The 56,357-nt window shown below is 73.3% G+C and carries 48 protein-coding genes, 3 tRNA genes and 1 pseudogene (2 of these 52 only partly in view); 31 read left to right on the plus strand and 21 right to left on the minus strand.

Features of this window, described 5'->3' with window-relative positions:
* Together ACZ4M5_RS25950 and ACZ4M5_RS25955 are read right to left on the minus strand one after the other, a co-directional pair.
* Window positions 1-705: the 5' end (the start) of an aminopeptidase P family protein gene (locus ACZ4M5_RS25950; RefSeq protein ID WP_467740211.1), read on the minus strand. Its footprint begins 753 nt before the window's first position; only the first 705 of its 1,458 coding nucleotides appear in the window; its start codon is at window positions 703-705; its stop codon lies beyond the left edge, outside the window.
* 82 nt (window positions 706-787) lie between these two features.
* Window positions 788-2,299, minus strand: coding sequence for a PP2C family protein-serine/threonine phosphatase (locus ACZ4M5_RS25955; RefSeq protein WP_467740212.1), 1,512 nt, complete (start codon window positions 2,297-2,299; stop codon window positions 788-790).
* A gap of 499 nt (window positions 2,300-2,798) precedes the next feature.
* On the opposite strand from ACZ4M5_RS25955, the gene ACZ4M5_RS25960 reads away from it, so the two are divergent.
* Window positions 2,799-3,464, plus strand: a complete 666-nt coding sequence (locus tag ACZ4M5_RS25960) for a bifunctional DNA primase/polymerase (RefSeq protein WP_467740213.1) — start codon at window positions 2,799-2,801, stop codon at window positions 3,462-3,464.
* Window positions 3,465-3,518: 54 nt separating this feature from the next.
* A complete protein-coding gene (locus tag ACZ4M5_RS25965; protein WP_467740214.1) occupies window positions 3,519-4,121 on the plus strand; it encodes a hypothetical protein in 603 nt (200 codons plus the stop codon).
* A 234-nt stretch (window positions 4,122-4,355) separates the two neighbouring features.
* Here ACZ4M5_RS25965 and ACZ4M5_RS25970 read toward each other — a convergent pair whose 3' ends face one another.
* The 3 genes from ACZ4M5_RS25970 to ACZ4M5_RS25980 form a co-directional block, all read right to left on the minus strand.
* Window positions 4,356-5,321, minus strand: coding sequence for a DUF5926 family protein (locus ACZ4M5_RS25970; protein WP_467740215.1), 966 nt, complete (start codon window positions 5,319-5,321; stop codon window positions 4,356-4,358).
* A 227-nt stretch (window positions 5,322-5,548) separates the two neighbouring features.
* The gene (locus ACZ4M5_RS25975) at window positions 5,549-6,187 is read right to left on the minus strand and encodes an ATP-binding protein (protein WP_467740322.1); all 639 of its coding nucleotides are present in this window, start codon (window positions 6,185-6,187) and stop codon (window positions 5,549-5,551) included.
* A 153-nt stretch (window positions 6,188-6,340) separates the two neighbouring features.
* Window positions 6,341-7,168 carry a glycerophosphodiester phosphodiesterase gene (locus tag ACZ4M5_RS25980; RefSeq protein ID WP_467740216.1) on the minus strand — a complete coding sequence of 276 codons (828 nt, stop codon included), beginning with the start codon at window positions 7,166-7,168 and terminating at the stop codon, window positions 6,341-6,343.
* A gap of 290 nt (window positions 7,169-7,458) precedes the next feature.
* Here ACZ4M5_RS25980 and ACZ4M5_RS25985 point away from each other — a divergent pair, with 290 nt between their 5' ends.
* The 4 genes from ACZ4M5_RS25985 (at window position 7,459) to ACZ4M5_RS26000 (ending at window position 10,657) form a co-directional block, all read left to right on the plus strand.
* Window positions 7,459-8,889, plus strand: a complete 1,431-nt coding sequence (locus ACZ4M5_RS25985; protein WP_467740217.1) for a S1C family serine protease — start codon at window positions 7,459-7,461, stop codon at window positions 8,887-8,889.
* Window positions 8,890-8,950: 61 nt separating this feature from the next.
* Window positions 8,951-9,037: transfer RNA gene (locus ACZ4M5_RS25990), tRNA-Ser, on the plus strand.
* Window positions 9,038-9,296: 259 nt separating this feature from the next.
* Window positions 9,297-9,731: a peptidase inhibitor family I36 protein gene (locus tag ACZ4M5_RS25995; RefSeq protein WP_467740218.1), complete on the plus strand. Its 435-nt coding sequence runs from the start codon at window positions 9,297-9,299 to the stop codon at window positions 9,729-9,731.
* A gap of 185 nt (window positions 9,732-9,916) precedes the next feature.
* Entirely contained in the window at window positions 9,917-10,657 is a 741-nt protein-coding gene (locus ACZ4M5_RS26000; protein WP_467740219.1) for a glycosyltransferase family 2 protein, read from the plus strand.
* An 18-nt stretch (window positions 10,658-10,675) separates the two neighbouring features.
* Here the strand turns inward: ACZ4M5_RS26000 and ACZ4M5_RS26005 are convergent, their stop codons facing one another.
* Window positions 10,676-11,437, minus strand: coding sequence for a PIG-L deacetylase family protein (locus ACZ4M5_RS26005; RefSeq protein ID WP_467740220.1), 762 nt, complete (start codon window positions 11,435-11,437; stop codon window positions 10,676-10,678).
* Window positions 11,434-11,655 carry a ferredoxin gene (locus ACZ4M5_RS26010; protein WP_467740221.1) on the minus strand — a complete coding sequence of 74 codons (222 nt, stop codon included), beginning with the start codon at window positions 11,653-11,655 and terminating at the stop codon, window positions 11,434-11,436. Before ACZ4M5_RS26010 ends, ACZ4M5_RS26005 begins: the two co-directional genes overlap by 4 nt.
* A 356-nt stretch (window positions 11,656-12,011) precedes the next feature.
* Between ACZ4M5_RS26010 and ACZ4M5_RS26015 the strand changes: the two genes are divergently transcribed.
* On the plus strand, window positions 12,012-16,712 hold the full coding sequence (locus ACZ4M5_RS26015; protein ID WP_467740222.1) for a WD40 repeat domain-containing protein: 4,701 nt from the start codon (window positions 12,012-12,014) through the stop codon (window positions 16,710-16,712).
* A gap of 202 nt (window positions 16,713-16,914) precedes the next feature.
* On the opposite strand, the gene ACZ4M5_RS26020 is transcribed toward ACZ4M5_RS26015, so the two are convergent.
* The 3 genes from ACZ4M5_RS26020 to ACZ4M5_RS26030 all read right to left on the minus strand — a co-directional run bounded on the left by ACZ4M5_RS26020 (window position 16,915) and on the right by ACZ4M5_RS26030 (window position 18,967).
* Window positions 16,915-17,487: a GNAT family N-acetyltransferase gene (locus tag ACZ4M5_RS26020; protein ID WP_467740223.1), complete on the minus strand. Its 573-nt coding sequence runs from the start codon at window positions 17,485-17,487 to the stop codon at window positions 16,915-16,917.
* A gap of 96 nt (window positions 17,488-17,583) precedes the next feature.
* Entirely contained in the window at window positions 17,584-18,045 is a 462-nt protein-coding gene (locus tag ACZ4M5_RS26025) for a hypothetical protein (RefSeq protein WP_467740224.1), read from the minus strand.
* Window positions 18,046-18,100: 55 nt separating this feature from the next.
* The gene (locus ACZ4M5_RS26030; protein WP_467740225.1) at window positions 18,101-18,967 is read right to left on the minus strand and encodes a bifunctional DNA primase/polymerase; all 867 of its coding nucleotides are present in this window, start codon (window positions 18,965-18,967) and stop codon (window positions 18,101-18,103) included.
* A 373-nt stretch (window positions 18,968-19,340) separates the two neighbouring features.
* Between ACZ4M5_RS26030 and ACZ4M5_RS26035 the strand changes: the two genes are divergently transcribed.
* The 3 genes from ACZ4M5_RS26035 (at window position 19,341) to ACZ4M5_RS26045 (ending at window position 22,335) form a co-directional block, all read left to right on the plus strand.
* On the plus strand, window positions 19,341-19,667 hold the full coding sequence (locus ACZ4M5_RS26035; RefSeq protein WP_333931663.1) for a hypothetical protein: 327 nt from the start codon (window positions 19,341-19,343) through the stop codon (window positions 19,665-19,667).
* 273 nt (window positions 19,668-19,940) lie between these two features.
* Window positions 19,941-20,504, plus strand: a complete 564-nt coding sequence (locus ACZ4M5_RS26040) for a SigE family RNA polymerase sigma factor (protein ID WP_398109246.1) — start codon at window positions 19,941-19,943, stop codon at window positions 20,502-20,504.
* A gap of 187 nt (window positions 20,505-20,691) precedes the next feature.
* On the plus strand, window positions 20,692-22,335 hold the full coding sequence (locus tag ACZ4M5_RS26045) for a long-chain fatty acid--CoA ligase (RefSeq protein ID WP_467740323.1): 1,644 nt from the start codon (window positions 20,692-20,694) through the stop codon (window positions 22,333-22,335).
* Window positions 22,336-22,365: 30 nt separating this feature from the next.
* On the opposite strand, the gene ACZ4M5_RS26050 is transcribed toward ACZ4M5_RS26045, so the two are convergent.
* The gene (locus tag ACZ4M5_RS26050) at window positions 22,366-23,571 is read right to left on the minus strand and encodes an MFS transporter (RefSeq protein WP_467740226.1); all 1,206 of its coding nucleotides are present in this window, start codon (window positions 23,569-23,571) and stop codon (window positions 22,366-22,368) included.
* A gap of 131 nt (window positions 23,572-23,702) precedes the next feature.
* Here ACZ4M5_RS26050 and ACZ4M5_RS26055 point away from each other — a divergent pair, with 131 nt between their 5' ends.
* Complete coding sequence (locus ACZ4M5_RS26055) at window positions 23,703-24,281, plus strand: TetR/AcrR family transcriptional regulator (protein ID WP_467740227.1); 579 nt, start codon at window positions 23,703-23,705, stop codon at window positions 24,279-24,281.
* Window positions 24,282-24,297: 16 nt separating this feature from the next.
* Here the strand turns inward: ACZ4M5_RS26055 and ACZ4M5_RS26060 are convergent, their stop codons facing one another.
* On the minus strand, window positions 24,298-29,184 hold the full coding sequence (locus ACZ4M5_RS26060) for a hybrid sensor histidine kinase/response regulator (protein WP_467740228.1): 4,887 nt from the start codon (window positions 29,182-29,184) through the stop codon (window positions 24,298-24,300).
* A 353-nt stretch (window positions 29,185-29,537) separates the two neighbouring features.
* Window positions 29,538-30,056, minus strand: a complete 519-nt coding sequence (locus ACZ4M5_RS26065; protein WP_467740229.1) for an SSI family serine proteinase inhibitor — start codon at window positions 30,054-30,056, stop codon at window positions 29,538-29,540.
* 300 nt (window positions 30,057-30,356) lie between these two features.
* Here ACZ4M5_RS26065 and ACZ4M5_RS26070 point away from each other — a divergent pair.
* Together ACZ4M5_RS26070 and ACZ4M5_RS26075 are read left to right on the plus strand one after the other, a co-directional pair.
* Window positions 30,357-30,447 (plus strand) — tRNA-Ser (locus ACZ4M5_RS26070).
* Between the two features lie 185 nt (window positions 30,448-30,632).
* Window positions 30,633-30,705 (plus strand) — tRNA-Arg (locus tag ACZ4M5_RS26075).
* Window positions 30,706-30,796: 91 nt separating this feature from the next.
* On the opposite strand, the gene ACZ4M5_RS26080 is transcribed toward ACZ4M5_RS26075, so the two are convergent.
* Complete coding sequence (locus ACZ4M5_RS26080; protein ID WP_467740230.1) at window positions 30,797-31,213, minus strand: site-specific integrase; 417 nt, start codon at window positions 31,211-31,213, stop codon at window positions 30,797-30,799.
* Window positions 31,214-32,017: 804 nt separating this feature from the next.
* On the opposite strand from ACZ4M5_RS26080, the gene ACZ4M5_RS26085 reads away from it, so the two are divergent.
* From ACZ4M5_RS26085 to ACZ4M5_RS26095, 3 genes are all read left to right on the plus strand, one after another.
* A complete protein-coding gene (locus ACZ4M5_RS26085) occupies window positions 32,018-33,316 on the plus strand; it encodes an ice-binding family protein (RefSeq protein WP_467740231.1) in 1,299 nt (432 codons plus the stop codon).
* 112 nt (window positions 33,317-33,428) lie between these two features.
* On the plus strand, window positions 33,429-34,145 hold the full coding sequence (locus ACZ4M5_RS26090; protein ID WP_467740232.1) for a DUF5819 family protein: 717 nt from the start codon (window positions 33,429-33,431) through the stop codon (window positions 34,143-34,145).
* The gene (locus ACZ4M5_RS26095; RefSeq protein WP_467740233.1) at window positions 34,135-35,283 is read left to right on the plus strand and encodes an HTTM domain-containing protein; all 1,149 of its coding nucleotides are present in this window, start codon (window positions 34,135-34,137) and stop codon (window positions 35,281-35,283) included. Before ACZ4M5_RS26090 ends, ACZ4M5_RS26095 begins: the two co-directional genes overlap by 11 nt.
* 95 nt (window positions 35,284-35,378) lie before the next feature.
* Here the strand turns inward: ACZ4M5_RS26095 and ACZ4M5_RS26100 are convergent, their stop codons facing one another.
* On the minus strand, window positions 35,379-36,614 hold the full coding sequence (locus ACZ4M5_RS26100) for a PP2C family protein-serine/threonine phosphatase (protein WP_467740234.1): 1,236 nt from the start codon (window positions 36,612-36,614) through the stop codon (window positions 35,379-35,381).
* 293 nt (window positions 36,615-36,907) lie between these two features.
* Here ACZ4M5_RS26100 and ACZ4M5_RS26105 point away from each other — a divergent pair, with 293 nt between their 5' ends.
* Together ACZ4M5_RS26105 and ACZ4M5_RS26110 are read left to right on the plus strand one after the other, a co-directional pair.
* On the plus strand, window positions 36,908-37,339 hold the full coding sequence (locus tag ACZ4M5_RS26105; protein WP_467740235.1) for an Asp23/Gls24 family envelope stress response protein: 432 nt from the start codon (window positions 36,908-36,910) through the stop codon (window positions 37,337-37,339).
* A gap of 38 nt (window positions 37,340-37,377) precedes the next feature.
* Window positions 37,378-37,605 carry a hypothetical protein gene (locus tag ACZ4M5_RS26110; RefSeq protein WP_467740236.1) on the plus strand — a complete coding sequence of 76 codons (228 nt, stop codon included), beginning with the start codon at window positions 37,378-37,380 and terminating at the stop codon, window positions 37,603-37,605.
* Between the two features lie 135 nt (window positions 37,606-37,740).
* On the opposite strand, the gene ACZ4M5_RS26115 is transcribed toward ACZ4M5_RS26110, so the two are convergent.
* Entirely contained in the window at window positions 37,741-38,784 is a 1,044-nt protein-coding gene (locus ACZ4M5_RS26115; RefSeq protein WP_467740237.1) for a fatty acid desaturase family protein, read from the minus strand.
* 658 nt (window positions 38,785-39,442) lie between these two features.
* Here ACZ4M5_RS26115 and ACZ4M5_RS26120 point away from each other — a divergent pair.
* Together ACZ4M5_RS26120 and ACZ4M5_RS26125 are read left to right on the plus strand one after the other, a co-directional pair.
* On the plus strand, window positions 39,443-39,784 hold the full coding sequence (locus ACZ4M5_RS26120) for a PadR family transcriptional regulator (RefSeq protein ID WP_467740238.1): 342 nt from the start codon (window positions 39,443-39,445) through the stop codon (window positions 39,782-39,784).
* On the plus strand, window positions 39,781-40,818 hold the full coding sequence (locus tag ACZ4M5_RS26125; RefSeq protein ID WP_467740239.1) for a hypothetical protein: 1,038 nt from the start codon (window positions 39,781-39,783) through the stop codon (window positions 40,816-40,818). Before ACZ4M5_RS26120 ends, ACZ4M5_RS26125 begins: the two co-directional genes overlap by 4 nt.
* A gap of 46 nt (window positions 40,819-40,864) precedes the next feature.
* On the opposite strand, the gene ACZ4M5_RS26130 is transcribed toward ACZ4M5_RS26125, so the two are convergent.
* Window positions 40,865-41,341, minus strand: a complete 477-nt coding sequence (locus ACZ4M5_RS26130) for a MarR family winged helix-turn-helix transcriptional regulator (protein ID WP_467740240.1) — start codon at window positions 41,339-41,341, stop codon at window positions 40,865-40,867.
* A 96-nt stretch (window positions 41,342-41,437) separates the two neighbouring features.
* Between ACZ4M5_RS26130 and ACZ4M5_RS26135 the strand changes: the two genes are divergently transcribed.
* From ACZ4M5_RS26135 to ACZ4M5_RS26175, 9 genes and pseudogenes are all read left to right on the plus strand, one after another.
* On the plus strand, window positions 41,438-41,845 hold the full coding sequence (locus ACZ4M5_RS26135) for an HGxxPAAW family protein (protein WP_467740241.1): 408 nt from the start codon (window positions 41,438-41,440) through the stop codon (window positions 41,843-41,845).
* A 440-nt stretch (window positions 41,846-42,285) separates the two neighbouring features.
* On the plus strand, window positions 42,286-43,158 hold the full coding sequence (locus ACZ4M5_RS26140; RefSeq protein ID WP_467740242.1) for a DUF2797 domain-containing protein: 873 nt from the start codon (window positions 42,286-42,288) through the stop codon (window positions 43,156-43,158).
* Between the two features lie 107 nt (window positions 43,159-43,265).
* Window positions 43,266-44,006, plus strand: coding sequence for a response regulator transcription factor (locus ACZ4M5_RS26145; RefSeq protein WP_467740243.1), 741 nt, complete (start codon window positions 43,266-43,268; stop codon window positions 44,004-44,006).
* A complete protein-coding gene (locus ACZ4M5_RS26150) occupies window positions 44,003-45,616 on the plus strand; it encodes a sensor histidine kinase (RefSeq protein ID WP_467740244.1) in 1,614 nt (537 codons plus the stop codon). Before ACZ4M5_RS26145 ends, ACZ4M5_RS26150 begins: the two co-directional genes overlap by 4 nt.
* A gap of 14 nt (window positions 45,617-45,630) precedes the next feature.
* Window positions 45,631-46,152, plus strand: a pseudogene (locus ACZ4M5_RS26155) (glycosyltransferase); the annotation flags it as partial.
* 102 nt (window positions 46,153-46,254) lie between these two features.
* Entirely contained in the window at window positions 46,255-47,079 is an 825-nt protein-coding gene (locus ACZ4M5_RS26160) for a GtrA family protein (protein WP_467740324.1), read from the plus strand.
* Entirely contained in the window at window positions 47,076-49,244 is a 2,169-nt protein-coding gene (locus tag ACZ4M5_RS26165) for an ArnT family glycosyltransferase (RefSeq protein WP_467740245.1), read from the plus strand. The genes ACZ4M5_RS26160 and ACZ4M5_RS26165 overlap by 4 nt, the downstream gene beginning before the upstream one ends.
* A gap of 110 nt (window positions 49,245-49,354) precedes the next feature.
* The gene (locus ACZ4M5_RS26170; protein WP_467740246.1) at window positions 49,355-50,851 is read left to right on the plus strand and encodes an MFS transporter; all 1,497 of its coding nucleotides are present in this window, start codon (window positions 49,355-49,357) and stop codon (window positions 50,849-50,851) included.
* A gap of 92 nt (window positions 50,852-50,943) precedes the next feature.
* Window positions 50,944-51,702, plus strand: coding sequence for a TetR/AcrR family transcriptional regulator (locus ACZ4M5_RS26175; protein ID WP_467740247.1), 759 nt, complete (start codon window positions 50,944-50,946; stop codon window positions 51,700-51,702).
* Between the two features lie 28 nt (window positions 51,703-51,730).
* On the opposite strand, the gene ACZ4M5_RS26180 is transcribed toward ACZ4M5_RS26175, so the two are convergent.
* Both ACZ4M5_RS26180 and ACZ4M5_RS26185 read right to left on the minus strand, forming a co-directional pair.
* Entirely contained in the window at window positions 51,731-52,201 is a 471-nt protein-coding gene (locus ACZ4M5_RS26180; protein ID WP_467740248.1) for a PPOX class F420-dependent oxidoreductase, read from the minus strand.
* A 10-nt stretch (window positions 52,202-52,211) separates the two neighbouring features.
* Complete coding sequence (locus ACZ4M5_RS26185; RefSeq protein ID WP_467740249.1) at window positions 52,212-52,565, minus strand: STAS domain-containing protein; 354 nt, start codon at window positions 52,563-52,565, stop codon at window positions 52,212-52,214.
* Between the two features lie 220 nt (window positions 52,566-52,785).
* Between ACZ4M5_RS26185 and ACZ4M5_RS26190 the strand changes: the two genes are divergently transcribed.
* The gene (locus ACZ4M5_RS26190) at window positions 52,786-53,508 is read left to right on the plus strand and encodes an ANTAR domain-containing protein (protein WP_467740250.1); all 723 of its coding nucleotides are present in this window, start codon (window positions 52,786-52,788) and stop codon (window positions 53,506-53,508) included.
* A 57-nt stretch (window positions 53,509-53,565) separates the two neighbouring features.
* Window positions 53,566-54,267 (plus strand): GAF and ANTAR domain-containing protein, encoded by a 702-nt coding sequence (locus ACZ4M5_RS26195; protein WP_467740251.1) that lies wholly within the window; start codon window positions 53,566-53,568, stop codon window positions 54,265-54,267.
* On the opposite strand, the gene ACZ4M5_RS26200 is transcribed toward ACZ4M5_RS26195, so the two are convergent.
* Entirely contained in the window at window positions 54,250-55,071 is an 822-nt protein-coding gene (locus ACZ4M5_RS26200) for a YceI family protein (protein WP_467740252.1), read from the minus strand. The two genes, ACZ4M5_RS26195 and ACZ4M5_RS26200, sit on opposite strands and share 18 nt — an antisense overlap.
* 90 nt (window positions 55,072-55,161) lie before the next feature.
* Window positions 55,162-56,357 carry the 3' end of an MFS transporter gene (locus tag ACZ4M5_RS26205; RefSeq protein ID WP_467740325.1) on the minus strand. 1,267 nt of this gene lie beyond the right edge of the window, so only the last 1,196 of its 2,463 coding nucleotides appear in the window; its start codon lies off the right edge, out of view; it ends in the stop codon at window positions 55,162-55,164.

Raw genomic sequence — 56,357 nt, forward strand, 5'->3', positions numbered from 1 at the left:
GCCGCGCACGGTCGAGTCGACGGCCTTCTGCAGCTCGCCGACCTCGAACGCGTCCTTGACCAGCCGTGCCTCGGAGAGGAAGACCCGCAGCTCCTCGTCGCGCTCGGCGGTGACCTTGTCGGTCAGCGCGGCCTCGATGCCGGCGTCGTACCCGCGCACAACCCGGACCGGGCCGGTGGCCTCGCGCAGTGCGGCGGGCAGTTCGCGCACGTCGGAGGCGGGGATGCCGTACAGCTTCCCGGCCTCGGTGAGGGAGTGGCGGCGGCCGACCCACAGCTCGCCCTGGCCGTCCAGCCAGAACTCGCCGTTGTCGCGGTCCGAACGCGGCAGGAGGTAGATCGTCGCCTCGTGGCCGCCGTCCTTGGGCTCCAGGACCAGGACGCCGTCCTCGGTCTGGTTGCCGGTGAGGTAGGCGTACTCGACGGAGGCGCGGAAGGCGTACTCGGTGTCGTTCGAGCGGGTCTTCAGGTTGCCCGCCGGGATCACCAGGCGCTCGCCGGGGAAACGCGCGGACAGCGCGGCCCGGCGGGCGGCCGTCTCGGCGGCCTGGGGGATGGGCGCGAGGTCGCGCAGCTCGGTGTCGGCCCAGCCGCTCTTCATGTTCTCGGCCAGCTCGTCGGACACGCCCGGGTACAGCCCGTTCTTCCGCTGCTTGATCGGCTCTTCGCTCTCTTCCGGGGTCTCCGGTGTGAGCTCCTCGGCCACGGTCATCCTCCTCGGTACGGCACTGGACCCCCTCCACTGTACGGCGGCGCGGAAGGGGGCCCAGGGCCGGTGACGAGGAGCGTTACTCGAAGTGCGCGGCCAGCAGCACGACGTCCTCGGCGCCCTCCTGCGCGTCCAGCCCGTCGGGCAGGACACTGCGCAGGACGTGGTCGGCGATCGCCCCGGGGTCGCCGCGCAGGGCCCGGGGCACTCCGGCCGCCGCCGCGTGCAGCCGGGCGAACGCGCGGTCGGTGGCCTCGCCCGTGCGGTGCAGCAGCCCGTCGGTGTAGAGCAGGACGGTCTCGCCGGGCTCGGCGAGGATCTCGACGCTCGGCGCCTCCCAGCAGGCGAGCATGCCCAGCGGGGCGGAGACCGACGTCTCGACGAACTCGGTGCGCCGCGGCCCGATCAGCAGCGGTGGGCTGTGCCCGGCACCGGCCAGCGTGATCTTGCGGGCGGCCGGTTCGCAGTAACCGAACAGCGCGGTGGCCGAGCGGGCCGGTTCGGTCAGCCGCAGCAGCAGCTCCAGGTCCGACAGGACCGCGACCGGGTCCTCCCCCTCCATCACGGCGTAGGCGCGCAGCGACGCCCGCAGCCGGCCCATCGCCGCGACCGCGCTGGGCCCCGCGCCGGTGACGGAGCCCACGGCGAGACCGAGGGCGGCGTCGGGCAGCGGCAGCGCGTCGTACCAGTCGCCGCCGCCGTGCGGGCCGGTGCGGTGCCGGGCGGCGAGCCGCACACCGGCCACCCGGGGCAGCCGGGCGGGCAGCAGCTCCTCGGACATGGTGGCCATGGACGCGCGTGTGCGCTCCAGTTCCAGGAGGCGGGCGAGGTGCTCGGCGGCGTAGCGCGCGTACAGGCCCGCCAGGTGGCGTTGGCGTTCGCCCGGTTCGGCGGGCTCGTCGTAGAGCCAGACGGCGGCGCCCAGGCGGCCGGCGGACTCGGTGGACAGGGGCAGGGCGTAGCTGGCGGCGTAGCCGAGGCGGGCCGCGACCTGGCGGTGGCGGGGGTCGAGTCCTTCCTCGGCGAACAGGTCGGGGTCGGCGATGCCGCCCTCGCCGCCTGGCAGTCCGTCGAGGATCCGGCCGTAGGACAGGGCGCTGCGCGGCACGGTCTCGATGTGGCCGAGGTCGGCTCGGCCCAGGCCCAGGCCGATGGTGCTGTCCGGGCCGAGTCCGTCGCCGGGTTCCAGGACGACGAGGCCGCGTCTGGCGCCGACCAGGGCGGCTCCGGCGCGCAGCAGTTCGTGCAGGGCCTCGTCGAGGGTGGCGGTGCGGGCCAGCCGTTCGGTGAGCTCGTGCAGCGTGGTCAGGTCGGAGACCCAGCCGGCGAGGCGGTCCTGAAGTACTGCGCCGGGTGGGGCGGGTGGGTTTGCGGGGGAGGCCGGGGAGGTACTCGCGACGGGCGCGACAGTGTGTGCGGGGGCCGGAACCGTTGAATCGATTCCAGCCACTTTCGGAGGGTGCGGGGCGTTCATGGCGTCCGGCCTTCCGACCGGCGCGTACTGCTCAAAAGCATCGCAAACCCCCATGTCGTTCTGCGCCGCCAGCAGTGTCTCCACATGTACACGGACTCGTAAGGAGATGTCCAGCATTGTCCTGCCGGGATTCCTGGTGTCAGTGAGGCTTAAGAGAAGTCCTTCCTTCCTCTTGCGGAAAAGCGAACTTGGCTTAAAACTGCCGCAGTGGACGGGTTATTGCGGTCGACTGGCCTTGCTCGACGGAGCGTCACAACGGTCGTGATGGGTACGTACTCGGAGAAGGCCAGGGGTGGTCGGGAATCACCCGGAACCTGGTGACGGAACCGGGCGTCCTATCCACCGACGACCGTGCCCCATCCTCCCGTGGCGGAGGCGGAGAGAAATACGCGCGACGGCAAACGCCATACTTCGCCACCCCTACGCCACGCCCGTGCTTTCGATGAACGCAGTATGGGCGGGACGGCCGCGGAGGCAGCCCACGCTCGACCCGGAGGGGTTCCCCTTGCTCGCGGCAGGGGTGTGATGCGCCAACAGGTACGCACAGTGAAGTGATCGACACATGTTGTGATGGACCACGGTGTTGCCAGGCGTGCAACGGAAAGGACGAGCGCTCATGCGCGAGATCCCCGGAAGGCGACGCAGGCTCCTGTTCCAGCGCGGTGACGGGACGCCTGAGCTCATCGGCGCGGCCCTGACCTATGCGACGGAATGGCAGTGGCCCGTACTCCCGGGCGTGACGGCGGACCCGCAGCGGCCGGACCGCTGCGCCTGCCCCGACCCGGAATGCACGGTGCCCGGCGCGCACCCCTTCGACCCCGGCCTCCTCGCGGCCACCACCGACGCGCGCATGGTCCGCTGGTGGTGGGGCAACCGGCCGACGGCGCCGATCGTCCTGGCCACCGGGGGCAAGGCGCCCTGCGCGGTCTCTTTGCCGGCCGCCCCGGCCGCCCGCGCCCTGGAGGTCCTCGACCGGCAGGGCATGCGGCTCGGCCCGGTCGTCGCCTCCCCCACCCGCTGGGCGATCCTCGTGAAGCCCTACTCCCTGGAGCAGCTGGGCGAACTGCTCTACGCCAAGGACTTCGTGCCCGGCTCGCTCCGCTTCCACGGTGAGGGCGGTTACCTCGCGCTGCCGCCGTCGGAGGCGGGCCGGGGCGAGATCCGCTGGGAGCGCGCGCCGCTGCCCGGCTCGGCCTCGCCGTGGGTGCCGGACGTCGAGGCCGTGGTGGACGCCGTGGTCGACGTCCTCACTCGTACGGGTGTGAGCGCGCCCGAGTTCTAGGCCCGCCGGGCGCGCCGAGCGCCGTCCCGCCCCGGTGCGTTGTATGCCGGGGCCATGCGGCGTCATGCCCGGGGCCTCGCCCGGGATCCCCGGAAGGTCAGACTGATCGCCCTGGCGGGCACGGTGGTGGCATGCGCGGTCGCCCTGCCCCTGGCCGTGGCTGCCTCGGGGGCCTCACGGTCCGGACCCCCGGCGCCCATGGCCGGTGCGGAGTCCTCCCGTGCGGAGTCTTCCCGTGCGGAGTCTTCCCGTGCGGGGTCCCCCCGCCCGGGATCATCGCCTGCGGCGCGTGCGCCCGGGCGGGACGTGACGTCCGCCGTGCGCTGCGGACCCGAACTCGCCTCCCCCGACGGCATCGAGGCGCAGACCTGCGTCGTCGCCCGGGGCGCGCACACCTGGGCGCGCACCTACTACCGCAATGCGACGGGGTCGGCGCTGGACGCCGTGCTGAGTCTGATGGCCCCCGGGGACCGGACCGTGCGCATCACCTGCGCGGTGGGCGCCGGGGACGAGCCGGGAACCTGCGAGACCCCCAGGGAACTCCTGCGCGGGGACCTGGCGGCGTACACCGCCGTCACCGAGTTCGCCCGGCGGGGCGGGCAGGGCCCGCTGCTGTTGCGCTCGGGAAGCAACTCACCTGCGTGGACCAGCAGTTGACGAGCAACTGCGTACGGTGAGGGTCTGCGCACAAGGAAAGACCCGGTTGCTGGCGACGGGGGATGCACCAGCAACCGGGCTACAGGAACGGTAACAAGAGATCGGCGGTTCGCAAATTCGAACTCGCCTTTCCGGTCACCGACTGGCTTGTCCGCGACGGGAGTTGTGGTCCCGCCCGGGCGCGCCGGTCCGGCCCGCCGGTGACCCGGCCGGCCGGAGTGCCCACGGCGCCCGTCAGCTCAGCGTGACCTGCCGGTTGGTCAGGCCGCCGCGCGCGCGGCGCTCCTCCGGCGTGAGCGGGGTGTCCTCCGCCAGGGCGGTGGCGAGGCGCTCGGCGAACTCCGCCGCGGGCTTCTCCACGTCCTCGGCCGTGACACCGCTCGGCAGGTCCCAGACCGGCACCGTCAGCCCGTGGGCGCGGAAGGAGCCCACCAGGCGCGTGCCCTCGCCGAGGCTGGAACGGCCCGCGGCGTGCAGGCGCGCGAGGGCGTCCAGGAGCTGCTCCTCCGGGTGCGGCATGACCCAGCGCAGGTGGTTCTTCTCCGGTGTCTCGCACCAGTACGCGGCGTCCACGCCCTGGAGCTTGACGGTCGGGATGGCCGCGGCGTTGGCCCGCTCCAGGGAGGCGGCGACCTCCGGCGTGGCGTTCTCCGCGTCCGGCACCCAGAACTCGAAACCGCTGTGCACTTCTGGCTCGAAGGCGCCCTCCGGGTCGAGCAGGTCCTGCAGCCGTGGGCTGCCGGCCGGGGCGCGACGGCCCTGGACGGGCGTGCCCGGCGCGGCCTCCAGCGCCTGCTGCAGGGTGTCGGCGAGGTCGCGGCTGATGTCGCCCGACGAGGTGTCGTTCTGCAGGCCGAGCAGGACCGAGCCGTCGTCGCGGCGCAGGGCGGGCCAGGCCATCGGGAGCACCGTGGCCAGCGTGACCGACGGGACGCCCTCGGGCAGTCCGTCCTTGAGGGTCAGCTCGACCGTGGCCGCCGGGACCAGCTCGCGCAGGGCGACCCAGTCGCACTCGCCGGGCAGGCCCTCGAACGGGCGGTGGACCAGCTCGGTCGCGGCGTGCGAGGCGGCCCGGCCGTGACAGGCCTTGTACCGCCGGCCGCTGCCGCACGGGCAGGGCTCGCGGGCACCGACGACCGGGACCTCGCCGTCCGTGATCTGCGGGCGCTTGGCCTTCGTCTGGGGTCGCTTCTTGGCCATCGATGGGTCTCCCGGTTACGGCTCGTCTCGTACGGTCGCGAGCCTAGCCGTTCGTGCCCGGGGCGTCGGGTTCCTGTGGACAACGCCGTCCCCGCCGCGCAGCGCGGCCTCGACGGGATCGGCGGAGGGTCCTCGGCCCCGGCCGGCGGATGATCCTCGTCCCGGCCGGCGGAGGGGGCTTCACCCCGTCGGCGGCGAGAGCGTCGCTCCGGTCGGCGGGCGGGACTTCAGCCCAGCTCGTCGAAGGCGTCCGCGAAGTCCAGTCCGGCCGTCCGGGAGACGGGCGGGGCCGTCACGCGCGTCGCGAAGTCGTCGCGGCGGTGGCCGGCGTCCGGGTCGTGCACGTCGTCGTGGACGACGACCCACACCGTGACCTCGCCGTGGACGTCGTCGCGCACGCCCCAGTCGTCGGCGAGCGCGGTGATGATGTTCAGACCGCGGCCGCCGTGAGCCGTGACCGACGGGGTCGCGGGGGCGGGGCGGGTCGGGCCGCCGCCGTCCGTGACCTCGACCACCAGCCGGCCGGCCGGGTCCACCCGCCACGCGGCGCGGACGTCGCCGTCACCGGAGAGTGCGTCGCCCAGGGGCCTGCCGTGCTTGCACGCGTTGCTCAACAGCTCGGAAAGGATCAGTACGGCGTCGTCGATGACCGATTCCGCTACCCCACCGCTGCGCAACTGCGTGCGCATCCGGTGTCTCGCCTCGCCCACGCCCGCAGGGCCATGGGGTACGGCCATGCTCGACGACGTGGGCACCTCCCGTGCCACCACCAACGCCACCCCCGAGACCTCCTTCGCCCCACGCCACGGTGTGGATGCCCCATGGGCCTGTGCCGGAAACCGGCCAATCCACCTCCGGTGACGCACTTCGGCGGCCGGCACGCGACGAACGCGTCGGTGCACTCCCGGTGACCGTATGGCTGGAAATCATCGGTGTGGCCGAGATGCGAGGATCGTGCCTGCCGGGGTGCGGGGTCAAGGGATGTGCACGAGGCGCACGTGACGCGTGGGACGGAAGTTTCAGCGGCCGAGCCGGTTCAGCACCGCGCGCGGGCGGTTGGTGATGATGGCGTCGACGCCCAGACCGACGCACAGGTCCACGTCCTCGGGCTCGTTCACCGTCCACACGTGCACCTGGTGGCCGGCCCGCTTGAGGCGCTCGATGTACGCGGGGTGACTGCGCACGATCCGCAGCGAGGGGCCGGCGATCCCGATCCCCGGGGGCAGCCGCCCGTCGCGCAGCCGGGGCGAGACGAACTGTGTGAGGTACACCGTCGGCAGGGTCGGCGCGGCGGCACGCACACGGTGCAGCGAGCGCGCCGAGAAGCTCATCACCCTCACCTGCGACTCGCCGGCGGAGACCGGGGCGTCCAGGCCGAACCGCTTCAGCAGGGTCAGCAGCCGCTCCTCGACCTGCCCGGCCCAGCGGGTGGGGTGCTTGGTCTCGATGGCCAGGTGCACCGGGCGCCCGGCGTCGGCGACGAGTTCCAGCAGCCGCTCCAGCGTCAGCACGGAGGTGGCCTCGCGGTCCTCCGGGCGGTGCTCCCAGTCCGGTTCCTCGTCGCGTCCCTTCCAGGCCTCGCGCGTCTTCCAGGAGCCGAAGTCGAGGGCGGCGAGATCGGCGAGCTCCAGGGCGGAGACGGCGCCGCGGCCGTTGGACGTACGGTTGATCCGTCGATCGTGCACGCATACCAGGTGGCCGTCGGCGGTGAGGCGCACATCGCATTCGAGGGCGTCGGCGCCGTCCTCGATCGCCTTGGTGTACGCGGCCAGGGTGTGTTCCGGGGCATCCTCGGAGGCACCGCGGTGGGCGACGACCTGAATGACGTGCTGTCGTGCGTGGGTCACCGCGTCATGGTGCCACCGTGGGCGGGTACGCGTCCGCTCGGAGGGACTCCGCGCGGGCGCGGGTCCGGACGGCGGCACAGGGATTGCATCCTTTTTGCCGGTAATGACCTATATAAAGAACGACCCCGGACGCACAGCGGCCGCTTATGGTGCTCTGACGGCCCGTGGGAAAAGCTGACGGCATACAAAGGGACAAGCACGCCGCAGGCGCGCCGGGCCGGTCGCGCGGACGCGTGCGGAGCACGACCGAGTGCAACCCAGGAAACAGCCGTGGATCGAGGAGAGAAGCTGTGAGCACCGAGAACGAGGGCAACGCGGTACCCCCCGCCCCGTCCGCACCCCCCGTGCCGGTGGACGCTCCTGCTGCTCCGGCGCCGCAGGCACAGGCCGGCCAGGGACCGTACGGTCAGGCCCCCCAGGGGCAGGGACCTCACGGGCAGGGCCCCGCTGGTGAGGCCGGTCCCGCCGGCCCCGGTGTCTCCTCCTCCGCCCCGGACCCGTCCTGGCCGCCGCCCCCGCCGCCGGCCGGCCCGTACGGCGACGGCGGTGCCGGTTCCGGACCGGGCGGCTGGGGATCGTCGTACCAGCAGCCGGCGCCGAAGTCCGGTCGCGGGCGGGGCGGTCTGATCGCCGGGATCCTGATCGCCGCGCTGGTCGCCGGCGGTGTCGGCGGCGGCCTCGGCTACACCCTGGCCAAGGACAACGACGACAACACCGGCTCGACGACGGTGTCGGCCTCGACCAACGGCGGGGACGTCAAGCGCGACCCGGGCACCGTCGCGGGCGTGGCCGCCAAGGCGCTGCCGAGCACGGTCACGATCCAGGCCGAGAGCACCAGCGGCGAGGGCGGCACGGGCACCGGCTTCGTCTTCGACAAGCAGGGCCACATCGTCACCAACAACCACGTGGTGGCCGACGCGGTGGACGGCGGCAAGCTCACCGCGACGTTCCCGGACGGCAAGAAGTACGACGCCGAGGTGATCGGCAACGCCCAGGGCTACGACGTGGCCGTCATCAAGCTGAAGAACGCCCCCTCCGACCTGAAGCCGCTCACCCTGGGCGACTCGGACAAGGTGGCCGTCGGGGACGCGACCATCGCCATCGGCGCCCCCTTCGGCCTGTCCGACACGGTGACGACCGGCATCATCAGCGCCAAGAACCGCCCGGTGGCCTCCAGCGACGGCAGCGGCAGCCAGGCCTCCTACATGAGTGCCCTGCAGACCGACGCCTCGATCAACCCGGGCAACTCCGGCGGGCCGCTGCTGGACGGGCGGGGCAACGTCATCGGCATCAACTCCGCGATCCAGTCCACCGGCAACGGAGGCTTCGGCACGGGCCAGTCCGGTTCGATCGGCCTGGGCTTCGCCATCCCGATCAACCAGGCCAAGTACGTGGCCCAGGAGCTGATCAAGAACGGCAAGCCGGTGTACGCGAAGATCGGCGCGTCCGTCTCCCTGGACGACAGCTCCGGCGGCGCGCAGATCACGGACGAGGGCGCGGGCAGCTCCGCGCCGGTCGAGCCGGGCGGTCCGGCCGCCAAGGCGGGTCTCAAGCCGGGCGACGTCATCACCAAGCTCGACGACCGCGTGATCGACTCCGGTCCCACCCTGATCGGCGAGATCTGGACGCACCAGCCCGGCGACAAGGTCACCCTCACGTACGAGCGCGACGGCAAGGAGCGCACGGTCGACGTCACGCTCGGCTCCCGCGTCGGCGACTGACCCACCCGCCCGCACCGACCCGTTACCCTTGTCCCCGCGCCGCCGATCCCGGCCGGCGCGGGGAGGTGTGCCCGAGCGGCCGAAGGGAACGGTCTTGAAAACCGTCGTGGCAGCGATGTCACCGTGGGTTCAAATCCCACCGCCTCCGCGCAGGTCATAGACAGCGCAGTACGCAAGGGGTGCCACTCTCCGGAGGGGCACCCCTTCCGCGTGCCCGGGGCCGGACGCGGGCGCTCGGGGGAGATATCCGGTTGATCCGCGACTGATCGCTTCCTAGGCTCGTCAGCGATCTTCTTCGGGCGTGAAGTGCTCAACCGCTGTCATGGCCGGAGGAGTTCGAGCGGGTTCCGTTCTCGGGCGGAGCCCGTGGCACACGACCAGTGCCTTGTGACAAGGGGGAGCAACACATGACACGTTCGACGACGTCCGTCATCGGCCGGCTCGGTCGCGGTGCGGCCCTGGCCTTCGCCGTGACGACCGCGGTGGTCGGTCTCGGCACCGTCCCGGCCCAGGCGGACCAGAAGGCTCCGGCCAGGGTCGCCGACTGGACGTGCGACTCCGGTCGCATCTGCATGTACGAGGACGCCAGCTACACCGGCAGCAAGTACGTCAACTGGAAGCCCACCGGCGCCAACCAGAAGTACCAGATCGACGGTTGGAACGGTGACAACGAGATCACGTCGCTGATCAACAACTCCGGTTACAACGTCCGCGTCTACGACAACGACGACTACTCGGGTTACTCGATCTGCGTCAAGCCGCACACCTCCATCACCAACCTCAAGTACGGCTGGGTCTTCAACGACGAGGCCGAGAGCGCCAAGACCGTCACCCGCTGCTAGCGCACCCCGTGCTGTGGGCCCCCGGCCGAGTCCTCCTCGGCCGGGGGCCGTTCGTGTGTCCCGGGTGGGCGGTGGCCGGGGTGCGCGGTTCCGTAGGCTTTCGGGGTGCAGGTCGGCGTCGCGGGGTCCTGGGCGCCGGCGGGATGAGGTGAGGGGTGGTCGTCGTCGGCGGTCGGTGTGTCGTCGTGGTCACCGCTGTGCACGGGCCCCATGCCCGGTTCCTGCCGCAGGCCTACGCGTCCCTGTGCGAGCAGCGGCTGCCCGCGGGCTGGCGGTGGCGATGGGTCGTGCAGGAGGACGGGGAGAGCGCCGAGGTGCGGCCGTACGTGCCGAGCGATCCGCGCGTGACGTTCCGGCAGGGGCGCGCCGGTGGGCCGGGGGTGGCCCGGACCATCGCCCTGGCCCGTGCGGACGGGCCGTACGTGAAAGTGCTGGACGCCGACGACCAGTTGACGCCCGGCGTGCTCGCGCGGGACGTCGCCGTGCTGGAGGGCGATCCACGTATCGGCTGGGTGACCTCCCGGGTCCTCGATCTGCTGCCCGACGGGACGACCGTCGGGTTTCCCGGGGACCCCGGTGAGGGACCGATCGAGCGCGGGACCGTGCTGGAGCAGTGGAAGGCGGGGGACTTCATCGCCCCGGTGCACCCCGCCTCGCTGTGCGTGCGGCGGGAGTTGCTGCTCGCGCTCGGCGGATGGATGGCCCTGCCCGCCTCCGAGGACACGGGGCTGCTGCTCGCGCTCTCCGCGGTGAGCCGGGGCTGGTTCTCGGCCGAGGTGGGGCTGCTGTACCGGAAGTGGGAGGGGCAGGTGACCGGGCAGGCGGCCCATGGGGAACGGGGTGAGCGGGAGGCCCGGATGGCCGTCGTGGAGGCGCGGGCCCGCGCCTTGTCCCGGCTGCGGTGGAGCGGCTCCGCCGAGCAGTGAGCCGGCATCGGGGGCCTGCTACGCGAGGCCGTCCGTCCGGGGCGGTGGCGTGGGGAGCAGGTCGTGGCGGGTGTAGAACTCCGTGCCGAGCAGCCGTCGGCGCTCCGGCCCGGTGAGGCCCGCGATCAGGGCCGGAACCGCTCCGCGTTCGACCTCCGTGCGGTGGGCCAGTACCGCGGCGACCTTCCAGTCGAGCCAGGGCGTGACGTCGACCGTGACGGTGACGTGGTCGTCCGGGACCGTGCGCAGGCCCTTGCCCGCCGGGGCCAGGTACTCGCCCCAGGCCCGGACCGCCGAGTGGGGGTGCGTGGCCAGGTACAGGGCGCTGGGCCGCCAGGGCGCGCCGGCGTCCGGGTAGAGGCGTTCGAGTCCGGCGGCGTGGACGGCGAGCAGGGTGATCCGGTGGGTGTGGACGTGGTCCTCGTGGCCGGTGACACCGCCGTAGGCGTCATGGGTGACCACGGTCTCCGGGCGTACGGCACGGATCTGCGCCACCAGAGCGCCCACCGCCTCCTCCAGGGGGGCGTCGCACAGCCGCGGTCTGCCGGGAGCCGAGTGCGGGACGCGTGAGTCGGCCCAGCCGAGCATCCGGGGTGCGCCGGCGCCCAGGAGCCGGAGCGCGTCGGCCAGTTCCGCCGCGCGGGGGCTGTCCGCCGCCCAGGTCGCCGTGACCACCGCCGTCCGACCGCCCGCGGACGCGTGCCGGGCGAGGACGCCGCCGGCCGACAGGGACTCGTCGTCGGGGTGGGCGAAGACCGCGAGCAGGCCCGGTGCCGTCATCCGGCGCCGGGGCCGGCCGGCGGGTCCGGTGTCCCGGTGAGGGCGATCGCCTGGCTCGGGCACTTCTCCGCCGCTTCCCTCACCCGCGGGTCGTCGCCCGACTCGGCGCGCCCCGGGCGGACGACGCCGTAGCCGTCGACGAACTCGAAGACGTCCGGGGCCCGGTACGCGCACTCGGCCGAGCCATAGCAGAGATCGCGTTCGACCGAGACCTTCATGAATCCCTCGTCCCCCTCCGGACGCCGTCGCCTGCCGTGCGTTCCAGGTGTTCCCTGCCCAGCGCGTCACCGGCTGAATCCGGGGGTTGGGAGCGCACCGAGCCGGGGAGGCCGACCACGTCGTCCGGTACCGGTCCCTCCCCTCGTGGGGACCGGTACCGAACGGTGGAGCCTGCCGTCGTCGGCTCGGACGGAAGGTGTCCGGATGGGGTGCGCTGCTGCGTCCGGATCCTGCCATTTCAGGCCACGGAGGAGGAGGTTCCGGGGTGCAGCGGACGGCGTTGCCGCAGGTCAGCGATATAGAGTGAGTTTTCCGGACCGGACGTCCAGGCGATCGGAAGTGAGGAGGGGAGACCTTGGGTTCCGACTCGGGGGCGCGCACCGCCTTCGCGGAACGCCTCGCCCTGCTGTACAAGGAAGCCGGCAATCCCCCGCTCAAGCGGGTCTCCGAAGCGGTCGTGCGGTTGCAGCGGGTCGACGAACGCGGGCGGCCCGTGCGGGTGTCCGCCCAGCGCATCAGCGACTGGCGGCGGGCCCGGAACGTACCGGCCCATTTCGCCGCCCTCGCCGCGGTGTTGCAGGTGCTGATACCCGAGGCGCGCAGGGCCCGGCCGACCCCGGTGTCCCCCGGTCTGTACGACGTCGGGCAGTGGCAGCGGCTGTGGGAGAGCGCGGTGGCCGGGCCGGCCGGCGAACGTCCGGCGGCGTCCCCGGCCGAGGAGCAGGCCCCGGCCGATCCCGCGCCCGCCCCCGGCTGGGTGTGCCCGTACCGAGGACTCGCCTCCTACCGGCTGGAGGACGCCCGCTGGTTCTTCGGCCGGGAGCGCAGTACGGACGCGCTCGTCGAGCAGCTGGCGGCCGTGCCGCCGGCCGGCGGTCTGGTGATGCTGGTCGGCGCGTCGGGAGCGGGAAAGTCCTCCCTGCTGAACGCCGGTCTGGTGCCGGCCCTGCGGGAGGGGGCGCTGGCCGACGACGCCGCCGCGCCCGACGCGGACGGTGGCGGCCGGGCCGGGCGGGCCGGGCGGGAGAGGCTGGTCGCGCAACTCCTGCCGGGCAGTGATCCGCTGGCGGAACTCACCCGGCACGTGCCCGAACTGGCCTCGGTCCTCCCGGCCGTGCGGGGACCCGGGGGAGCGGCGGGGACGTCGCCGGAGGGCGATGCCCCGGGCAGGGCGGCGGAGGGGGATGCCTCCCGGGCGACCTCGGAGGTGAACGCCCACGGCACCGCCCCGGACCGCGTGGCTCACGGCACCGCCTCGGACCGCGTGGCTCACGGTGCCGCTCCGGACCGCGTCGCCCACGGTGTCGCCCCGGACGAGGACGCCCCTCCCGGTGCCGCGGACGCAACCGACTCGGCTGCCCCGAGCGGCCAGGCCGACTTCAGCGGCCATGCCGATGCCGGTGGCCGCCCCGCCCCCAGCGGTCACAGCGGCCGAGCCGATCAGAGCGCTCACCACCACGGCTCGGCCGGCCACCGCGACGAGGCCGACCCGGGCGGCCACCCGGCCCCGAGCGGCCACCCCGACGCCAACGGTCACCCCGCCCCCAGCGCCCACCCCGACGCAAACGGCCACCCCACCCCCGGCGGTCACGACAGCCCCAGCGGCCACCCCACCCCCACCTCCCCCAGTCAGACCGCCTCGAGCGGGCACCCCGATCCGGCCGGCTCGCCGGACCCGCCCGGCGCGGCGCTCCACCCCACGGCCCGGCCCACCACCCCCACAACGACCCCACTCTCACCCCCACCCCCACCACCGGGCGCCCCCGCCACCGGCCCCGCGACCTCGGCCTCCGCCCCGGAACCCGGTACTCCCCCCTTCTCCGCCGCCGTCCGAGCCGCCGTCACCGCCTGGGCCCGGCGCGAGGATCCGTCGGGTGCCCGTCCCGTCGTCATCGTGGACCAGTTCGAGGAAACGTTCACGCTCTGTCCCGACGAGACCGAGCGCCGGATCTTCGTCGAGGCGCTGCACGCCGCCTGCTCTCCCGCCGCCCCCGGCGAACCGGCCCCGGCGATCGTCGTCCTGGGCGTCCGCGCGGACTTCTACGAGCGGTGCCTGCGGTACCCCGAGCTGGCCGACGCCCTCCAGCACCGGCACATGGTGCTCGGGCCGCTGACCGCCGCCGAGCTGCGCGAGGCGGTGACCGGCCCGGCCAAGGCGGTCGGCCTGGAACTGGAGCCCGGCCTCGCGGAGCTGATCGTCCGGGAGGTCAGCGCGGACGGCCCCCGCGGGGCGCACGACGCGGGCGCGCTGCCGCTGCTGTCGCACGCCCTGCTGGCCACTTGGCAGCGCCGCAAGGGGGGCCGGCTGACCCTGGCCGGCTACCGCGCGGCCGGCGGCATCCAGGGTGCCGTCGCGGCGACGGCCGAACGGGCCTGGTCCCGCCTCGACCCGGCCGCGCGCACGGCGGCCCGGCTGCTCCTGCTCCGGCTGGTGCGGCTGGGCGAGGACACCCAGGCCACGCGGCGGCGCGGCACCCGGCGCCAGCTCGCGGAGGAGTCGGCCGATCCCGGCAAGACCGAGGAGTCCCTGGAGGCACTGGTCCGCGCCCGGCTGGTGACGCTCGACGCGGAGACCGTGGAGATCACGCACGAGGCGCTGCTGCACGCCTGGCCGCGGCTGCGCGACTGGATCGACGAGGACCGGCAGGACAATCTGCTGCGTCAGCGCCTGGAGGAGGACGGCCGGGCCTGGGAGGAGTCGCACCGCGACTCGTCGCTGCTGTACCGGGGCTCCCGCCTGGAACAGGCCCACGGCTGGGCGAAGTCCGCCGGGGACACCTTCCTGACCCGCAGCGCGGTGGAGTTCCTTGCCGCGTCCGTGCGGCTGCGCCGGCGTGTCATCTGGATCAGCCGGGCCGCGGTGGCGTCGCTGATGGCACTGGCCCTGCTGGCGGTCGGCGCGGCCGTGATCGCCTGGAAGCAGCGGGACGAGGCGGTGTTCGAGCAGGTGCTCGCGCAGGCCGACCGCGTCCGGGACACCGACCCGTCGCTGTCGGCCCAGCTCGACCTGGTCGCCCACCGGTTGCGGCCCGACGACGAGGGTGCGAACAGCCGGCTGATCTCCGTCGTGAACGCCCCGCTGGCCACTCCCCTGTCCGGGCACACCGGCGCCGTCTACCTCACGACCTTCAGCCCCGACGGCCAGACCCTCGCCACCGCCAGCTACGACCGCACCGTACGGCTGTGGAACGTGGCCGACCCGCAGCGGCCCGAGCCCCTGGGCGAGCCGCTGACCGGCCACACCAGCTGGGTGAGCAGCGCGGTCTTCAGCCCGGACGGCCGGACCCTGGCCAGTGCGTCCGACGACGGCACCATCCGGCTCTGGGACGTGCGGGACCCGAGCCGTCCCGTGCCGCTCGGGAAGCCGCTGACCGGGCACGACGGCACGATCTACCTGATCGCCTTCAGTCCGGACGGCCGCACGCTGGCCTCCGCGAGCGACGACCGGACCGTTCGGCTGTGGGACATGGCCGATCCGCGCCGGCCGCGGGCGCTGGGCGCGCCCCTGACCGGGCACACGGCCGCCGTGCGCTCGGTGGCGTTCAGCCCGGACGGCCGGACCCTGGCGGCGGGCGGCGACGACGGCACGATCCGCCTGTGGGACACGACCGACCCGGGGCGTCCCGAGCCGGCCGGCAGGCCGCTGACCGGCCACACCTCCACCGTGCACTCGGTGGCGTTCAGCCCGGACGGGCGGACGCTGGCCAGCGGGGGCGAGGACGGCACGGTGCGGTTGTGGAACATGGCCGGATCTGATCCCCCCGAGGCCGTCGGAACGCCGCTGACCGGCCACACCGGGCCCGTCTGGTCGGTGGCGTTCAGCCCCGACGGGGGCATGCTCGCCGCCGCCAGCTCGGACACCACGGCGAGTCTGTGGAAGGTGGCCGATCCGGCGCATCCCGCTCAGGTGGGCGGGCCGTTGGCGGGCAGCAGCGGTGAGATGTTCGCGCTGGGGTTCAGTCCCGACGGGCGCACCCTGGCCACCGGCGCGGGTGACAACAAGGTGCGGCTGTGGGCGCTGCCGCGGTCGGACATGACCGGCCGGACCGGGACGTTCCGGCCGGACGGGCAGGTGCTGGCCACGGCGGGGCGCGACGGGCGGCTGCGGCTCTGGGACGTACGGGCGCCGAGCAGGCCGGTGCGGCTGGGCGAGCCGTTCCGCCCCGGCGAGGGGGACGTGCGCTCGCTGGAGTTCTCACCGGACGGCCGCACCCTGGCGGTGGTGACCGGCGACCGGGCCGTGCAGCTGTGGAACGTCGGCGATCCCGCGCGTCCCGTCGCCCACGGCCCGCCCGTCCCGCTGCGCATCCGGTACGCCGATCCGCTCGCCTTCAGTCCGGACGGCCGCACGCTGGCCACCGCCGACGACGACCGCACGATCCGGCTGTGGGACATCTCCGACCGCTCCCGCCCGCGTCCGCTCGGCACGCCGCTGACCGGGCACAAGGGCTACGTCAACCACCTGGCGTTCGGGCCGGACGGCCGGACACTGGCCAGTGGCAGCGCGGACGGCACGATCCGGCTGTGGAACGTGGCCGACCCGGGCCGGGTCTCCCTGGTCCGTGCCCCGCTCCGCGGTCACCTCGGCGCGGTCAACGTCCTCGCCTACAGCCGTGACGGCCGGACGCTGGCCAGCGCGGGCGACGACACCTCCGTCCGCCTCTGGGACGTGTCCGATCCCGCCCGGGCGGTGCTGCGGAAGCGGCTGACCGGCCACTCCGAGGCGGTCGTGGCGCTGACCTTCAGCCGCGACGGGCGCACGCTGGCGAGCGGCGGCAACGACAGCACCGTGCGGCTGTGGAACGTCTCCGACCCGGCCGCGGCCGACGCGATCGGCCAGTCCATGACCAGCGCGAGGGCGGGCAACTACCTGGCGTTCAACCCGGGCAGCGGCATGCTGGCCGTGTCGAGCGGAGCGGACTCCATCCGATTGTGGGACCTCGACGTCGACCGGGCCGTGCAGCGCGTGTGCGCCCTGACCCGGGGCGTGCTGACCCCGGACACCTGGCACGAGTACCTGCCCCGGCTGTCCTACGACCGGCCCTGCGACGGCTGAACGGGACCGCTCAACCCCCGGCCGACCCTCAACAGGCGTGTGGCGTAAGGGAGTTGAGTGATACCAGTCACAACCGGCGTTCAGGCGCGCGGAGTCGGCGCGTGGTGCGCAAGCGCTTGTTACCCTTGGCCATGGCCCGACCGCTGGTGCATCCCCCGTCGCCAGCGGTCGGGTCTTTGTCGTCCGCGGCCCCGGCGCCCCGTCAGCGCAGGTCGAGGCGCATGAGTACGCGCGGATGACCGGCCAGGACCGAGGTGGTCGGGGCCGCGAGGGTGAAGCCCGCGCGTTCGAAGTTCTTCCGCAGACCGGCGTAGGCCATGGTCAGGTCGACCTTCGCGTCGGCGTTGTCGAGGGGGTACGCCTCGACGGCCGGGGCGCCGTGGGACCGGGCGAAGTCGACGGCACCGGCGATCAGGGCGTGCGAGATGCCCTGCTTGCGGTGGCCGGGGCGGACCCGGACGCACCACAGGGACCACACCGGCAGGTCGTCGACGTGCGGGATCTTGCGGTTGCGGGCGAACGTGGTCTGCGCACGCGGGGCGACGGCGGCCCAGCCGACCGGTTCCCCGCCGTCGTAGGCGAGCACGCCCGGGGCGGTGCCGGCGCGGCACAGGCCGGCGACGTACTCGCCCCGCGCCGGGCCGCGCAGTTCGTTGTTGAGCCGGGACGGGATGCGGTGGCTCAGGCACCAGCAGACGTTCGCGCCGGGTGACTTCGGGCCGAGGACGGCGCGGACGTCCTCGAACTCCGAGGCCGGCCGCACGACGATGCTCATCCCCTCACGATGTCACGCCCCGCGCCGCGGTGCCGGGGTGCCGGCCGACCCGCCTTGGAGCGGGAGACGCTTTCGACGTCCTTCGGGGTGGCCGCCCTACGCCGACGTCCGGGCGTCCCGGGCCAGCCGGTGCCAGTCCAGGTTCCGCAGCCCCGGCTCGGCACGGCAGCCCGAGGGCAGGCGCGGGGCGGACTGGAACCACAGGACGGTGAGGCGCGAACGGTAGGCGACGGGGTCGTGGGCCGGGTCGAGGGCCGCGGAGTGGAACGTGCCGAGACAGGCCACCGGGGGCAGCACCTCCACCGGCCCGAGACCGCCCGCGTACTGGTCGGGGTACTCGCGCGGCGGCGGGACCAGGTGCACGGGCGTGCCCGGCCGGGCACGCCGGGCGGTCCGCAGGAGAGCCCGGATCCGCAGGTCGTTCACCGGCTTGCAGGGATAGCCCTCCAGTTCGCCGTACGTCGAGGTGAACCGCAGCTCGGCGAGGTCGACCGGGCGGCCGGAGGCCAGGACGAGGCGGGCGAGCGCCAGGGCCGGCGCTTTGACGTGCTGTGGCATGGGGGTCTTTCGCTGTTCCTGGTGGGGGCTGCGCTCGGCACGGGCGGGGCGGTGGTCACGGCCGGTGTCCGGTGAGCCGCGCCGCCGACGCGAGGGTCGCCCGGGCCTCCCGCTCGGACAGGCCGGTGTCGACGGCGGCCTCGACCAGGGGCTCCACGAGCGCGGGTCCGATGCCGTCCTCGTAGGCCCGGCAGGCGGCCCAGAACAGCCGGGTGTTGCGCTGGCCCTCGTGTGCGGCGAGGACGAACTGGACCAGGCCCTGGCCGTGGCCGCCGGCCGGGCCCGGCAGGTGCTGGTGGGCGCGCGGTGGCGGCAGCAGCAGCCGCAACAGGGAGCGCGGGCAGGGGGCGGGCGGCAGATGGGCGGTGCCCGGGGCGGCGGCGTAGACCCCGTGCGCGGTGCGGGAACCGGGGCCGACGAGGTAGCCGCCCGCGCCGCGGATGTCGATGCCCGGCGCGAGGCGGCCCGCCGAGTTCGGGACGACCACGTCCGGCGGGCCGCTCAGCCACAGGTGCCGCCCGCCCGAGGGCGTCACGACGACCACGGTCGGCGGGATGGTGAACAGGTGCCGTAAGGCCAGCTCGCGCAGGGCCGCCGAGGAGTCGGTGCCGGTCTTCACGTCCAGGTCGACGCCGACGAGGTGGTGCGGGGGCAGTCCGCAGGCGATGCCGTAACCGGTCGCCCAGGGCGCGGCGGCGAACAGTTCGCGGATGCGGGCGGGGTCGCTGGAGGCGTCGTACACCCCGTGCCCGAGGCGGCCGCACTCGCCGTGGCAGACAGAGGGGAGGGGGTCGTCGCGGTGGGGGGAACGCAGCGCGGGCAGCTTGGTGCGCGACAGGGGGATGACGGCGAGCCCGCGCTCGGCGGCTGACAGGGCGTGCGCGAGGGCCAGCGTCGTGGCCTGCCGGTCGGTGGTGGCCATGCCTCTAGTTTCGTACGTACGTTCGAAAAAGGAAAGGGGGAGCGAGCGGGACGCGCCGGGGGCGGGAGGTGGTGGGGGGAAATGTGCCGAAACGCTTCACCTCTTGCGGCGCCCGGGATCGAAAGCTCCCTTTCGCCCCTGTCCGGGGCTGAAGTGACGCGCGGGGGTTTATCGACTTGTCCTCACGCTTGCGTGCGAATAGCGGCTTCCGGGGTGGTTCGCCGGGGATTCGGCGGGCAACTCTGGACTCGCGACGTCGAGCACAGCACCGGGGCGGCCGGCCAACTTCCCCGGTGAGAGCAGCAGTTCACACAGCACCGCCGGCCTGGGCCGGCACGACCACGGTTTTCCGGAGTCCTGGAGGGACAGCACCATGGCAAGCATCCGCACCGCCCGCGTCATCGCAGCCGTCTCCGCCCTTCCGCTCGCGGCCGCCCTCTTCGCCGGTGTCGCGACGGCGGACAACGGCGCCTTCGCGGACGGCGGATCGATCGCGGCCGTCAGCGAGGCCGAGCAGGGCATCCTCGGCAGCGGCGTCGGCGGCGACAACTTCGGCAACGCGGCCACCACACAGCAGCAGGCCGTCGGCGACGGCGCCTCCAACCAGAGCAATACCGCCCAGGTCAACGGATCGGCCTTCACGGCCGTCAACCAGGGCAACGCCAATACGGCCATCAGCTTCACCCCGCTGTGGTGGTGAGCTGAGGGGTCGGTGCGGCGGCACCGGCCCGGGGGGTGCGGGGGGTTTTTCGTGGGGTGGCAAGGGTCTGGGCGGCGGTACTCCGGTACCGCCGCCCGGGCGTTCGTGCGGGCGGATGCGTCCGTCCCCCCTCAGGGACGAACCCGCAGTACTCCCCGGCCCCCGCTCCACCTACAGGAGGTGCAGTCACCCCCACCCCTACAACCTGAGGGGGACCCCGCTTCGGGACCTGCGGCCGATCCGCCGGGCACGCCCCGCTCCTAGCGTGGAGCCATGACCACACTCGTCTGCACCACCGCTTCGAAGGCGGCCGCGCCAGCGGCGCAGACCCTTCCCTACCCGTCGTTCTCGTCGTACGTCCGGGCCCGCCGGCCGGTGCTGCTGCGCACCGCCCGCTCGCTCACCGGCAACCCGAGCGACGCCGAGGACCTGCTGCAGACCGCCCTGACCAAGACGTACGTCGCCTGGGAGCGGATCGAGGACCACCGCGCCCTCGACGGCTACGTCCGCCGGGCCCTGCTGAACACGCGGACCTCCCAGTGGCGCAAGCGCAAGGTCGACGAGTTCGCCTGCGACGAGCTGCCCGAGCCCGAACCGCGCTCCGGCGGCGGCGAGGACCCGGCCGAGCAGCAGGCCCTGCGCGACGCGATGTGGCGGGCGATCATGCGGCTGCCGGCCCGGCAGCGCGCGATGGTCGTCCTGCGGTACTACGAGGACCTCAGTGAGGTGCAGACCGCCGAGGTGCTCGGCGTCTCGGTGGGCACGGTCAAGTCGGCCGTCTCCCGCGCCCTGGGCAAGCTCCGCGAGGACACCGAGCTGGAACTCGCCCGCCGCTGACCCGCCGGCACCGGAAAGCGCGCTCGAACGACCGTCGTCCGCCTCTGTGAGCCGTTCCTCCGCCGCGGCGTGATGTGATCGATCGCCCGGTCCTAGTGACATACCGCGCGGTATGTGCGCAGAATCAGCGCAACCTTTACCACCGCGTAGGCAATGTCGCCCCCGGGAGGACGCCGTGCTGAGCACGATGCAGGACGTACCGCTGCTGATCTCGAGGATTTTGACCCACGGGTCGACCATCCACGGGACATCGCAGGTGACCACCTGGACCGGCGAGGACGAGCCGCACCGCCGTTCCTTCGCGGAGATCGGCGCCCGCGCGGCCCAGCTCGCCCACGCGCTGCGCGAGGACCTCGGCGTCACCGGCGACGAGCGGGTGGCGACCCTGGCCTGGAACAACGCCGAGCACGTCGAGGCCTACTTCGCGATCCCCTCCATGGGCGCGGTCCTCCACACCCTGAACCTCCGCCTCCCGCCCGAGCAACTGGCGTGGATCGTCCAGCACGCCGCCGACCGCGTGATCATCGCCAACGGCTCGCTGCTCCCCCTGCTCGCCCCGCTGCTGCCCCACCTGAAGACCGTGGAGCACGTCGTCGTCACGGGCCCGGGCGACCGCTCCCTGCTCGCCGAGGCCACCGCGCAGGTCCACGAGTACGAGGACCTGATCGCCGGCAAGCCGGTCTCCTACGACTGGCCCGAGCTGGACGAACGCCAGGCCGCCGCCATGTGCTACACCTCCGGCACCACCGGCGACCCCAAGGGCGTGGTCTACAGCCACCGCTCCATCTACCTGCACTCCATGCAGGTCAACATGGCCCAGTCGATGGGCCTGACCGACCAGGACACCTCGCTGGTCGTGGTCCCGCAGTTCCACGTCAACGCCTGGGGCCTGCCGCACGCCACCTTCATGACCGGCGTGAACATGCTGATGCCGGACCGGTTCCTCCAGCCGGTCCCGCTCGCCGCGATGATCGAGAGCGAGAAGCCGACCCACGCCGCCGCCGTCCCGACCATCTGGCAGGGCCTGCTCGCCGAGCTGACCGCGCACCCCCGGGACATCTCCTCCCTCACCCAGGTCACCATCGGCGGCTCGGCCTGCCCGCCGTCGCTGATGGAGGCCTTCGACCAGCTGGGCATGCGGGTCTGCCACGCGTGGGGCATGACGGAGACGTCCCCGCTGGGCACGGTCGCCCGTCCGCCGGCCTCCGCGGTCGGCACCGACGCGGAGTTCGCCTACCGCCTCACCCAGGGCCGCTTCCCGGCCGGTGTCGAGGCCCGGCTGACCGGCCCCGGCGGTGAACGCCTCCCGTGGGACGGGGAGTCGGCCGGTGAGCTGGAGGTGCGCGGCGCCTGGATCGCGGGCGCCTACTACAACGGGCCCGACGGCGAACCGCTGCGCCCCGCCGACAAGTTCAGCGAGGACGGCTGGCTCAAGACGGGCGACGTCGGCACCATCTCGCCCGACGGCTACCTCACCCTCACCGACCGCGCCAAGGACGTCATCAAGTCCGGCGGCGAGTGGATCTCCTCGGTGGAGCTGGAGAACGCGCTGATGTCCCACCCCGACGTCGCCGAGGCGGCCGTCGTCGCCGTGCCCGACGACAAGTGGGGCGAGCGCCCCCTGGCCACGGTCGTCCTCAAGGAGGGCGCCTCCGTCGGCTTCGAGGCCCTGCGCGGCTTCCTCGCCGACGAGGGCAGGATCGCCAAGTGGCAGCTCCCGGAGCGCTGGACGATCGTCGAGGCGGTCCCGAAGACCAGCGTCGGCAAGTTCGACAAGAAGGTGCTGCGCAAGCAGTACGCGCAGGGTGAGCTGGACGTCACCCGCCTCTGACGGCCCCGCGGACCGCCGTACGGCAGCGCTTCACCGTCGTACGGCGGTCACGCCCCAGCCCAGCAGCAGCCACAGCCCCGCCACCGCGCACACCCCGTCCCAGCCGAAGTGGCCGTAGGCGGCGCTCGCGAGGGCGGAGGCGGCGGCGCCGCCCGCGAAGCCGGCGACCACATAAGCGGTGTTGGCGGTGGCCGGGGTGGAGGTCGACGTCAGGGCCAGCGTCTGGTTGGCGACATGGGAGGCCACCAGCGCCGCGTGGATCGCGACGGCGGCGGCGAACAGGGCGCCGAGCGTGTGCCCGCCGAGCCGGAACAGCGGCACGGACACGGCCGCCACCAGGTACGCGGACCGCACCACCCGGCCCGCGCCGAACCGGTCCACCAGCCCGCCGGCCAGCGGAGCCACCGCGCTCGCCGTCAGCCCGAACAGCCCGAACAGCCCGGCGGTCGCGGTGGACAGACCGTACGCCGGCCCGGTCAGCAGCACGGCGAGCGACGTCCACAGCGCGCTCCACGCGCCGAACATCCCGGCCTGGCGCACACACGCCCGCCACAGCTCCGGCGAGCCCCGCAGCACCGACGGCAGCGCGGCGAGCCCGGAGAACAGCGAGCCCTCCCGGCTGCGCCGCGACGGCAGGACGGACGCCGTCGCCAGCCCCAGCGCCAGCGTCAGCACGGCGGCACCCGCGAACACCCAGCGCCAGCCGAAGGCCTGCCCCGCCAGCCCGCCCAGCACCCGGGCCCCGACGATGCCGGTGAACAGGCCCGCTATGACGGCGGCGACATGCCGGGCGCGCCGCTCGGCCGGGGCCCGTTCGGCCACCAGCGGCACGAGCAGCTGCGGGACGACGGTCGCCGCCGAGGCGACGAACACGGCGACCGCGAGGAGTCCGGCACCCGGGGCGAGGGCACTGGCGGCCAGCGCCAGCGCGGTCACCAGCGTGAGCCCGGCGACCAGCCGGCGGCGGTTGACGCTGTCGCCGAGCGGCGCGAAGAACAGCAGGCCGACCGCGTAGCCGAGCTGTGCGACGGAGGCGATCCAGGCCAGGGCCGAGGGGGTCGAGCCGAAGTCGTGGGCCATCAGGGACAGCAGCGGCGCGGCGAGGTAGATGTTGGCGGCGGTGACCGCACTGCACACCGCGAGCAGGGTGAGGAAGAGACCGGGGGAGGGCGTGCGCGGCGCCCGCGCCGGGGTACGGCCCGCCCGGGGGGAGGTGGTCGTGGTCGCTGTCGGCATGAGGGGAGGACTCCTTGGAGTCGGCTCTAACAACTAACTGGTTGGTTGGCAATCGGGCCAACAGTCTGGGGCGCCTCGCCATTCCATGTCAACCAAACAGTTGGTTGCCTCGTCGCGCTACCCTCTCCCTCATGGCAGCAAGGGACCCCGAGGCCACCAAGGCCCGGATCTTCGAGGCGGCGGTCGCCGAGTTCGCCCGGCACGGGATCGCCGGCGCCCGCATCGACCGCATCGCCGCCGAGGCGAAGGCCAACAAGCAGTTGATCTACGCCTACTTCGGCAACAAGGCCGAGCTCTTCGCGATCGTCCTGGAACGGAAGATGCTCCACCTCGCCGAGGCCGTCCCCGTCGACCCCGACGACATCGAGGGCTGGATCGACCGGCTGACGGACTACCACGCCGCCCACCCCGAACTGCTGCGCCTGCTCTTCTGGGAGGGCCTGGAGTACGGCAGCGCCGAACTGCCCCACGAGTCCGACCGCCAGGAGCACTACGCCCGCAAGGTCGCCGCCCTGCGCGACGGGCAGGAGCGGGGCGTCGTCACCGACGCGATCCCGGCCGCCGACCTGCTGTTCCTGCTGACCGCGCTGGCCAACTGGACCGCCGTCGTCCCGCAGATGCGGCGCATCCTGGTCGGCGGCGGCGACCCCGACACGGACCGGCTGCGCGCCTCGGTCAAGGAGGCGGCCCGCCGGCTCACGGCCCGGTAGGACAGGGGCGAGGTGCTCAGTTGGTGCCGATCCGGCTGAGCAGCTCCACGATCCGGGTCTGCACCTCGTTGCTGGTGGACCGCTCCGCCAGGAACAGCACCGTCTCACCGGACGCCAGCCGCGGCAGGTCCGCCTGGTCGACGGCGGCGGTGTAGACGACGAGCGGGGTGCGGTTGAGCTGCCCGTTCGCCCGCAGCCAGTCGACGATCCCGGCGAACCCGGCCTGCCGCCGGTGCACCTGCAGCAGGTCCATCACGACCAGGTTCGGCCGGAACTGCCCCGCGAGCGTCACCGCGTCCGCGTCGCTCGCGGCCCGCGCGACCTGCATGCCGCGCCGCTCCAGCGTCGCCGTCAGCGCCAGCGCGATCTCGGCGTGCTCCTCGATCAGCAGCACCCGCGGCGGGTGCTGCTCACTGTCGCGCGGCGCCAGCGCCTTCAGCAGCACCGCCGGGTCGGCCCCGTACGCCGCGTCCCGCGAGGCCTGTCCCAGCCCGGCCGTGACCAGCACGGGCACCTCGGCCGCCACCGCGGCCTGCCGCAGCGACTGCAGGGCCGTCCGCGTGATCGGCCCGGTCAGCGGGTCGACGAACAGCGCGGCCGGGAACGCCGCGATCTGCGCGTCGACCTCCTCGCGCGAGTTCACGATCACCGGCCGGTAGCCGCGGTCGCTCAGCGCCTGCTGGGTGCTGACGTCCGGCGCGGGCCACACCAGCAGCCGCCGCGGGTTGTCCAGCGGCTCGGGCGGCAGCTCGTCGTCCATCGGCTGCGGCCGGGGCGGGTCGGCGACCTCGACGGCCCCGCCGGGACCGTCCAGCGGCTCGGGCCCCTCGGCCGCGTTCTCGTCCGGCGCGCCTATGGCGTACGAACGCCCGCCGCCCTCGGTCATCTGCGCGAGCCGCGTCTGCCCCGCGAGCGAGTGCTGCGCGGGCACGGGAGCCGGTGCGCCCGGCGGGACCGGCGTGCCGGCGGGGGTCCCGCCGGGCGGCGTCGCCTCGGTCGCCGGATGCGGCCGGGCGGCCTGCTCCGGACGGCCCGCCCGGTCCGCCGGCCGCGGTGCCTGGTCCGGACCGGCCTGCTGTTCCGCACGCGCGGCCGGGTCGGGCGGCGTGCCGAGCTTGCGGCGGCGGCCCGAACCGCCCGGCGCGTGCGGGGGAGGCGTCGCCGGGCCGTGGGCGGCCGGCGGCTGCTGGACCTGGGCCGCCTGCCGGGTGAACGGCACGCCCTGCCCCAGCGTCCGGACGCTGATCGCCCGTCCCTGCGTCGAGTTGGGGTCCACGGGCGCTGCGGTCTCGGCGGGCAGCGGCTGGGCCGCCCCCCGCGGAGCGGCACCCTGCGGGGGCACCGGCGTCCCCGGGGCGGGAGTGTTCCGCTGGGCCGCCCCGTCCGGGGCACTCGGGGTGCCCGGGGTGCCCTGGGGGTGGCTGCCCGGCGCGGCTCCGTTCGCAGCCATGGGGACGCCCGCGCCCGAGGTGCCGCCCCCGGCGGGCCACCCGCCGTGGACCGGCGCGCCCGGAGCGGGGGTTCCCGGAGCCGGGGTTCCCTGCGCGGGTGTGGCTTGAGCGGGTGTGGCTTGAGCGGGGGTCGTCCGAGCCGGGCCCGCCTGGGCCGGGACACCGGGGTTCTGCCCGGCGGCGGCCTCCGCGGGCAGCGGCTGAGCGGCGGGGGCGTGCTGGTCCGGTGCGGTCGGTGCGGTCGGTGCCTGCGGAGGCAGCGGCTGCGCCTGCAACTGCACCGCCTGCCCCGGCAGCACCGCCTGCACGCTGTGTCCGAGTCCGCCCTGGCCGGGCAGGGGTCCTGCCTGCGGCGGCACGGCGTCCGGATGCGGCTCGGCGACGCCCTGCGGGGCTGCGGCACCTGTCTGCGGTCGGGGGGCGTTGCCCTGCGGGGGCACGCCCGTACCCGGCGCGACCCGGGCGGCGGGCGCCACGGCCTGACCGGGCACGCCCTGTGCGGGTACGGCCTGTGCGGGCACGGCCTGTCCGGGCGGAACGGCTCCGGGGACCTGCTGGGCGGGGAGCCCCTGGGCGGGGACGCCCTGCGGGGGAACTCCCTGCCCGGCCCCGGCACCCGGGGGCACGGCCCCGGGAGGCACGACACCCGGCGGCACGACATTCGGCGGCACGGCCCCCGCAGGCCCGGCGGCCACCGGTGCGGCTCCTCCGGACGCGGCGGCCACCTGGCCGGGATGTCCCGGCACGGCCCCCGGCTGCCCGGCACCCCGAGGTCCGGCAGGCTGCTGCCCGGCCCCCTGCGCGACCGGAGCCGGAGCCTGAGCGGGCACGGACGGGTCGGGAGCCGGTACCCCGGCGGACTCCGGCGCGGCCACGGCACGCCGTCGGCGCCCGGTCGGCCGGCTGGTCGGGTGCGGCTGGGGCGGCGTGTGATCGGCGGACTGGTCGTGCGGAACGGCATCGTGCCGTCCCTCCTCGACGCCCTCGTCACCGGCAGCGCCGGGCCCCGCCACGACCCCCTGCCCGGCAGCCGGAGCACCGGCACCACCGGCACCGGGCTGCCCTGACGGCGCCTGTGTACCCGCACCCGGCGCCGCCTGGTCGGCCTCCGCGGGCGGCAGCGCGAACACCTGACGCGGTCCGGCCGCCGCAGCCTGCTGCGCGGCCGCGGCGCGCTCGTTCGCGGCGGCCAGCGCCCTGCGCCGGCGCCCCGTCGGCTGCGGGGCCTGCGCAGGATCCTGGTCCTGCGTGTCCTGGTCCTGTCCCTGCTCCCCGGACGGTGCCGCCGGAAGCGCCGCAGGCAGCGCGTGCTGCTCACCGGGCTCCCGCCGGGCACGCCGCCCGGACGGCACGGGCACGCCCTGCGGCGGAACGGTGCCGCCCAGCCCGGTGTTCGAGGCGGCGGCTCCCGCCACGTGCTCCCCGGCCATCACGACGGCGCCCTCGGCGACACCCTGCACCGCGCTGCCGACGGCCGCCGCACCCGCGTCCTCGGCGGGCCGGCCGCGACGCCGCCCCGTACCACCCGAGGCGGCGTCCTCGCCGGAGGCCGGTGCGGGCAGCGCGGCCGGTTCCCCGGCGGCGCGCCTCCTGCGCCGCCCGGTCGGCACGCCGCCTTCGGCACCGGGGCCCGCCTCGTCCTCGCCCTCACCCGCGGGAGCGTCCCCGTCGAGGAAGGCGTCGGTGCCGCCCCGCCGGGCACGGCGGCGCCCCCCGCCGGAAGGCTGGTCGCCGGGCGCGAGTGCGGGCGCGGCCGCCGCCTCGTCCGCCGGCTGCTCGGTGACGGCCCCGGCCCCGCTGCCGAGCGGCACTTCCAGGACGTACGCACTTCCGCTCATCCCCGGCACGTCGTGCGTCTGCAGGACGCCACCGTGGGCCCGGACGATCCCGCGCACGATCGGCTCATGCACGCTGTCGCCCCCGGCGTACGGCCCGCGGACCTCGATGCGTACGACCTCGCCGCGCTGGGCGGCCGCCACGACCACGGTGTTGTCCATGTAACCGCCCACCGACACGGGCGAGTTGCCGGTCGCGTCGACCCCGGCCACGTCCGCGACGAGATGGGCGAGGGCGGTGGCGAGCAGCCGGGGGTCGACCTCGGCCTCGATGGGCGGGGCGTGCACGGCGAACTGCACCCGTCCGGGCCCGATGAGCTCCACGGCCCCGTCGACACCGGCGGCGACGACGGCGTCGAGCATCACCTTCGTCCGGGTGACGTTCTCGCTGCCCGCGTCGAGCCGCTGGAAGCCGAGGACGTTGTCGATCAGCGTCGTGATGCGCGAGTAGCCGGCCGAGAGGTGGTGCAGCACCTGGTTGGCCTCGGGCCACAGCTGCCCGGCGTCGTCGGCGGCGAGCGCGGCCAGTTCGCGGCGCAGTTCCTCCAGCGGCCCGCGCAGGGACCGGCCCAGCAGGGTCAGCAGCTGCTCGTGCCGTGCGGAGAGCGCGTCGAACCGGTCCTTCTCCCGCTCCCCGAGGGCGGCGTACCGCTCCTCGTCGGCGGCGAGTTCCTCGGCGTGCCGCTCGCGCAGCTCCTCCAGTTCCGTGACGTGCTGCTGGCGCAGGGCGGTCAGCTCGGAGGCGTGCTCCTCGGAGAGCCGCTCCAGTTCCTCGGCGTGGGCCTTCTCGGCCGCCTCCTTCTCCTCGACGACGGCGTCGTAGGGCCGCCGGTCGGTGAAGGTCATGACGGCGCCGACGAGCTGGTCGCCGTCGCGCACGGGCGCGGTCGTCAGGTCGACCGGGACCTTGGCGCCGTTCTTGGCGTACAGCACCTGCCCGCGCACCCGGTGCTTGCGCCCGGAGCGCAGGGTGTCGGCGAGCGGCGAGTCCTCGTACGGGAAGGGCGATCCGTCGGCCCGCGAGTGCAGGACGAGCGTGTGCAGCTCGCGTCCGCCGAGATCGCTGGCCCGGTAGCCCAGGATCTGCGCGGCCGACGGGTTGACGAGGACGATCCGCCCGTCGGTGTCGGTGCCGACGACGCCCTCGGCGGCGGCCCGCAGGATCATCTCGGTCTGACGCTGCGAGCGGGCCAGCTCGGCCTCGGTGTCCACGGTCCCGGACAGGTCGCGCACGACGAGCATCAGCAGCTCGTCGCCGGTGTAGCCGTAACCGTCGTACGCCTGCTGCCCGTTCTCGAGATTCGCACTGGTGACCTCGACGGGGAACTCCGTCCCGTCGGTCCTGCGCGCGACCATCCGGGTGGGCTTGGTGCGCGCCCGCGGGTCGAGGTGCTCGGGCCGTCGCATGGAGCCCGGGATGAGCTTGGAGTCGAACTGCGGCAGCAGGTCGAGCAGCCCGCGCCCCACCAGGGCGGTGCCCGGGGTCTCGAAGGCCTCCAGGGCGATGGTGTTGGCGTTGACCACCGTCCCGTTGGCGTTGACCAGCACCAACGCGTCGGGGAGGGCGTCCAGTATGGCTGCGAGGCGAGCAGCGCCTCGGGATGGCCTGCTGCTCACGAGACGCTTCCCTCCTGTTACCGCACCTTGCCGACCGCTCGGGCCATCTTGCCAACCGTCCCGCAGCGTGTCACGCGAGGGAGTCTAAGGGCTGGGGTTGCGCTCGCGACGCCGGATGAGAGGGAGGTCCCACGGGGAAGTGACCCCGGACCGGCGCGCGGGCGACCGCGAACGCCCGCCCTCCTGCGACGACGTCGCGAGACCTTCGCGGGACCTTTACGACGAAGACGTTTCTGTACGTTTCGGCCGAGCCGGCCTGATGCGGGCGGAGTGTGGCGCAAAGGGGACGTGCCGTGGAGGTGCGGGACGCATCCGGCCGGGCCCCGGCGGAGGGGGACCGGCCGGGCCGGGTCTCAGCGGACGGCGTCCGACTTCTCCCCCATGCCGGGCAGGAGCGGCACGAGCCGGTCCCAGCGGTCGATCTGGCAGCCGTCGCGGCGGTCGTACGTCGCGTCGACGGGGCGCCCGGCCCAGGTGCCGGTGACGTGCGCGGTGGCCGGCCCGCCGTACTGCATGGTGCACATGCCGCCCTGCGGGGCCGGCGCGAAGACGTCCCGGCCCCACCGCGTGTCCCGCTCCAGGGCCGCGCAGGCGCCGCGCGGGTCGGGGTGGCTGCCGCCGTCGGGGCCGCAGTACAGCTCGAAGGTGCCGTCCACTCCCTCTCCGGCGTTCCGCACGGTGACGGTGAGGTGGTCTCGGCCATGGAGGTCGTCGACCCACTCGCGGGGCAGCGGATCGGCCGCGGTGGCGTCGGCGTACGCGGCCGGGGGCACGGCGGCCAGCGAACCGACGCCGGCGACGGAGGCGGCGGCGCCGAGGAGGAGGCGCCGCAGGACGGGGCGGGCGGTGGCCCGGGGGGTGGCACGCAACATGCCCTGCCTAACGCGAGGCCGCCCCGGACGTTGCGCCCGTTCCGGCCGTTCCGCCCGCCCGGCCCCGCTGCTCCCGCCCGCCCGGCCCCGCTGCCCGCGCCCGCCCGGCAACTCCGTTCCCGCCCGCCCGGCACCTCCGTTCCCGCCCGCCCAGCCCGGTTCCGGCGATCCGCGCCCACGTGACAAGGCCTTTGCCCCGTGCCCTTCCCGCCTAGTACCGTAGGGGTCGATTGGTGACACCCCGCTCGACTGTGTCATCATCGGCACGCACCGACTCGCGCTCGCGCGGGTGGATGCGCTGGAGGCGTCGCCTAGTCCGGTCTATGGCGCCGCACTGCTAATGCGGTTTGGGTCTTAAAGCCCATCGAGGGTTCAAATCCCTCCGCCTCCGCACCCGATCACGAAGCCCCGGTCATCCGACCGGGGCTTCGCTGTCGTTGTCCCTCTGTAGCCCTGTTTTCGCAGGTCACAAGGGGTGCGGCCAATGGATTTCACATGGCGGCGGCAGTCATGTAATGTTCTTCCTGTCGCCGCGAGCGAGCCGAAAGGCCCGAGAGCGGCGAAACAACAGAACAAGCACTCGTAGCTTAACGGATAGAGCATCTGACTACGGATCAGAAGGTTGCAGGTTCGAATCCTGCCGAGTGCACAGCAGACCAGAGGCCCTGTGGAGAGATCCACAGGGCCTCTGGCTTTTTCCCTGACGGCAGTGGTTGACGGCAACCGTCTCTGCGAGTCGATCAGACGGCTACCGGGACACCGGCCGGGCCGTCGTCATCGTCCGGATCGTTGCCGTCACCCCTCAGGGCGTTCCCGACGCGGTCGAAGGCGGACCGCTGGGAGTCGAGCCGTACGAAGGTGTGGATGTCCATGGTCACGCGGATGGAGCTGTGGCCGAGGACTTCCATGATCATGCGGGCGTCGGCGCCCTGTTCGTGGAGCAGTGAGGCGCACGTGTGGCGCAGGTCGTGGAAGCGGACCCTGCGGACGCCGGCGCGGACGCACAGAGCCTCGAAGGAGCGGTTCAGGTTGCGCGGCTCGATGGGGGTTCCGTTCTTCGTGGTGAAGACAAGGCCCTGGGCCGTCCCCTTCCAGTTCGAGCCAGCAGCTTTTCGGTCGGCGAGCTGCTGGGCGCGCTGAGCGCGAAGCGCGGTCACACACTCGGACGGCAGGGCCACGCGGGGCCGAGCGCTGAGTCGTCGGCGCGACGATCAGCAACTCGCCGCCGACCCGCTGCAGGGCTTGCCGGACGGTGAGGACGCCTTCGTGGAGATCCACGTCCGACCAGCGCAGCCCCAGCAGCTCCCCGCGCCGCAGGCCGATGCGGACCGCCGGCTCGTACGCGGCCCACAGCCGGTTGTCTCCGGCCGCCGCCAGGAGCTGACGCCCTTCTTTGACCGTGAGCGGTTCTATCTCGCGCTTCGTTCCCATGCTCAGCTCGACGTTCCGGGCCACATTGCGGGGCAGCTCGTCCTCGCGTACGGCGTGCTGGAGGGCGGCCCGCAGGATCACCAGCAGGAAGCGCACGGTCCGGTCCGAGGGGAGCGTCGTGCAGCAGTTGCCGAGGGCGCAGCAGCGTCGGGATCGCTGGCAGGTCGGCGGCCGACACACCAATGGGTCGATGGTCCCCCGACTCCTGGCCGACGGTTTGGAAGCTCAGTACACGATGCACTCCGGCGCAGTGCCGGGCAGCCACCTTGCACCCGGGTCTCTGCCCTGTAGCGGAATCCGCGTCGACGGGAGTACCGGTAGGAATATTACCGCATTCGGCTCTGGTTCCTCGAATTCAAGCTATTTTCGCAACGCCGTGCACCGTTCGAATGACTATTAAACTCTCCGGTCTTGCGTAAGTCAGTTACACGAATATTGCTGCGTAATATGCGTCAGCAGTAACAGTAACGAGGCTTCCCGGGTGATCAGTCGAGCCCGGTGCGCCATGGCCCCACAGGAAATGGCTTTCGATGAAGCTGAAGATCCCTCACGTAACTCACCGCCGTGGCATGTCCGGCTTGCTGGCCTCGGCGCTCGCGGCCACGGTCGCCGCTGTGATGGTCGCCCTGACGCCGACGCAGGCCGTGGCCATCGCGACGCCCGTGCCTTTGGCCACGGCCGCAGACTTCTCCGTTCTCGCAGGTCAGGGTGTTACCAATACCGGCCCCTCGGTGATCAGCCAGGACCTCGGTACGCACCCGAACCCGTCCATCACCGGGTTCCCGCCCGGCCTCGTGCTCGGCGAAGTGCACGCTGGGGACGCTGTTGCACTTCAGGCCAAGTCCGACCTGGTCACGGCATACAACAACGCGGCGGGCCAGGCCACGGACTTCGCACTCCCGGCGGCCATCGGCAATGGCCAGACGCTGCTCCCGGGCGTCCACACCGCCGAGGTCGGAGTCGGACTCACCGGGGACCTGATCCTGAACGCCGGGGGAAACCCGAACGCCGTCTGGGTGTTCCAGATTCCCGAGGCCCTGACGACGGCGTCCGCCAGCCGGGTGCTCCTTACGAACGGCGCTTCGCCGTGCAACGTGTACTGGCAGGTCGGCAGCTCGGCCACCCTCGGCACCGACTCCACGTTCGTGGGCACCATCATGGCGCTGACCTCGATCAGCGTTAACTCGGGGGCGAACATCGAGGGCCGGGCGCTGGCCCGTAACGGCTCCGTGACGCTCGACAACAACCGGATCTTCCTCAGTGGGTGCGCGACCTCCACCACAGGTGGGACGACGACGGGAACCACCACCGGCACCACGACCGGCACCACGACCGGCACCACGACCGGAACGACCGGTGGGGGCCTCATCAGCGGTGGCCTCGTGACCGGCGGCCTCCTGGGCGGCCCCATCGCCTCGCCCGGCAGCACCTCGGGCAACGTCGCCGGCAGCACGTCCGGCAACACCGCGGGCAACACCTCCGGGAACACCGCGGGCAACACGGCCGGCAACACCACCGGCGGCAACGGCGGCGGCAACGGCGGAGACCACGACAACGGGCCGGGGCATGACGACAAGCCCGGCAGGCCCGGCCACGACGACAAGCCCGGCAGGCCCGGCCACGACGACAAGCCCGGCAGGCCCGGCCACCACAAGCCCGGTCACGGCGACGGGTCCGACCACGGCAAGCGGCCCCACGAGGCCTACGGCTACGGCGACCAGCCCCACGAGGCCTATGGCTACGGCAAGCAGCCGCACGAGAAGCACGGCTACGCCGGGACGCCCAAGGGCCATGAGGACGACGACCACTCCAAGGGCCTCGACGGTTAGGCAACGCACTGCGATCAGCCGGCTCACCTGAGGACGGCGTGCGGCGGATCTCTTCGGGTCCGCCGCACGCCGCCTCGGCGTGAGCGGCCGAACGTGAGAAGGCAGGTAGGCGATGTCGAGCGGAATTGACGCGGCGGACGCCAAGGAAATCCGGCATTTCGAATCCGGTCCGGTTGTTCAGGACTGTCCTGACGCCACGGCGGTTCCACCCAAGGTGCCTAGAGGCGCCCGTCTAATGAAAGCAGGCCTGTGCGCCGCAGTGGTTTCGTGCCTGGCGGCGAGTGTTCTCCATGTGCTTCTGGTGTTCCTCCATGTGGCACCGCCCAATACCGTCTCCAAGCGTTACGGCTCGCAGATCAATGGGTGGGTGTTCCCCTTCTTCGAGCAGAACTGGCGGCTTTTCGCGCCGGACCCGGAGTCCGTCAACCGCCAGATCCTGGCCAGAACCGCCCACACCGCTTCCGATGGTTCGGTTCGGGTGAGTCCCTGGTTCGACCTGACCGCCGTGGACGGCTCCGCGGTCGAGCATCACGTTTTCCCGAGCCACACGGCGCAGAACATGCTGCGTCGGGCCTGGTCCGGCTACACCGAGTCGCACGGAGGAGATGACAGCGTGCGCACGGAACGCGCCGTGATGATGCGGAAGTACCTGGCCAACATCGCCGCGGACCGTCTCGCCGCCCACGAGGGCGGAACCTTCGACTTCGTCCAGCTCCGTGTCGTCACGCGGCCCGTCGCCGCGCCCGGATCGGCGGTCGGTGATCGCCCGCCGAAACCCTCCGAGAACCGGCTTCTGCCGTGGTGGAAGGTGACCCGCCATGCGAAATGAGACGCAGAGGACGGTGCTTGCCCGTGCCGACCGGTGGCTCGGCGACCGGATCCAGGCGGTGTGGCACCTCCTGACCGGGCGCCCGGTGTCCCTCTACGCCGCGTCGGTGCTGCGCATCGGCTACGGGCTGCTCTATCTGGTCTTCCTCCTGCGCGAGTTCACGCACCGGGACGAGATCTGGGGCCCCGGATCTCCGTGGACGGCCGCCCTGGCCCAGGAGCTCTTCGAGCAGACGGGCTGGGTCAGCTTCCTGGTCTTTTCCGACGACCGGGCCTACTTCGAGCTCTGCTACGTGCTGGCCCTCGTCACGTCCGCGCTGTTCATGCTGGGCTGGCGTACCCGCCTCGTGTCCGTCCTCTTCGCCGCGGTGGTGACCTCGTTCCACGCTCGCGCGATCTTCATGACGGACGGGGGCGACAATCTGGTCCTGCTGATGGCCCTCTATCTGGTCCTCACCGCCTCGGGCCGACGCTGGTCTCTCGACGCGCGCAGGAAAAGGAGGAAGCCGGCTCCTGCCGGCAGCGCGCCGAAACCGCCGGCAAAGCCCCTCGCACGGCAACTCCGTGACAGCCGGACCACCTTGGTCACGGCGGTGCACAACTGCGGCATGTTCCTCATCGCGGCGCAGGTCTGTCTTCTCTACGGATCAGCCGGCCTGTACAAGGTCCAGGGCAGTACCTGGGGCAGCGGCACCGCGCTCCACTACGCCCTGAACCTCGAACTCTTCCGGCCCTGGCCGGTGCTCTCGCACTTCGTCGACGAGCACACACTCCTGATCGCCGCCGCCGGATACTTGACCGTGCTCCTGCAGGTGGCCTTCCCCTTCGTGCTGTTCGGCAGACTCAAGTACCCCGTCCTCACCATGCTGCTGGGCATGCACATCGGCATCGCCGTGCTCATGGGTCTGCCTCTGTTCTCCGGGGCGATGATCGTCGCGGACGCGGTGTTCCTGCCCGACCGCTTCTACACCCTTCTGCCTCACCTCTGCCGACGCGTGGGACGGCGGAGGAAGGTCAGAGGGCCGGCACCGGCCCTGGCGGCGGACGCCGGAGCGGTCCCCGCGCAAGGCAGACCCGGCGGAGCACTCGGCTCGAAGCATCCCGTCGGGCTCCCCGCCGAGCGGAAAGGACACCCCTGACCGCCCTGAGACCGTGCCCCCCGGCTTCCCGTACAGGCTCCTGACACAGTGCCCGGGGCAGGCGTTCCCGGCACCGTCCAGGGGGAGTGCCCCGGTCACGGCTGTCGCCTCTCGCGGACGGCTGAAGCCTGCCGGGTGTCCGCTCCGGAACTGACGTGCCGCTGGGTCTCGTGGGGGCCGTGCCAGTCCAGGCACATGACGGTGGCGTCGTCCTCGAGCCGGCCCCCGGCGGCGTCCCGGGCCTCCGACGTCAGCGCCAGCGCGGCCTCCCGGGGGTGCAGGCCCCGGGTGTGCTTCAGCAAGGCGGCGAGGTCGACCTTGCCCCCGTGACGTTCGACCATGCCGTCGGTGAACATGAGCAGACGGTCACCGGGGCGCAGATCGAGGTCTTGGACGCGGTAGGGGTGGGGCGCGAACACGGACAGCCCCAAAGGATGGTCCACCTCGCAGGGGACCACCTCCACATCCCCCTGGCGCATGCGGAGCGGCCAGGGGTGACCGGCGTTGACGAACCGGGCCTGCCCGGTGCGCAGGTGGATGCGCAGCAACTGCCCGGTGGCGTGACCGTGGCCGTGATCGGCCAGGGCGCGGTCGGCCAGGCGGGCCTGCTCGACCAGGCCGGCTCCGGCTCGGCGGGCGCCACGCAGGGCGCTCACCAGGACCGTGGCGGCCAGGGCGGCATCGAGGTCGTGGCCCATGGGGTCGGTCACCGACACATGCAGGGTGTCGCGGTCCAGGGTGTAGTCGAACGTGTCGCCGCTGAGGCTCTCGGAGGGCTCCAGGCTCCCGCACAGGGTGAACTGCGCGGCCTCGCAGGACAGCGAGGAGGGCAGAAGCTGGTACTGGATCTCTGCCGCCAAGGTGGGCGGCCTGGAGCGCTTTCCCCAGGTGTAGAGATCGGTGAAGCGCCCGTTGGCGATCACGATGTAGGCCAGGGCGTGGGCGGCTTCCCCGACCGCGGCGAGGACGTCCTCATCGGGGTCGGCCGGCAGGAGCAGTTCCAGCAGCCCGATCGCATCCCCCCGGTTGGTCACCGGCATGATCACCCGATGCCCCTGGCCCGTCACCTCCTGATACGGCCGCTGGGTGCGGATCACCTCTTCATAGGCGCTGCCGAACATCGGGATCCGTTCCGCCTCCCGCCCACCCGTGGCAGGGGCGGTCGACAGCCGCGCCACGGCTTTCCCCGTCAGATCCACGATGAGGAACGAGACCCTTGCCGCCTTGAAGCGCCGCCGCAGGTCCTCCGCGACCACGTCGGCGGCGTCCACCGGCGCTGCCGTCTCCGCCGCGGTCAGCAACCAGGGAAGCTCACTCTGCCCAGCACTCACGACCGTGGTCCTTCCGCCGGCCCCCTGTCAGCTTGAGATCCTCTGCGATGAACGTCAATCGGCGGCAGGTCACCGTGGGCTGACCGGGGCTAGTCCCGCCGGCCGCGGCGCCGTTTCGGCGACGTCCAGCGGACGGTGCCCGTGGGCGAGCTGGACCTCGATGTGGCGGCTGAGCGGAACCGGCTCAGCTTGCGCTGATATCGGATCTTTTCTGCCGAAATCGCCGCAAGTACACTCAAAAGAATACGGCGAAATGATGTGACAGCCGGGCTCCGTGAGGGAGGAATGTCCCGATGACTGAGAACACCGGCGCAAGGCACGGTGGTGCGCCCGGTTCTCGCGGCCGGACGACCGTCGCAGATGTGGTGGTGGAGAAGATCGCCGGAATGGCGGCTCGCGAGGTGCGCGGCGTCCATGCCCTGGGCAGCGGATTCGCGCGCTCGATGGGGTCCGTGCGGGAGCGGATGCCCGGCGCCGGTGGTGGCAGGTCCGCCATGCGGGGGGTCAGTGTCGAGGTCGGAGAGAAGCAGGCGGCCATCGATCTGGAGATCGTCGTCGACTACGGCGTCTCCATCACGGACGTGGCCGGTGAGGTGCGGGAGAACGTGATTGCCGCGGTGGAGCGGATGGCGGGGCGGGACGTTGTGGAAGTCAACATCATGGTCAGCGATGTGAAGCTCCCCGACGAGGAGGACGAAGGGGAGGAGCGGCAGCGGATTCAGTAGCCGGGGCAGTGCAGTCCGCTTGAGTGAAGGAGCGCGTCATGAGCAGGGCTGTGGTGGGCTTGATGGCCGGGATGGCGCTGGGTTTCGCCGCGTATTTCGGTGACTTCTGGGCCTTCCTGCTGGTGCTTGGGCTGGGCATCCTCGGTCTCGTGGTCGGGCGCCTCGCGGAAGGTGACTTCGAACCGGGCGACTTCGTCCGCCGCCGGGACCGGCAGGAGCGGATCCGCGATGACCGGCGACGGGCACGGGGAGACTGGCGGCAGTGACCGGCTGGGCCGGCCCGCGCCCTGGCATACCCACGGGGAGCGCGGTGACGGGCCGCCGAACTCCGACCGCGCGCGTGCGGCTGGTGCCGGAGCCGCACGCCGACCGGGTCGTCCGAAGTCGCGGCATCGGGCCCGTTACGCGGGGACGCGGGAGTTCCGAAGCGGTGCTCCAGCCTGATGGAGACTGATGAGGGCCAGCCGATAGGAGGTGATCAGTCCGGTTTCCACGTAGTCCACACCCAGTTCCTCGCAGTAGCGCCGGACGATGGTCCGGGCCTTGCGCAGGTTGGGGCTGGGCATGCTGGGGAACAGGTGGTGCTCGATCTGGTGGTTCAGCCCGCCCAGGGCGATGTCGGTGAGGTGGCCGCCGCTGACGTTGCGCGAGGTGAGCACCTGGCGGCGCAGGAAATCTGGGCGGTCGTCACCCTTGAGGATCGGCATCCCCTTGTGGTTCGGCGCGAAGAGGGAGCCGAGGTAGACGCCGAACAGGCATTGGTGGACGGCGAGAAACGCGAACGCCATACCGAGCGGCAGCAGCCAGAACAGGACGCTCAGATAGACGACGAAGTGTCCGAACAGCAGCGCCCCGTCGAGCCCTCGATGCTTGAGCGAGCGATTGGCCAGCGCCTTCACACTCGACACGTGGAGGTTGAAGCCCTCCAGCGTGAGGAGCGGGAAGAACAGGAACGCCTGCCAGCGGCCGATCAGGCGGGGAAGCCCGGTGGCGGCCCGGGCCTGGTCCTGGGACCAGACCAGCAGGTCGGGGTCGAGGTCCGGGTCGAGGTCCTCGTGGTTGGGGTTGGCGTGGTGGCGGGTGTGCTTGTCCTGCCACCAGCCGTAGCCCATGCCGATACCGGCACCGGCCATCCGGCCGGACACCTCGCTGGCCCGGCGCCGGCGGAACACCTGGCGGTGGGCCATGTCGTGCGCGAGCAGGGCGACCTGGCCGAACACGACGGCCAGGAAGGCGGCGACCGCCAGGGTCCACCAACTGTCGCCGTTGAGTGCGACGGCCGCCCATCCGCCGACGTAGAGCCCGGTCACGACCGTGATCCGCAGTGCGTAGTAGCCGGGGCGGCGCCCCATCAGGCCGGCATCGGCGATCTTTCTGGACAGGCGGGCGAAATCGCTGCCGACCGCCTCAGGGGGCACGGGGCGGACCGTGGTGTTCGTGGCCATGGTGGTGACACTCTCTCCGGGAGGGAAGACGGCGCCGCCCCGGGGCCGATGAGACCGGACCGCAGACGGGGTTGCGCCTGCTGCTTCGTCGGCCGACGGCCGCGCAGGCCCTCCTCTGTAGGGGAGTTCCCTGCCGCGCGGGTCTCACACCGCGTCAGCGCAGGCTTCCGGAACGGTCCCGGGGAACCGCAGCGCCGGGGCGCACCAGCCGCGTGGTGGATCGGCTGTGGGCTGCGGGACGTCCTTCAGTCACGACGTACTTCTTCTCTCTGGGACCGAGACGGGGGCGGACACTCGGCGATGGCGCGACGCCCCGATTGACGTTGACGGCAGCTCTGACGGCAACGACGGCACACGCTCGCACGCGATCGCCAACCTGGGCGATCGGGATCTGAGGCTGTCGGCAGCGGGCACGATGCCCTGCCCGATCCTACGGATCAGAGAAGGTTGCAGGTTCGAATCCTGCCGAGTGCACACAGACCAGAGGCCCCGGAGAGATCCGGGGCCTCTGGCGTTTCCGTGCGCGGTGTCCGGTCAACTCCGCGTCCCCCGTGCCCCGTGAGCAGTCCTTGGTGAGCAGCCCTTGCGCCGGGGTTTCGTATGGTCGACTATTCTGGATAATCGAATAGTCGGTTGATCAGAACCCTCGGGAGGGCCGGTGGCGGTGAACACGGCGTGGACGCGGGCGGTGTTGCCCCTCTGCCTGCTGGGGGTGCTGGACGCCGAGGAGAAGAACTACGGGTACGCACTGCTGAGCCGCCTGGCCGAGGCGGGGCTGGAGGGCGTGAAGCCCGCGACCCTCTACCCCGCTCTGACGCGCCTGGAGGAGGAGGGCGCGGTCGAGGTCGAGTGGGGCGCCGGCGAGGGCGGGCCCGGCCGGAAGTACTACCGCATCACCGAGGCCGGACGGGAACGGCTGCGCCGGGAGAGCACCGCGTGGCACGACCTCCACGGGACCGTCGCGACGCTGCTCGGGGACCGTGAAGGGGGAGCGTCTTGACCACGACGAACAAGCTCGACTGGCCGCGCGAGGAGGACGAGACGTGGGCGGCGGTCGTCGAACTGCGCCTCGCCCTCGACCAGCAGGCCTCCGCCGATCTGATCCAGCAGGTCCTGGCGGAGGCGCACGACGCGGTGACCGAGACCGGCCGGACGCCGCACGACCTCTTCGGCGACCCCGTGGCGTACGCGCGCTCCGTGGCCGCGGAGCGGATCGGCGAGGAGGACCGGGCGCGCGTCGACGCCCAGGGCCTCACCCCGGGCGAGCGCCTCACCGCCTCCCTCGCGACACTCGGCCTGGCCGGAGCCGTCGTCGGCGTGCTGCGGTGGATCGACGACGGCCTCTGGGCGGACGCCGGCTGGTCGTCGCTCGCGGCGTTCACCGCCGTCGTGCTGACCGCCGTCCTGACGTCCGCCGTTCTCGCGGCCCGGGCCGCCGGGCGGATCACCGGATCGTGGATCTTCGCCTCGGCGGCGCTCGCGACGCTGGGCGGCGGTGCCGCCGCGGCCGGGTTCCTGCCCGATGAGCCGCTGTTCACGTTCCCGGTCCCGGCTCTCGCGGTGGCGGGCGTGGCGCTGACCGCAGCGGCGGTCGCCTTCCCGGACGACACCGCCGACCGCTGGTTCACCCCGGGGCTCCGGGGCGACGACGAGCGCTGGCTGTCTCACGTCGAGGGCCTGCTGCGCGGACGTCACGCGCTGCCGGCCGCGCAGGCGCGGGCCCATGTGCGGGAAGCCCGTCAGCATCTGGCCGCGTCCGGCGACGGTGCCGAGGAGGCCTTCGGCAGCGCCGAGGTCTACGCGATGCGCCTGGCCGACGGCCCCCGCCGGGAGCGCCGGCTGGCGCGGCGCAAGCTGTACGGCGTCACCGCGCTGACCGTGCTCGTCGTCTCGCTCTTCGCGGACGAACTGCGCGACGCCGACCTGTCCTCCCCCAGGTTCTGGATCTACGCCGGCGCCGCCGCCTACTGGATCTGGCACACGGCCCGGACATGGATCAGGGAGTCCGCGTCCGGTGGCCGCCCGGCGTCCTGAGGGCGGCGGGCGCACCCGGCGGCCCGCGCGTGCGAGGCGCCGCCGGTCAGTCGGGGCGGCCGTACTCCTCCAGGTAGGTCGCGGCCAGTGAGCCGGCCCGGGTGAACCAGTCCGTGAGCACGGCGATCTCGTCGGGCGTGTAGTCCGCGAAGAGCGCCCCGAGGCGGGCGTAGTACGGCTCGTAGACCTCGCGCACCCGGGCGACCGCCTCGGGCCGGGCGGCCACGCGGACCCGGCGGCGGTCGGCCGGGTCGGGGAGGCGGGTGATGTACCCCGCCCGTTCGAGCCGGTTCAGGATGCCCGTGACCGCACCCGTGGTGACGTGGACGCGCGCCGCCAGATCCCCCGCCGTGGGGTGGTTCTCGCCGGCCTCGATGACATAGCCGAAGCAGGTGAGGTCGGTCACACTCAAACCCACCTGCTGGGCGATCTCGTGCTGTCCGACCAGGTGCGTTGCGATGAGCTGGTCCATCGCCGACAGTGCCTGCTCCGGTGTGGCGGCCGGACGCGGCTTGGCTTGCATTCCCAGATCCCTTAGTTCGTGAGATGTTTGGGTTGTTAAACTCTTAGCTCGTGAGGGGTTCTGCTCGGAGGCCGAGCCCTCGATCGGAGGACGCACGTGAGCGCACATCAGTATGACCACGGGCACACCGCCGCAGGGTGGGTCGGATTCGGTATCGCCACCGTCGGGGCCGTCGTGGCGGGAGCGGGTGTCTGTGCCGTCTCGGGCCTGCTGATCGCCTCGGGGCTCGGCGTCGCGGTGCTCGGCCTCCTGGTCACCTGGGCCCTGCACCTCACCGGCTGGGGCAAGGGCCCGGGCGCGCGGCCCCGCGAGGAGTGGGGCTGGCGGGTGCGGGACTCGGCCGCCGCGGGCGGCCACGCGGACTGCCTCGGGTGCCGGCTGGCCGGAAGGGGGCGGCGCGGGGAGCGTGCCGGGCGGGACACCGTAGCGGTGCCCGTGCGGCGCGCGGAGGCGGAGCCGGAGACGGCCCTGGCGGGCGCCGTGGGGACCGGCACCGGCCGCTGATCCGGCGGCCGCACGGCGTCCGCCGGTGAGTGACCCGCTGATCCGGCTGTCACGTTCCGCCCGCCCCCGTGACAGCGCCGCCGACCGGACTGTGGCGTTCCCGTCCGCTCTCTGACTGGCCCGCCGACTGCGCTGTCGCGTTCCGCCCGCCTCCGGCAGGCCCGCCGACCGGGCCATCGCGTTCCGACCGCCCTCGTGACAGGCCCGCCGACCGGGCCGTCGCGTTCCGACCGCCCTCGTGACAGGCCCGCCGACCGGGCCGTCGCGTTCCGCCCGCCCTCGTGACAGGCCCGCCGCCCGGGCTGTCGCGTTCCGCCCGCCCGGGACCCGGCCGTTGTCGGTGCCTCCCCCGATGTCAGCAGGTCACCCCTGCTGTCAGTGTCTCCCTCGGTGTCAGCGCTCGCCCCTGCTGTCAGTGCCTCCCTCTACTCTCGGCGGTGATGGCACAGGCATGGACGTGCTCGGGGTTGCGGTGGTCGGCGGACGGGCCCGGGCTGGTGTGGTCCGGTGGGCGGCGCAGCGCGCTGACCTGGGGTAAACGGGTGGCCTTCGGGGTCGCGGAAGGGGGCGGGCGGAGATGTCGGGGGGCTCGGGGGCACGCGTGCCCGGTCGCCGCCGCCGTGCCGGGACGCAGTACGGGCGCCCGGTGCGAGGAGTGCGCGCGGCTGGACCGGGCCCATTCCGTCGCGGCGGACACCCTGGCCGACGATCCCCGGCCCTACCGCGTCTATCTGGCGTGGTTCGGGCCCGGCATGGTCAAGGTCGGGATCACCGCCGAAGAGCGGGGACCGGCCCGGCTGCTGGAGCAGGGGGCCGTCTGCTTCACCTGGCTCGGGGTGGGGCCGCTGATGGCCGCCCGGCGCAGCGAGGAGCTGTTGCGGGCCGCCCTGCGGGTGCCCGACCGGATCCCGTACGCCGACAAGCGAGCCGTGCGCTCGGCTCTGCCCGGGACGGAAGGGGAGCGGGCCGGGGAGATCACCGCGCTGCATGCGCGGGCCGTGGCACTGCCGGGGTGGCCCGAGTCGCTGGCGCGTGAGCCACTGCGGGTCGTCGATCACGCGGCCGTGTTCGGGCTGGCGGGGCTGCCCGCCGCCGTGGGGGAGGTGCGCGAGCTGGTCCCGGGCGGTGCCATCGGTGGGGAGTTGGTCGCGGCCGCCGGACCCGACCTGCATCTGGACACCGGGAGCGGTGTCGTCGTCCTCGACACGCGGTTGATGACCGGGTGGGAGCTGGGTCCTGCCCGGGAGGGTGAACGGAGGCTGCCGGTACGGCGGTTCAGGGAGGACGCCGGGGTGCAGGACGGCTTGTTCTGAGACGGGCGGCACTTCCCAGGAACTCCCTGGGAAGTGCCTGTGTGTTTCTCAGGGAAATCACAGACGCGGGCAAGGGCGCTCTCAGAGCCCGCCGACATCGTGACCGCATGACCACGACCTCGCCCCAGGGGCGCACCGAACTGCTGAGGCCGGACGGGAGCCCCGTCCGCGTGCTGGTGGTGGACGACGAGGCGTCGATCGCCGAGCTGCTGTCCATGGCCCTGCGCTACGAGGGCTGGCAGATCCGCAGTGCCGGTGACGGCATGGGCGCCGTCCGGGCCGCCCGCGGTTTCCGGCCCGACGCCGTCGTGCTCGACATGATGCTGCCCGACATGGACGGGCTGTCCGTCCTCGGGCGGCTGCGGCGGGAACTGCCGGACGTGCCGGTGCTGTTCCTCACCGCCAAGGACGCGGTGGAGGACCGGATCGCCGGGCTCACGGCGGGCGGCGACGACTACGTCACCAAGCCGTTCAGCCTGGAGGAGGTCGTCGCACGGCTGCGCGGGCTGATCCGGCGGTCCGGCGCGGCCGACCGGCGGTCCGGCTCCGTGCTGACCGTCGGCGACCTGACCCTGGACGAGGACAGCCACGAGGTGACCCGCGGCGGGGACGGCATCCATCTGACCGCGACCGAGTTCGAGCTGCTGCGGTTCCTGATGCGCAATCCACGGCGCGTGCTCAGCAAGGCGCAGATCCTCGACCGCGTCTGGTCCTACGACTTCGGCGGGCAGGCCAACGTCGTCGAGCTGTACATCTCCTACCTGCGGCGGAAGATCGACGCCGGGCGGGAGCCGATGATCCACACGCGGCGCGGCGCCGGCTACCTGATCAAGCCCGCGGCGTCGTGAGCGGACGGCCCCGCCCGCGTGTCCGGCGCGAGCCGGGCGGCCGGTGGGCGGGCCGCCCGCGCACGCTGCGGACGCGGCTCGTCGTCGCGTCCGTGGTGCTGATCGCCGTGGTGTGTGCGGTGATCGGCACCGTGACGACGCTCGCGTTGCGGTCCCACCTGTACGAGCAACTGGACGGGCAGCTCGGCGCCGCCGCGTCCCGGGCCGCGCTGAGCCCGCCGTGGGACCCCGACGCGGTGAGCGGGGGCGGTGGGCCGGTCCGGCAGACGGAGGAGAGCCTCACCGTCTTCGTCACCCGGGGGCCGCAGCCGGCCGGCACGATCGCCGCCAGGATCGAGGACGGCCGGATCACGGAGTCCAAGTACGGCGTGTCCGGCGACGACTACCGGATGAGCGCCCGGTCGCTGAACTCCGCCCAGACCGACGCGCTGATGTCCGTGCCGCAGTCCGACGGGTCGCCGAGGACCGTCGGCATCCCCGGCCTGGGCGAGTACCGGGCCGTCTTCAAGAGCGGGGACAAGGGCAGCTACTACGTCGCCGTCCCCACCACGGACGTGACCAGCACCGTCCACACCCTCGTCCTGGTCGAGATCAGCGTCACCGGTGCCGGTCTCGCCGCGGCCGGTCTGGCCGGTTCCGTCCTGGTCGGCGCCGCCACCCGCCCCCTGCGCAGGGTCGCCGCCACCGCCACGCGCGTGTCCGAACTCCCCCTGCACAGCGGCGAGGTGCACCTCAACGAGCGGGTGCCCGACTCCGAGACCGACCCGCACACCGAGGTCGGGCGGGTCGGGGCCGCGCTGAACCGGATGCTCGACCACGTGCACGCCGCGCTGCACGCCCGGCAGCGCAGCGAGACGCGGGTCCGTCAGTTCGTTGCGGACGCCAGTCACGAACTGCGCACACCCCTCGCCTCCATCCGCGGGTACGCCGAACTCACCCGGCGCGGACGCGAACAGGTCGGGCCCGACACCCGCCACGCCCTCGGGCGGATCGAGACCGAGGCCGACCGGATGACCCTGCTCGTCGAGGACCTGCTGCTGCTCGCCCGCCTGGACGCCGGACGGCCGCTGCAGTGCGCGCGGACCGACCTCGTGCCGCTCGTCGTGGACGCCGTCGGCGACGCCCGCGCGGCCGGCCAGGACCACCACTGGCGGCTCGACCTGCCCGACGAGCCCGTGCCCGTGACGGCGGACGCGGCCCGGCTGCACCAGGTGCTGGTCAACCTCCTGGGCAACGCCCGCACCCACACCCCGCCCGGCACGACCGTCACCGCCCGCGTCCGGCGACGCGGCCCGTGGTCGTGCGTCGACGTGGAGGACGACGGGCCGGGCATCGGGGCGGAGTTGCTCCCGCACGTCTTCGAGCGGTTCGCGCGCGGCGACTCCGCCCGGTCCCGCGCCACCGGCTCGACCGGTCTCGGCCTCGCCATCGTGCAGGCCGTGGCGGCGGCGCACGGCGGCACCGTGACCGCCGACAGCGCCCCCGGGCGGACCGTGTTCACCCTCCGGCTGCCCGCCGCGGCCCACCCGCAGTGCCACGATCGGGACGACGGGCCGCCGTACTCACAGGCGGGCCACAGCGTCACCACACGGCCGGGACAGGGCGCCTGACGACAGTCGGTCCCATGCGAACCGACTCTTTCCCCGGCACCCTGCCGGCGCGGGAGCACCTCCCGGCCGCACCGGCCGCCGCGCCCGTCCTGGACGTCGTGGTCCCCGTTCACAACGAGGAGAAGGACCTGCAGCCGTGCGTGCGCCGGCTGCACGCGCACCTGGCCCGCACCTTCCCCTACGCGTTCCGCATCACGATCGCGGACAACGCCTCCACGGACACCACCCCGGCGGTCGCGGCCCGGCTGGTGGCGGAGATACCCGAGGTCGGCAGCGTCCGGCTGGAGCAGAAGGGCCGGGGCCGGGCCCTGCGGGAGGTCTGGTCGGCCTCGGACGCCCCCGTCCTCGCCTACATGGACGTGGACCTGTCGACCGACCTCAACGCCCTGCTCCCGCTGGTGGCGCCGCTGATCTCCGGTCACTCGGACCTGGCGATCGGCTCCCGGCTGGCCCGCAGCGCGCGCGTCGTGCGCGGGCCCAAGCGGGAGGTCATCAGCCGGGCGTACAACCTCGTGCTGCGCGGTTCCCTGCAGGCCCGCTTCTCCGACGCCCAGTGCGGGTTCAAGGCGATCCGGCGCGATGTGGCGCAGGCGCTGCTGCCGCTGGTCGAGGACACCGGCTGGTTCTTCGACACCGAGATGCTGGTCCTCGCCGAACGGGCCGGGCTGCGCATCCACGAGGTGCCGGTCGACTGGGTCGACGACCCCCACTCGACCGTGCACCTGGTGCGGACCGCGACCGACGACCTCAAGGGGGTGTGGCGGATCGGCAGGGCCCTGGCCACCGGCTCGCTGCCGCTGGACCGGCTGGCCCGGCCGTTCGGCGACGACCCGCGCGACCGCGAGCTCGTGGACGTGCCGAGCGGGCTGGCCCGCCAGCTCGTCGGCTTCTGCGTGGTCGGTGCCCTGTCCACCCTCTTCTACCTGCTGCTCTACAGCGGCTTCCGGGTCTTCACGGGCCCCCAGACCGCCAACGCCCTAGCCCTGCTGGTCTCGGCGGTCGCCAACACCGCGGCCAACCGGCGGCTCACCTTCGGGGTGCGGGGGCGCGCCGGGGCCGTACGGCACCAGGCGCAGGGTCTGGTGGTGTTCGGTATCGGGCTCGCGCTCACCAGCGGCTCGCTCGCCGCGCTCGGCGCGGCCACCTCCGCGCCCGCCCACTCCACCGAACTGGCCGTCCTGGTCGCCGCCAACCTCGCGGCGACCGTGCTGCGCTTCCTGCTCCTGCGGGCCTGGGTCTTCCCCGACCGGCGCACGGACGGGACGCGGGCGACGGCGAACGGCCCCGTGGCGGCCCGTCCGTCAGCCCCGCTCCCACGCCACCTGATCCAGCAGCCCCACGAGCACCGGTGCGAGATGCCGTCGCACCAGCCCCACGAGTCGCACCAGCCCTACGAGTCCCACCACCACCCGGCGCCGCAGCCGGCCCGCACGCACGACATCGACCCGGGGGACCTCCGATGACCGTCCACCTCCACCGGCCGGACCCCGGCACGGACACACCGCACGGCAGCGGACCCCGCCCTCCGGCCGGCGCACCCGCCTCCGACGCGCCCCGCGGCCCCCTGCCCCACCGGCTGTGGCGCGGACGGCCCGAGGACCCGCGCTGGGTCCGGCCCGCGTTCCTCGCCCTGCTGGCCGCCACCGCCCTGCTCTACCTGTGGAACCTGAGCGCCTCCGGATACGCCAACTCCTTCTACTCCGCGGCCGTCCAGGCGGGCAGCCGGTCCTGGAAGGCGTTCTTCTTCGGCTCGCTGGACGCGGCGAACGCCATCACCGTCGACAAGCCCCCGGCCGCGCTGTGGCCGATGGCCCTGTCCGTCCGGCTCTTCGGGCTCGGCTCCTGGGCGATCCTCGTCCCCGAAGTCCTCATGGGCGTCGGCACGGTGGCCGTCGTGTACGCGGCCGTCCGTCGCCGGTTCGCTCCCGCGGCCGGACTGATCGCGGGCGCGGTGCTCGCCCTCACGCCCGTCGCCGCGCTGATGTTCCGCTTCAACAACCCGGACGCGATGCTGGCCCTGCTGATGGCGCTGGCCTGCTTCTTCGTCCTGCGGGCGCTGGAGGACGGCCGGACCCGGTGGCTGGTGTGGGCCGGTGCGGCGATCGGGTTCGCGTTCCTCGCCAAGACCCTCCAGGCGTTCCTGGTCCTCCCGCCGCTCGCCCTCGTGTACGGCGTCTGCGCGCCGGTGCCGGTGCGGCGGCGGATCGGGCAGCTCGCCGCGGGCCTGGCCGCGATCGTGGTCTCCGGCGGCTGGTGGGTGGCGATCGTCGAGCTGTGGCCCGCCACCTCCCGCCCGTACATCGGCGGCTCGCAGAACGACAGCTTCCTGGAACTGACCTTCGGCTACAACGGCTTCGGCCGCCTCGACGGTGACGAGACCGGCAGCGTCGGCGGCGGTGGGGGCGGCGGCCGGGGCGGCGCCTGGGGCGAGACCGGCTGGGACCGGCTCTTCGGCTCCTCCCTCGGCGGCCAGATCTCCTGGCTGATCCCGGCCGCGCTGATCCTGCTGGCCGCCGCCCTGGTGGCCACCCGCGGTGCCCGGCGCACCTCCGCGACCCGCGCCGCGTTCCTCGTCTGGGGCGGCGCCCTGGTCACGACCATGCTGGTCTTCAGCTACATGCGGGGCATCTTCCACGAGTACTACACGGTGGCCCTCGCCCCCTACGTGGCCCCGCTGACCGGCACGGGCGCGGTGCTGCTCTGGGAGAGGAGGGACAGGGCGTGGGCGTCCCTGGCCCTGGCCGCCGCCACGACGGCGACGGCGGCCTGGGGGTACGTCCTGCTGGACCGCTCCTCCGGCTATCTGCCGTGGCTGAAGTGGTGGGTCCTGGCCGGAGGTCTCACGGCCGCCCTGGGGCTGGTCCTCGCCGGCCGGCTGGGGCGGCGGCTCGCGCTGGGAGCGGCGGGGCTGGGGCTCGCCGCGGCGCTGTCGGGCCCGGCGGCGTACACGCTGACCACGGTGAACGAGGGGCACTCCGGCTCGATCGTCACGGCGGGCCCGGCGGTCGCGGGCGGCCGCGGCGGACCGGGCGGCGGTGGCGGCCCCGGTGGCGCGGGGCCCGGTGCCGCCGCGCCCGGTGACGGCTTCCCGGGCGGCGCTGCGAACCGGCGTGACGGCACCGGCGCCGCCCAGGGACAGCCGGACGGCGGCTTCCCCGGCGCCGGCCTGCCGGGGCAGGGCCGCAACCAGCAGGGCGGGCAGATGCCCGAACGGCCCGGGCGGAACGGGGGCGGCGGCGGGCGCGGGGGCGCCGGCGGCCTGCTCGACGGCGCGTCCGTCAGCGACCGGGCGAAGAAGCTGCTCACGACCGGGGCCGACCGGTACACCTGGGCCGCGGCGGCCATCGGCGCCCAGAACGCGGCGAGTTACCAGCTGTCCACGGGCAAGCCGGTGATGGCCGTCGGCGGCTTCAACGGCACCGACCCGTCACCGACCCTCGCGCAGTTCAAGCAGTACGTGGCCGACGGGAGGATCCACTACTTCATCGCGTCCGGCACGGGCGGTGGCATGGGGGCCGGCGGCAACGGCACCTCCGCGCAGATCACGTCCTGGGTGCAGGCCACCTTCACCAAGGTCACGGCCGGTTCGTCCACCTTCTACGACCTCACGAGCAGGACGAGCGGCTGACCTTTCCCGACGGGGGCCGGTGAGGGGCGGTGGCCGGAAGTCACCGCCCCGCGGCGCCCCCGGCGAAACTCTGTTGTACACCGTAAGGCAACGGTTCTACGGTGTAGAACATGACGACGTCCTCCCGGGAGACAGCCCCGCCGCAGGCGGCACACTCCGGCCATCCCCAGCGCTGGCTGATCCTCGGTGTCATCTGCCTCGCGCAGCTCACCGTGCTGCTCGACAACACGATCCTGAACGTGGCGATCCCCTCGCTCACCCGCGAGATGGACGCCTCGACCGCCGACGTCCAGTGGATGATCAACGCCTACTCGCTGGTGCAGGCGGGACTGCTGCTCACCGCGGGCAACTCCGCCGACCGCTACGGCCGCAAGCTGATGCTGATGGCCGGCCTGGCGATCTTCGGCGTGGGCTCCCTCGCGGCCGGACTGTCCCAGACCCCGGGTCAGCTCATCGCGGCCCGTGCGGGCATGGGCGTCGGCGGTGCGCTGCTGATGACCACGACGCTCGCCGTCGTCGTGCAGATCTTCGACGAGCAGGAGCGGGTGAAGGCCATCGCGCTGTGGTCGACGGTCAGTTCGCTCGGCTTCGCGGCCGGGCCGCTGATCGGCGGGGTGATGCTCGACCACTTCTGGTGGGGCGCGATCTTCATTGTCAACATCCCGGTCGCCCTGCTCGGCCTGGTCGCGGTCGCCGCGCTCGTGCCGGAGTCGAAGCACAAGGCCGGCGACCGGCCCGACCTGCTCGGGGCGGTGCTGTCGACCGTCGGTATGACGGCCGCCGTGTACGCGATCATCACCGGGCCCGAACACGGCTGGACCTCGGGCCAGGTGCTGCTCCCCGCGCTGATCGGCCTGCTGGTGCTCGGCCTGTTCGTGCTGTGGGAGCTGCGCACCGAGCACCCGATGCTCGACATGCACTTCTTCCGCGACCAGCGGTTCGTCGGCGCGGTGGCGGGCGCGATCCTCGTGGCGTTCGGCATGACCGGGTCGCTGTTCCTGCTCACCCAGCACCTGCAGTTCGTCCTCGGCTACGAGCCGCTGGACGCGGGGCTGCGGACCGCCCCGCTGGCGCTGACGGTCGTGGCGCTCAACTTCACCGGCGTCGGGGCGAAGCTGGTGCTCAAGGCGGGCACGCCCGCGGCGATCGCACTCGGCATGACCCTGGTGTCGGCCGGGCTGGCGTCGATCGCGCTGCTCGGCGCGCACGGGTACGGCGGGATGCTGCTCGGGCTGGTCGTGATGGGTGCCGGCGTCGCCCTGTCGATGCCCGCGATGGCCAACGCGATCATGGGGGCCATCCCGCCCGAGAAGGCGGGCGTGGGCGCGGGGATCAACGGCACGCTCGCGGAGTTCGGCAACGGGCTGGGCGTCGCGGTCCTCGGCGCGGTGCTCAACGCCCGCTTCGCCTCGCTCGTCGCGGTGTCCGCCGCCTCGCTGCCGGCGGCGCTGGCGGCGGCGGACTCGGCCGAGGAGAAGGCCCGCATCTCCGACGCGTTCGCCTCCGGGCTGGAGACCAGTCAGCTGGTCGGGGCGGTCGCCGTCCTGGCGGGCGGACTGGTCGCGGCCGCGTTGCTCCGGCGGGCCGAGCGGGCACGAGCAGCCTGAGGGCTCGCAGCCGCCCGTCGGACACAGCCCCGCGCCCGGTGATGACGGCGCGTCTAGCATGAGCCGCGTCGGAGGATCGAGGAAGGTGCGCCATGGCGAGGACGGCCCGGCAGGACAAGCCGCGGACCAGCGTCTGGCTGGAGGGCAAGGCGCACCGGCGGCGCGGCGGCGGGCAGCCCTCGGGGCTGGACCGCACGCGCATCGTCGAGGCCAGCGTGCGGCTGCTGGACGCGGAGGGACTGGCCGGGTTCTCGATGCGGCGCCTGGCCGGTGAGCTGGACGTCACCGCGATGTCCGTCTACTGGTACGTCGACACCAAGGACGACCTCCTCGAACTCGCCCTGGACGAGGTCATGGGCGAGATGCGGCTGCCCGACCCGGACGCCGCGGAGGACTGGCGCGAGCAGCTGCGGGCGCTGGCCCGGGAGTACCGGACGCTGCTGGTGCGCCACCCGTGGGTGTCCCCGCTGGTCGGCGCCTACCTCAACATCGGCCCCAACAACCTGGCGTTCTCCCGGGTCGTCCAGCGCGTGGTGCGCCGGACCGGGCTGCCCGCGAAGCGCATGACCAGCACGATCTCCGCCGTCTTCCAGTTCGTCTACGGCTACGGGACCCTGGAGGGGCATCTCGCCACCCGGGCCGCGGCGGGCGGGCTGACGATGGACGAGTACTTCCAGCAGGCCCTGACCGCCGTGACGGCCGCCCCGCAGGCCGCCGAGGTCGTCCGGGAGTCCCAGGAGATCATGGCGGCACGCGGGGGCGAGACGGTCGCCGAGATGCTGGAGCGGGACTTCGAGTTCGCGCTGGAGCTGCTGATCGCCGGGATCGAGGCGATGGCCGGCCGCGCGTGAGGACCGGCCGCGCGCAGCAGCCCGGGCTCTACTCCCCGTCGACGAGCCGCGCAGGGAAACCGCCGGTGGCCACCGGCCCCCAGCGCTGCGGGGTGATCCGGATGACCGACTTGCCCTGCCGGACCATGGCCGTCCGGTACTCGTCCCAGTCCGGGTGCTCACCGGCGATGTTCCGGTAGTACTCCACGAGCGGCTCGACGGATTCGGGCGCGTCGACGACCTCGGCCGTGCCGTCGATCTGCACCCAGGGGCCGTCGAAGTCGTCGCTGAGCACGATCAGGCTCACGCGCGGGTCCCGCTTGGCGTTGCGGGTCTTGGCCCGCTCCGGGTAGGTGGACACCACGATCCGGCCCGAGTCGTCCACCCCGCAGGTGAGCGGCGAGCCCTGCGGGCTGCCGTCACCCTTGCGGGTCAGCAGGATCGCGTGGTGGCGGGGGCGTACGAAATCGAGCAACTCGTCCAGGGAGACACGGGTGTTCGTCGCGATGTTCGGTGCCATGCCCGGCAGCCTACGTCGCCAGGGCCTCGGCGAGGTTGTCGTACACGGGCACGTCCCGGCGCATCCCCGTCAGCTCCAGCACGCGGCTCGCGATGCCCTCCGGGCGGGCCACCAGACGCATCCGCGCGCCGGGGCGCAGCCGGTGCCGTACGTCGTTGATCAGACGGATGCCCTGGGAGTCCATGAAGGAGGTCGTGGTCAGGTCCAGGATCAGGATTTCCAGCCGGTCACCGCGGTCCCGCGCCGCGGACATGATGTGCGGGAGCAGCTTCCCGGCGGTCGAGAAGTCGATCTCCGCGGGCATGGCGAGATGGACGCGGCCGGGCAGGTCGTGCGGCTCGGTGGGTTTCGGGAAGAAGGTCACGGGCTCTCACCTGGCAGACGATCGTCCGGTTACCGGTAAGGCCGCTTCCTGACCCGCAGCCATTTCATCACGCCGGGCGGCGTGGACGGAAGCGGCCCCGGCCCGGCCGCCGTCGGCCGGGCGTCACTTCCAGGCAACCGAACAGTTAGAGTGCTGTCCGTCCTGTGCTCGCAGTCGGGAATGTGCTGCGGAGCTCTCCTGCGCACGGCCATGGCCGTGCATGCCGAAGAGGTTCGTGGTGGCTGCGTCCGAGTTTCCTGGTTTGCCCCGTTTTCCGGCTGGCTTCGAGCTGGCCGAGGCGCTTACGGCGGCTTCTCAGCACCTGCACGAGACCCTCACACCGGACGGCACTCTCCGCACGGCGGCCCGGCTGGCCGTGGACATCCTGCCCGGGGCCGATCACGCCGGGATCTCCGAGTTCGAGCGCGGCAGCGCGCCGCGCACGCTCGTCTGCACCGACGACGTCGTCCGCTCCGCCGAGGCCGGGCACACCGGAGGCGAGCAGCCCACGCACTGGGACCGGCTGTGGGACAGCCCGGTGGCGTCGATAACGGACAGCGAGGCCGACGACGGCGGGGACGCGCTGGCGGCGCTGGGCCTGCGCTCGGCTCTGTCGCTGCGGCTGCGCGCCGACCGCCGCCGGCTGACCGTGCTCACCGCCTACGCGCGTAAGCCGGGCGCCTTCGACGAGGACGCCACCCGCGTCGGCCGGCTGTTCACCGCGCACGTCAGCGTCGCTCTGGACTCCGCCACCGTGCGCGAGCAGCTCACCGAGGCCATGCACACCCGCGACCTGATCGGGCAGGCCACCGGGATCCTCATGGAACGCCAGGGCATCGACGCGACGGCCGCCTTCGACAGCCTGGTGCGGGCCTCCCAGCGGGAGAACGTGAAACTGCGCGCCATCGCCCGCCGGATCGTGGACACGCACAACACGCCCTGAGCGAAGCCCGCTTGCCCGCGGGGCGTGTTCGGGAGGGGACGGGATACCCGTACCGGCATGAGTTCCGAGACATCCGGCACGCTGGACCAGGCGATGGTGCGCAGCAGTGGTCTCGACACCCTGCTGCGCGATCTGACCGACCGTGCGGTCCAGGAGGTGCCGGGCGCCGCCGCGTGCAGCGTCACGGTGCGCCGGGCCGGCCGGCTGCTCACGCTGGCGGGCAGCGACGGCATGCCGAGCGGCCTCGACCTGCGCCAGTACGAGAACGGCGCGGGGCCCTGCGTGGACGCCGCCGACACCGGAGGCGAGCAGTACGCCCCGGACCTGGCGGTGGAGACCCGCTGGCCGGCGTACGCCGCGTACGCGCTGTCCGTGGGCGTCCGCTGCGTGCTGGCGGTCCCCCTCACCGTCGAGGGCGGGAGCGGCGCCGCCATCAACTACTACGGCACCGGGGCGGACGAGCTGGGCCCGGGCCGGGAAGCGGCCCGGGCCTTCGCGGCCCGGGCGGGGGATGCGATCAACATGGCGCTGGCCATCGAGAGCCGCCGCCAGTCCGCGGCCGACGTGCGCACCGCGCTGCTCTCCCGCAGCGTCATCGACCAGGCGATCGGCATCCTCATGGCCCGGGAGCGCCTCGACGCGCGCACCGCGCTGGAGCGGCTGCGCCGGGCCTCACAGGACCGCAACGTCAAACTGCGGGACCTGTGCGGCCAGTTGGTGGCGAAGGTGTCCGCCCCGGGCTCACACCGCCGGCAGTGACTCGCCCTGCACGGCCTGGATGTCCAGCTCCACCCTGAGCGTGGTGCCGATGGCGGCGATGCCCGCCTGGAGGACCTGGTTGTAGTTCATCGCGAAGTCCTCGCGGCGCAGTTCGGTCGTGGCGCGGAACGCCGCGCGGGTGCCGCCCCACGGGTCCGGGCCGGTGCCGAGGTAGGCCAGGTCCAGGTCGACCGGCCGCACGACGCCGTGCATGCCCAGCTCGCCGTGCACGGTCCACCGGTCGGACCCGTTCGCCGTCAGGCCCGTGGACCGGAAGGTGATCTCCGGGAAGCGCTCGACGTCCAGGAAGTCCGGCGACTTCAGGTGCCCGTCGCGCATGCCGTTGCCGGTGTCGATGGACGCGGCCCGGATCACCGCCTCCACGCGCGATTTGGTGACGTCGTCCGGGGCGATCTCGATCGCGCCGGAGAACTCCGTGAACCGGCCGTGCACGCTGGAGATGCCCAGGTGCTGTGCCACGGCGGCGACGCTGGAGTGCACCGGATCCACGGTCCACGGCCCGGGCGGCGGCAGCTCGGTGCCGCCCTGGCGGGCCAGCGTCACCGTGCCGGCCTCGGCCCGCCCGCTCGCCGTGACGATCACGCTGGACGCGGCGGGCGCGTACCCGACGGCCGTGACGATGACGGTGTACGCCCCCGGCTCCATCGGCGTCGCGTCCCGGACGGCGCCCTCCGCGTCGGCCTCGGCCCGCAGCACCTGCGCGCCGGTCATGTCCGCCACCGTGACGACCGCGTGCGACACGGCCCATCCGTCCCGGGTACGGATCCTCGCGGTCAGTCCCATCTCGTACAACTCCTCAAGAAAAGAGACCGGCCCGTGGCAGGGGGCGCACCTCCGCTCGGAGCGCGCCCTCCTGCCACGGGCCGGGGTCGGCTACTCGCCGGGGTGGGCGAGTTCGATGTCGTGGCCGTCGGTGCCGCCGCCGGTCACCGTCAGGGCCGTGGCCACCGGCGGGTAGCCCGTGGCGATGACGGTGTACTCGCCGCCGTCCAGGTCGGTGAAGGCGTACGCCCCGTCCGTCCCGGTCGTGGCCGAGCCGACGACGTTGCCGGCCTGGTCGACGAGCGTGACCCGCGCGTCGGCCAGCGGGCCGTGCGGTGCGCGGACGACGCCCTGCACCCGGGCGCCCGCCTCCAGGTCGACCTCGATCCGGGTGACCCCGGTGCCGCCCACCTCCACGGGCAGGGCGCGCGGCCGGTACCCGGCGGCGTTCACCGCGACGGTCACCGCCCCCGGCACGAGCTCGGCGAAGGAGAACTCGCCCTGCTCCCCGGTGGCCTGGGTGGCCAGCAGGTCGCCGCGCACATCAGTCACGATGACCATGGCGTCCTTGACCGGCTGCCCGCTCTCCACGGCGCGCACCAGCCCGGTCAGCCCGCTGGTGCCGCTGAGCAGGACGTCGTAGGCGACCGGCTCGCCGTTCACCACGATCGTGGAGGCCTGCGGCTGGTAGCCGTCGGCGGAGGCGATCAGGACGTACGAGCCGGCGCCCGGGGCGTCCACCGCGTACGAGCCGTCGGCCTGCGCCACCGACCGGCCCAGCTGGCGCCCGGCCAGCGAGATCAGCGTGACGGCCGCCTGCGGCACGGGTGCGGACTCGTTGCCGCGCACGAAGCCGCGCACCGGCACCCCGCCCGCGCCCGGCGCGGACTCCTCGGCCCGGGTCGCGGTCGCCACGGCGGCGAGCCGCTGCGTCCCCTCCGGCCCGGTCCCGTCGGCGGTCGCGGTCTCGGACACCGCCCAGCTGGGCGCCGCCTTCTCCGTGACGACGGACCCGGTGGCCGCTTCGGCGGGGGCCTCGGCGGGCGTCTGCGGTTCCGCGGCCTGGGACAGGGCACCCCTGGTCTTCAACGGGACCTCCTTGATGAACAGCGACACCAGCAGGGCGAGCAGGGCCATCGGCGCCGAGTAGAGGAACACGTCCGCCACACCGTGGCCGTAGGCGCTCTCGACGACCGTGCGGATCGGCGCGGGCAGCGCGTTCAGGTCGGGGATGCCGCCGCCACCCGTGCCGGCGTGGCCGAGGGCCTCGCCCTTGGCGCCGAGGCCGGCCAGGCCGTCCTTGACGT

The organism is Streptomyces sp. NPDC026246, assembly GCF_055567995.1.

Coding starts and splice junctions, on each gene's coding strand:
- ACZ4M5_RS25995 (WP_467740218.1), top strand. CDS start 9,297: ATGACACGTTCGACGACGTCCGTCATCGGCCGGCTCGGTCGCGGTGCG.
- ACZ4M5_RS26090 (WP_467740232.1), top strand. CDS start 33,429: ATGTCGAGCGGAATTGACGCGGCGGACGCCAAGGAAATCCGGCATTTC.
- ACZ4M5_RS26055 (WP_467740227.1), top strand. CDS start 23,703: ATGGCAGCAAGGGACCCCGAGGCCACCAAGGCCCGGATCTTCGAGGCG.
- ACZ4M5_RS26110 (WP_467740236.1), top strand. CDS start 37,378: ATGAGCAGGGCTGTGGTGGGCTTGATGGCCGGGATGGCGCTGGGTTTC.
- ACZ4M5_RS25955 (WP_467740212.1), bottom strand. CDS start 2,299: ATGCTGGACATCTCCTTACGAGTCCGTGTACATGTGGAGACACTGCTG.
- ACZ4M5_RS26140 (WP_467740242.1), top strand. CDS start 42,286: ATGGCACAGGCATGGACGTGCTCGGGGTTGCGGTGGTCGGCGGACGGG.
- ACZ4M5_RS26145 (WP_467740243.1), top strand. CDS start 43,266: ATGACCACGACCTCGCCCCAGGGGCGCACCGAACTGCTGAGGCCGGAC.
- ACZ4M5_RS26095 (WP_467740233.1), top strand. CDS start 34,135: ATGCGAAATGAGACGCAGAGGACGGTGCTTGCCCGTGCCGACCGGTGG.
- ACZ4M5_RS26085 (WP_467740231.1), top strand. CDS start 32,018: ATGAAGCTGAAGATCCCTCACGTAACTCACCGCCGTGGCATGTCCGGC.
- ACZ4M5_RS26030 (WP_467740225.1), bottom strand. CDS start 18,967: ATGGCCACCACCGACCGGCAGGCCACGACGCTGGCCCTCGCGCACGCC.
- ACZ4M5_RS26045 (WP_467740323.1), top strand. CDS start 20,692: ATGCAGGACGTACCGCTGCTGATCTCGAGGATTTTGACCCACGGGTCG.
- ACZ4M5_RS26165 (WP_467740245.1), top strand. CDS start 47,076: ATGACCGTCCACCTCCACCGGCCGGACCCCGGCACGGACACACCGCAC.
- ACZ4M5_RS26065 (WP_467740229.1), bottom strand. CDS start 30,056: ATGTTGCGTGCCACCCCCCGGGCCACCGCCCGCCCCGTCCTGCGGCGC.
- ACZ4M5_RS26190 (WP_467740250.1), top strand. CDS start 52,786: ATGCCGAAGAGGTTCGTGGTGGCTGCGTCCGAGTTTCCTGGTTTGCCC.
- ACZ4M5_RS26130 (WP_467740240.1), bottom strand. CDS start 41,341: ATGCAAGCCAAGCCGCGTCCGGCCGCCACACCGGAGCAGGCACTGTCG.
- ACZ4M5_RS26115 (WP_467740237.1), bottom strand. CDS start 38,784: ATGGCCACGAACACCACGGTCCGCCCCGTGCCCCCTGAGGCGGTCGGC.
- ACZ4M5_RS26180 (WP_467740248.1), bottom strand. CDS start 52,201: ATGGCACCGAACATCGCGACGAACACCCGTGTCTCCCTGGACGAGTTG.
- ACZ4M5_RS25960 (WP_467740213.1), top strand. CDS start 2,799: ATGCGCGAGATCCCCGGAAGGCGACGCAGGCTCCTGTTCCAGCGCGGT.
- ACZ4M5_RS26035 (WP_333931663.1), top strand. CDS start 19,341: ATGGCAAGCATCCGCACCGCCCGCGTCATCGCAGCCGTCTCCGCCCTT.
- ACZ4M5_RS26050 (WP_467740226.1), bottom strand. CDS start 23,571: ATGCCGACAGCGACCACGACCACCTCCCCCCGGGCGGGCCGTACCCCG.
- ACZ4M5_RS26105 (WP_467740235.1), top strand. CDS start 36,908: ATGACTGAGAACACCGGCGCAAGGCACGGTGGTGCGCCCGGTTCTCGC.
- ACZ4M5_RS26170 (WP_467740246.1), top strand. CDS start 49,355: ATGACGACGTCCTCCCGGGAGACAGCCCCGCCGCAGGCGGCACACTCC.
- ACZ4M5_RS26195 (WP_467740251.1), top strand. CDS start 53,566: ATGAGTTCCGAGACATCCGGCACGCTGGACCAGGCGATGGTGCGCAGC.
- ACZ4M5_RS26040 (WP_398109246.1), top strand. CDS start 19,941: ATGACCACACTCGTCTGCACCACCGCTTCGAAGGCGGCCGCGCCAGCG.
- ACZ4M5_RS26200 (WP_467740252.1), bottom strand. CDS start 55,071: ATGGGACTGACCGCGAGGATCCGTACCCGGGACGGATGGGCCGTGTCG.
- ACZ4M5_RS25965 (WP_467740214.1), top strand. CDS start 3,519: ATGCGGCGTCATGCCCGGGGCCTCGCCCGGGATCCCCGGAAGGTCAGA.
- ACZ4M5_RS25970 (WP_467740215.1), bottom strand. CDS start 5,321: ATGGCCAAGAAGCGACCCCAGACGAAGGCCAAGCGCCCGCAGATCACG.
- ACZ4M5_RS26025 (WP_467740224.1), bottom strand. CDS start 18,045: ATGCCACAGCACGTCAAAGCGCCGGCCCTGGCGCTCGCCCGCCTCGTC.
- ACZ4M5_RS26160 (WP_467740324.1), top strand. CDS start 46,255: ATGCTGGTCCTCGCCGAACGGGCCGGGCTGCGCATCCACGAGGTGCCG.
- ACZ4M5_RS26005 (WP_467740220.1), bottom strand. CDS start 11,437: ATGACGGCACCGGGCCTGCTCGCGGTCTTCGCCCACCCCGACGACGAG.
- ACZ4M5_RS26175 (WP_467740247.1), top strand. CDS start 50,944: ATGGCGAGGACGGCCCGGCAGGACAAGCCGCGGACCAGCGTCTGGCTG.
- ACZ4M5_RS26010 (WP_467740221.1), bottom strand. CDS start 11,655: ATGAAGGTCTCGGTCGAACGCGATCTCTGCTATGGCTCGGCCGAGTGC.
- ACZ4M5_RS26020 (WP_467740223.1), bottom strand. CDS start 17,487: ATGAGCATCGTCGTGCGGCCGGCCTCGGAGTTCGAGGACGTCCGCGCC.